At 30.8% G+C, this 56,591-nt stretch carries 67 protein-coding genes (1 of these 67 running past the window's edge); 24 read left to right on the top strand and 43 right to left on the bottom strand.

Features of this window, described 5'->3' with window-relative positions; genetic code table 11:
• From pgl to glpX, 5 genes are all read right to left on the bottom strand, one after another.
• Positions 1 to 554, bottom strand: partial view of a 6-phosphogluconolactonase gene (gene pgl, locus MK115_RS01630; protein WP_287608561.1) — the 5' portion only. Its footprint begins 184 nt before the window's first position; the window shows 554 of its 738 coding nt (coding positions 1–554); the start codon lies at positions 552 to 554; the stop codon falls past the left edge of the window.
• The gene (gene gnd / locus MK115_RS01625) at positions 542 to 1,960 is read right to left on the bottom strand and encodes an NADP-dependent phosphogluconate dehydrogenase (protein WP_287608560.1); all 1,419 of its coding nucleotides are present in this window, start codon (positions 1,958 to 1,960) and stop codon (positions 542 to 544) included. Before gnd ends, pgl begins: the two co-directional genes overlap by 13 nt.
• 95 nt (positions 1,961 to 2,055) lie before the next feature.
• On the bottom strand, positions 2,056 to 3,351 hold the full coding sequence (locus tag MK115_RS01620; protein ID WP_025890677.1) for a glucose-1-phosphate adenylyltransferase: 1,296 nt from the start codon (positions 3,349 to 3,351) through the stop codon (positions 2,056 to 2,058).
• Between the two features lie 130 nt (positions 3,352 to 3,481).
• Positions 3,482 to 4,792, bottom strand: a complete 1,311-nt coding sequence (locus tag MK115_RS01615) for a glutamyl-tRNA reductase (protein ID WP_075440628.1) — start codon at positions 4,790 to 4,792, stop codon at positions 3,482 to 3,484.
• A gap of 18 nt (positions 4,793 to 4,810) precedes the next feature.
• Positions 4,811 to 5,812, bottom strand: a complete 1,002-nt coding sequence (gene glpX / locus MK115_RS01610; protein WP_025890675.1) for a class II fructose-bisphosphatase — start codon at positions 5,810 to 5,812, stop codon at positions 4,811 to 4,813.
• A 187-nt stretch (positions 5,813 to 5,999) separates the two neighbouring features.
• On the opposite strand from glpX, the gene rpe reads away from it, so the two are divergent.
• Positions 6,000 to 6,755 (top strand): ribulose-phosphate 3-epimerase, encoded by a 756-nt coding sequence (gene rpe / locus MK115_RS01605; protein ID WP_287608555.1) that lies wholly within the window; start codon positions 6,000 to 6,002, stop codon positions 6,753 to 6,755.
• Positions 6,756 to 6,779: 24 nt separating this feature from the next.
• Here the strand turns inward: rpe and ccsB are convergent, their stop codons facing one another.
• From ccsB to MK115_RS01580, 5 genes are all read right to left on the bottom strand, one after another.
• Positions 6,780 to 7,709 carry a c-type cytochrome biogenesis protein CcsB gene (gene ccsB / locus MK115_RS01600; protein ID WP_011818270.1) on the bottom strand — a complete coding sequence of 310 codons (930 nt, stop codon included), beginning with the start codon at positions 7,707 to 7,709 and terminating at the stop codon, positions 6,780 to 6,782.
• A 114-nt stretch (positions 7,710 to 7,823) separates the two neighbouring features.
• Entirely contained in the window at positions 7,824 to 8,552 is a 729-nt protein-coding gene (lptB, locus tag MK115_RS01595) for an LPS export ABC transporter ATP-binding protein (RefSeq protein ID WP_025924388.1), read from the bottom strand.
• Between the two features lie 87 nt (positions 8,553 to 8,639).
• Positions 8,640 to 9,008, bottom strand: coding sequence for a DUF309 domain-containing protein (locus MK115_RS01590; protein WP_287608551.1), 369 nt, complete (start codon positions 9,006 to 9,008; stop codon positions 8,640 to 8,642).
• Positions 9,009 to 9,019: 11 nt separating this feature from the next.
• On the bottom strand, positions 9,020 to 10,816 hold the full coding sequence (typA, locus tag MK115_RS01585; protein WP_025894383.1) for a translational GTPase TypA: 1,797 nt from the start codon (positions 10,814 to 10,816) through the stop codon (positions 9,020 to 9,022).
• Positions 10,817 to 10,945: 129 nt separating this feature from the next.
• Positions 10,946 to 11,659 carry a M15 family metallopeptidase gene (locus MK115_RS01580; protein ID WP_287608549.1) on the bottom strand — a complete coding sequence of 238 codons (714 nt, stop codon included), beginning with the start codon at positions 11,657 to 11,659 and terminating at the stop codon, positions 10,946 to 10,948.
• Positions 11,660 to 11,772: 113 nt separating this feature from the next.
• Here MK115_RS01580 and chlP point away from each other — a divergent pair, with 113 nt between their 5' ends.
• Positions 11,773 to 13,113 (top strand): geranylgeranyl reductase, encoded by a 1,341-nt coding sequence (gene chlP / locus MK115_RS01575; RefSeq protein ID WP_025972038.1) that lies wholly within the window; start codon positions 11,773 to 11,775, stop codon positions 13,111 to 13,113.
• Here the strand turns inward: chlP and glyS are convergent.
• Positions 13,094 to 15,256 carry a glycine--tRNA ligase subunit beta gene (gene glyS / locus MK115_RS01570; RefSeq protein ID WP_287608545.1) on the bottom strand — a complete coding sequence of 721 codons (2,163 nt, stop codon included), beginning with the start codon at positions 15,254 to 15,256 and terminating at the stop codon, positions 13,094 to 13,096. The two genes, chlP and glyS, sit on opposite strands and share 20 nt — an antisense overlap.
• 87 nt (positions 15,257 to 15,343) lie before the next feature.
• On the opposite strand from glyS, the gene MK115_RS01565 reads away from it, so the two are divergent.
• Complete coding sequence (locus MK115_RS01565) at positions 15,344 to 17,131, top strand: NADPH-dependent assimilatory sulfite reductase hemoprotein subunit (protein ID WP_287608543.1); 1,788 nt, start codon at positions 15,344 to 15,346, stop codon at positions 17,129 to 17,131.
• A 3-nt stretch (positions 17,132 to 17,134) separates the two neighbouring features.
• Here the strand turns inward: MK115_RS01565 and MK115_RS01560 are convergent, their stop codons facing one another.
• The 11 genes from MK115_RS01560 to MK115_RS01510 form a co-directional block, all read right to left on the bottom strand.
• On the bottom strand, positions 17,135 to 17,818 hold the full coding sequence (locus MK115_RS01560) for a M15 family metallopeptidase (RefSeq protein ID WP_287608541.1): 684 nt from the start codon (positions 17,816 to 17,818) through the stop codon (positions 17,135 to 17,137).
• 57 nt (positions 17,819 to 17,875) lie between these two features.
• Positions 17,876 to 20,332, bottom strand: a complete 2,457-nt coding sequence (gene recG / locus MK115_RS01555; protein WP_287608540.1) for an ATP-dependent DNA helicase RecG — start codon at positions 20,330 to 20,332, stop codon at positions 17,876 to 17,878.
• A gap of 22 nt (positions 20,333 to 20,354) precedes the next feature.
• On the bottom strand, positions 20,355 to 21,431 hold the full coding sequence (locus tag MK115_RS01550; RefSeq protein ID WP_287608538.1) for an adenylate cyclase: 1,077 nt from the start codon (positions 21,429 to 21,431) through the stop codon (positions 20,355 to 20,357).
• 13 nt (positions 21,432 to 21,444) lie between these two features.
• Positions 21,445 to 22,101, bottom strand: coding sequence for a translation elongation factor Ts (gene tsf / locus MK115_RS01545; RefSeq protein ID WP_025923057.1), 657 nt, complete (start codon positions 22,099 to 22,101; stop codon positions 21,445 to 21,447).
• A 44-nt stretch (positions 22,102 to 22,145) separates the two neighbouring features.
• Positions 22,146 to 22,850 carry a 30S ribosomal protein S2 gene (rpsB, locus tag MK115_RS01540; RefSeq protein ID WP_011818259.1) on the bottom strand — a complete coding sequence of 235 codons (705 nt, stop codon included), beginning with the start codon at positions 22,848 to 22,850 and terminating at the stop codon, positions 22,146 to 22,148.
• 129 nt (positions 22,851 to 22,979) lie between these two features.
• Complete coding sequence (locus MK115_RS01535) at positions 22,980 to 23,891, bottom strand: glycosyltransferase family 2 protein (RefSeq protein WP_287608535.1); 912 nt, start codon at positions 23,889 to 23,891, stop codon at positions 22,980 to 22,982.
• 61 nt (positions 23,892 to 23,952) lie between these two features.
• Positions 23,953 to 24,102, bottom strand: coding sequence for an Asl3888 family RNA-binding protein (locus tag MK115_RS01530; RefSeq protein ID WP_011376314.1), 150 nt, complete (start codon positions 24,100 to 24,102; stop codon positions 23,953 to 23,955).
• 18 nt (positions 24,103 to 24,120) lie between these two features.
• Entirely contained in the window at positions 24,121 to 24,849 is a 729-nt protein-coding gene (locus tag MK115_RS01525) for a DevA family ABC transporter ATP-binding protein (RefSeq protein ID WP_025953735.1), read from the bottom strand.
• Between the two features lie 13 nt (positions 24,850 to 24,862).
• Positions 24,863 to 26,035 carry an ABC transporter permease DevC gene (devC, locus tag MK115_RS01520; protein ID WP_025900458.1) on the bottom strand — a complete coding sequence of 391 codons (1,173 nt, stop codon included), beginning with the start codon at positions 26,033 to 26,035 and terminating at the stop codon, positions 24,863 to 24,865.
• Positions 26,035 to 26,949, bottom strand: coding sequence for an HlyD family efflux transporter periplasmic adaptor subunit (locus MK115_RS01515; RefSeq protein ID WP_287608529.1), 915 nt, complete (start codon positions 26,947 to 26,949; stop codon positions 26,035 to 26,037). Before MK115_RS01515 ends, devC begins: the two co-directional genes overlap by 1 nt.
• Positions 26,949 to 27,674, bottom strand: a complete 726-nt coding sequence (locus MK115_RS01510; protein ID WP_287608527.1) for a phycocyanobilin:ferredoxin oxidoreductase — start codon at positions 27,672 to 27,674, stop codon at positions 26,949 to 26,951. The genes MK115_RS01515 and MK115_RS01510 overlap by 1 nt, the downstream gene beginning before the upstream one ends.
• Positions 27,675 to 27,715: 41 nt before the next feature.
• On the opposite strand from MK115_RS01510, the gene MK115_RS01505 reads away from it, so the two are divergent.
• Positions 27,716 to 28,966 carry a M16 family metallopeptidase gene (locus tag MK115_RS01505; protein ID WP_287608526.1) on the top strand — a complete coding sequence of 417 codons (1,251 nt, stop codon included), beginning with the start codon at positions 27,716 to 27,718 and terminating at the stop codon, positions 28,964 to 28,966.
• Positions 28,960 to 30,177, top strand: a complete 1,218-nt coding sequence (locus MK115_RS01500; RefSeq protein WP_287608524.1) for a M16 family metallopeptidase — start codon at positions 28,960 to 28,962, stop codon at positions 30,175 to 30,177. Before MK115_RS01505 ends, MK115_RS01500 begins: the two co-directional genes overlap by 7 nt.
• Before the next feature lies 1 nt (position 30,178).
• Here the strand turns inward: MK115_RS01500 and MK115_RS01495 are convergent, their stop codons facing one another.
• Positions 30,179 to 30,388: an NAD(P)H dehydrogenase assembly family protein gene (locus MK115_RS01495; protein ID WP_025894367.1), complete on the bottom strand. Its 210-nt coding sequence runs from the start codon at positions 30,386 to 30,388 to the stop codon at positions 30,179 to 30,181.
• A gap of 107 nt (positions 30,389 to 30,495) precedes the next feature.
• Here MK115_RS01495 and ftsH point away from each other — a divergent pair, with 107 nt between their 5' ends.
• A complete protein-coding gene (gene ftsH / locus MK115_RS01490) occupies positions 30,496 to 32,409 on the top strand; it encodes an ATP-dependent zinc metalloprotease FtsH (protein ID WP_287608518.1) in 1,914 nt (637 codons plus the stop codon).
• Here ftsH and clpP read toward each other — a convergent pair.
• Positions 32,406 to 32,996, bottom strand: a complete 591-nt coding sequence (gene clpP / locus MK115_RS01485) for an ATP-dependent Clp endopeptidase proteolytic subunit ClpP (protein ID WP_263890449.1) — start codon at positions 32,994 to 32,996, stop codon at positions 32,406 to 32,408. The genes ftsH and clpP overlap by 4 nt on opposite strands.
• Before the next feature lie 32 nt (positions 32,997 to 33,028).
• On the opposite strand from clpP, the gene psb29 reads away from it, so the two are divergent.
• Positions 33,029 to 33,685 (top strand): photosystem II biogenesis protein Psp29, encoded by a 657-nt coding sequence (gene psb29 / locus MK115_RS01480; RefSeq protein ID WP_287608516.1) that lies wholly within the window; start codon positions 33,029 to 33,031, stop codon positions 33,683 to 33,685.
• 140 nt (positions 33,686 to 33,825) lie between these two features.
• Here the strand turns inward: psb29 and petN are convergent, their stop codons facing one another.
• The gene (gene petN / locus MK115_RS01475; RefSeq protein WP_011376303.1) at positions 33,826 to 33,927 is read right to left on the bottom strand and encodes a cytochrome b6-f complex subunit PetN; all 102 of its coding nucleotides are present in this window, start codon (positions 33,925 to 33,927) and stop codon (positions 33,826 to 33,828) included.
• Positions 33,928 to 34,043: 116 nt separating this feature from the next.
• On the opposite strand from petN, the gene MK115_RS01470 reads away from it, so the two are divergent.
• Positions 34,044 to 34,322 (top strand): DUF2103 domain-containing protein, encoded by a 279-nt coding sequence (locus MK115_RS01470; RefSeq protein WP_025922313.1) that lies wholly within the window; start codon positions 34,044 to 34,046, stop codon positions 34,320 to 34,322.
• A 260-nt stretch (positions 34,323 to 34,582) separates the two neighbouring features.
• Here MK115_RS01470 and MK115_RS01465 read toward each other — a convergent pair whose 3' ends face one another.
• Entirely contained in the window at positions 34,583 to 34,852 is a 270-nt protein-coding gene (locus MK115_RS01465) for a hypothetical protein (protein ID WP_032518735.1), read from the bottom strand.
• A gap of 128 nt (positions 34,853 to 34,980) precedes the next feature.
• Between MK115_RS01465 and MK115_RS01460 the strand changes: the two genes are divergently transcribed.
• The 3 genes from MK115_RS01460 (at position 34,981) to MK115_RS01450 (ending at position 36,068) form a co-directional block, all read left to right on the top strand.
• Entirely contained in the window at positions 34,981 to 35,418 is a 438-nt protein-coding gene (locus MK115_RS01460) for a hypothetical protein (protein WP_287608508.1), read from the top strand.
• A gap of 81 nt (positions 35,419 to 35,499) precedes the next feature.
• Positions 35,500 to 35,676 (top strand): DUF8635 family protein, encoded by a 177-nt coding sequence (locus tag MK115_RS01455; protein ID WP_198936888.1) that lies wholly within the window; start codon positions 35,500 to 35,502, stop codon positions 35,674 to 35,676.
• Positions 35,677 to 35,717: 41 nt separating this feature from the next.
• A complete protein-coding gene (locus MK115_RS01450) occupies positions 35,718 to 36,068 on the top strand; it encodes an alpha-2-macroglobulin (RefSeq protein ID WP_287608506.1) in 351 nt (116 codons plus the stop codon).
• A 313-nt stretch (positions 36,069 to 36,381) separates the two neighbouring features.
• Here the strand turns inward: MK115_RS01450 and MK115_RS01445 are convergent, their stop codons facing one another.
• A complete protein-coding gene (locus MK115_RS01445) occupies positions 36,382 to 36,564 on the bottom strand; it encodes a hypothetical protein (protein ID WP_077141475.1) in 183 nt (60 codons plus the stop codon).
• 142 nt (positions 36,565 to 36,706) lie between these two features.
• On the opposite strand from MK115_RS01445, the gene MK115_RS01440 reads away from it, so the two are divergent.
• On the top strand, positions 36,707 to 36,901 hold the full coding sequence (locus MK115_RS01440) for a hypothetical protein (RefSeq protein ID WP_011818239.1): 195 nt from the start codon (positions 36,707 to 36,709) through the stop codon (positions 36,899 to 36,901).
• A 24-nt stretch (positions 36,902 to 36,925) separates the two neighbouring features.
• On the opposite strand, the gene MK115_RS01435 is transcribed toward MK115_RS01440, so the two are convergent.
• Complete coding sequence (locus MK115_RS01435) at positions 36,926 to 37,123, bottom strand: DUF8635 family protein (protein WP_011818238.1); 198 nt, start codon at positions 37,121 to 37,123, stop codon at positions 36,926 to 36,928.
• A gap of 136 nt (positions 37,124 to 37,259) precedes the next feature.
• Between MK115_RS01435 and MK115_RS01430 the strand changes: the two genes are divergently transcribed.
• Positions 37,260 to 37,433 (top strand): hypothetical protein, encoded by a 174-nt coding sequence (locus MK115_RS01430; RefSeq protein ID WP_011818237.1) that lies wholly within the window; start codon positions 37,260 to 37,262, stop codon positions 37,431 to 37,433.
• 63 nt (positions 37,434 to 37,496) lie between these two features.
• On the opposite strand, the gene MK115_RS01425 is transcribed toward MK115_RS01430, so the two are convergent.
• Positions 37,497 to 37,700 carry a hypothetical protein gene (locus MK115_RS01425; RefSeq protein WP_287608500.1) on the bottom strand — a complete coding sequence of 68 codons (204 nt, stop codon included), beginning with the start codon at positions 37,698 to 37,700 and terminating at the stop codon, positions 37,497 to 37,499.
• Between the two features lie 229 nt (positions 37,701 to 37,929).
• On the opposite strand from MK115_RS01425, the gene MK115_RS01420 reads away from it, so the two are divergent.
• From MK115_RS01420 to MK115_RS01380, 9 genes are all read left to right on the top strand, one after another.
• Positions 37,930 to 38,298 (top strand): hypothetical protein, encoded by a 369-nt coding sequence (locus tag MK115_RS01420; RefSeq protein ID WP_025931740.1) that lies wholly within the window; start codon positions 37,930 to 37,932, stop codon positions 38,296 to 38,298.
• A 131-nt stretch (positions 38,299 to 38,429) separates the two neighbouring features.
• A complete protein-coding gene (locus MK115_RS01415; protein ID WP_287608497.1) occupies positions 38,430 to 39,749 on the top strand; it encodes a DUF2130 domain-containing protein in 1,320 nt (439 codons plus the stop codon).
• Positions 39,750 to 39,846: 97 nt separating this feature from the next.
• On the top strand, positions 39,847 to 40,128 hold the full coding sequence (locus MK115_RS01410; protein ID WP_025975873.1) for a translation initiation factor IF-2 N-terminal domain-containing protein: 282 nt from the start codon (positions 39,847 to 39,849) through the stop codon (positions 40,126 to 40,128).
• 84 nt (positions 40,129 to 40,212) lie between these two features.
• Positions 40,213 to 40,626, top strand: a complete 414-nt coding sequence (locus tag MK115_RS01405; RefSeq protein ID WP_287608494.1) for a competence protein ComC — start codon at positions 40,213 to 40,215, stop codon at positions 40,624 to 40,626.
• Between the two features lie 35 nt (positions 40,627 to 40,661).
• The gene (locus tag MK115_RS01400) at positions 40,662 to 41,648 is read left to right on the top strand and encodes a ligase-associated DNA damage response exonuclease (RefSeq protein ID WP_287608492.1); all 987 of its coding nucleotides are present in this window, start codon (positions 40,662 to 40,664) and stop codon (positions 41,646 to 41,648) included.
• A 2-nt stretch (positions 41,649 to 41,650) separates the two neighbouring features.
• Positions 41,651 to 43,291, top strand: coding sequence for an ATP-dependent DNA ligase (locus MK115_RS01395; protein ID WP_287608490.1), 1,641 nt, complete (start codon positions 41,651 to 41,653; stop codon positions 43,289 to 43,291).
• Positions 43,288 to 45,774 (top strand): ligase-associated DNA damage response DEXH box helicase, encoded by a 2,487-nt coding sequence (locus tag MK115_RS01390; RefSeq protein WP_287608488.1) that lies wholly within the window; start codon positions 43,288 to 43,290, stop codon positions 45,772 to 45,774. The genes MK115_RS01395 and MK115_RS01390 overlap by 4 nt, the downstream gene beginning before the upstream one ends.
• Positions 45,775 to 46,425 (top strand): ligase-associated DNA damage response endonuclease PdeM, encoded by a 651-nt coding sequence (pdeM, locus tag MK115_RS01385; RefSeq protein WP_287608486.1) that lies wholly within the window; start codon positions 45,775 to 45,777, stop codon positions 46,423 to 46,425.
• Positions 46,426 to 46,631: 206 nt separating this feature from the next.
• Positions 46,632 to 46,934, top strand: a complete 303-nt coding sequence (locus tag MK115_RS01380; RefSeq protein WP_287608484.1) for a hypothetical protein — start codon at positions 46,632 to 46,634, stop codon at positions 46,932 to 46,934.
• 183 nt (positions 46,935 to 47,117) lie between these two features.
• On the opposite strand, the gene MK115_RS01375 is transcribed toward MK115_RS01380, so the two are convergent.
• The 12 genes from MK115_RS01375 to MK115_RS01320 form a co-directional block, all read right to left on the bottom strand.
• The gene (locus MK115_RS01375; protein WP_002808068.1) at positions 47,118 to 47,264 is read right to left on the bottom strand and encodes a hypothetical protein; all 147 of its coding nucleotides are present in this window, start codon (positions 47,262 to 47,264) and stop codon (positions 47,118 to 47,120) included.
• Between the two features lie 393 nt (positions 47,265 to 47,657).
• The gene (gene pstB / locus MK115_RS01370; protein WP_032524264.1) at positions 47,658 to 48,467 is read right to left on the bottom strand and encodes a phosphate ABC transporter ATP-binding protein PstB; all 810 of its coding nucleotides are present in this window, start codon (positions 48,465 to 48,467) and stop codon (positions 47,658 to 47,660) included.
• Positions 48,468 to 49,361, bottom strand: coding sequence for a phosphate ABC transporter permease PstA (gene pstA, locus MK115_RS01365; RefSeq protein ID WP_025952644.1), 894 nt, complete (start codon positions 49,359 to 49,361; stop codon positions 48,468 to 48,470). It abuts the gene before it with no gap.
• A gap of 6 nt (positions 49,362 to 49,367) precedes the next feature.
• A complete protein-coding gene (pstC, locus tag MK115_RS01360) occupies positions 49,368 to 50,315 on the bottom strand; it encodes a phosphate ABC transporter permease subunit PstC (RefSeq protein ID WP_032524262.1) in 948 nt (315 codons plus the stop codon).
• A 105-nt stretch (positions 50,316 to 50,420) separates the two neighbouring features.
• Positions 50,421 to 51,392, bottom strand: a complete 972-nt coding sequence (gene pstS / locus MK115_RS01355) for a phosphate ABC transporter substrate-binding protein PstS (protein WP_287608476.1) — start codon at positions 51,390 to 51,392, stop codon at positions 50,421 to 50,423.
• 167 nt (positions 51,393 to 51,559) lie between these two features.
• Complete coding sequence (locus tag MK115_RS01350; RefSeq protein ID WP_287608474.1) at positions 51,560 to 51,928, bottom strand: hypothetical protein; 369 nt, start codon at positions 51,926 to 51,928, stop codon at positions 51,560 to 51,562.
• Positions 51,929 to 52,282, bottom strand: a complete 354-nt coding sequence (locus tag MK115_RS01345; RefSeq protein WP_287608472.1) for a c-type cytochrome — start codon at positions 52,280 to 52,282, stop codon at positions 51,929 to 51,931.
• 54 nt (positions 52,283 to 52,336) lie between these two features.
• Complete coding sequence (locus tag MK115_RS01340) at positions 52,337 to 53,392, bottom strand: potassium channel family protein (protein ID WP_011376270.1); 1,056 nt, start codon at positions 53,390 to 53,392, stop codon at positions 52,337 to 52,339.
• A gap of 183 nt (positions 53,393 to 53,575) precedes the next feature.
• Positions 53,576 to 53,707 (bottom strand): hypothetical protein, encoded by a 132-nt coding sequence (locus MK115_RS01335; protein ID WP_011818220.1) that lies wholly within the window; start codon positions 53,705 to 53,707, stop codon positions 53,576 to 53,578.
• A 77-nt stretch (positions 53,708 to 53,784) separates the two neighbouring features.
• On the bottom strand, positions 53,785 to 54,138 hold the full coding sequence (locus tag MK115_RS01330) for a DUF1499 domain-containing protein (RefSeq protein ID WP_025890629.1): 354 nt from the start codon (positions 54,136 to 54,138) through the stop codon (positions 53,785 to 53,787).
• Positions 54,139 to 54,259: 121 nt separating this feature from the next.
• The gene (locus MK115_RS01325) at positions 54,260 to 54,397 is read right to left on the bottom strand and encodes a hypothetical protein (protein WP_287608465.1); all 138 of its coding nucleotides are present in this window, start codon (positions 54,395 to 54,397) and stop codon (positions 54,260 to 54,262) included.
• A gap of 96 nt (positions 54,398 to 54,493) precedes the next feature.
• The gene (locus tag MK115_RS01320; RefSeq protein WP_075507881.1) at positions 54,494 to 54,877 is read right to left on the bottom strand and encodes a DUP family protein; all 384 of its coding nucleotides are present in this window, start codon (positions 54,875 to 54,877) and stop codon (positions 54,494 to 54,496) included.
• Positions 54,878 to 55,160: 283 nt separating this feature from the next.
• On the opposite strand from MK115_RS01320, the gene MK115_RS01315 reads away from it, so the two are divergent.
• The gene (locus MK115_RS01315) at positions 55,161 to 55,472 is read left to right on the top strand and encodes a DUF3303 domain-containing protein (RefSeq protein ID WP_011818215.1); all 312 of its coding nucleotides are present in this window, start codon (positions 55,161 to 55,163) and stop codon (positions 55,470 to 55,472) included.
• 93 nt (positions 55,473 to 55,565) lie between these two features.
• Positions 55,566 to 55,760, top strand: a complete 195-nt coding sequence (locus MK115_RS01310; RefSeq protein ID WP_032520682.1) for a hypothetical protein — start codon at positions 55,566 to 55,568, stop codon at positions 55,758 to 55,760.
• 20 nt (positions 55,761 to 55,780) lie between these two features.
• On the opposite strand, the gene MK115_RS01305 is transcribed toward MK115_RS01310, so the two are convergent.
• Positions 55,781 to 56,023 carry a DUF8674 family protein gene (locus MK115_RS01305; protein ID WP_025972006.1) on the bottom strand — a complete coding sequence of 81 codons (243 nt, stop codon included), beginning with the start codon at positions 56,021 to 56,023 and terminating at the stop codon, positions 55,781 to 55,783.
• Between the two features lie 21 nt (positions 56,024 to 56,044).
• A complete protein-coding gene (locus tag MK115_RS01300) occupies positions 56,045 to 56,281 on the bottom strand; it encodes a hypothetical protein (protein ID WP_025890625.1) in 237 nt (78 codons plus the stop codon).
• Between the last annotated feature and the right edge of the window lie 310 nt (positions 56,282 to 56,591).

Genomic DNA, 56,591 nt, shown 5'->3' with positions numbered 1-56,591 from the left:
GGAGTTAATGAAATTCTTTTTAAACCTTTACCTTCATTAAAAATAACAAAATCATCTACATTATTATTTTTTTGATAAGGGAATAGTGAGGCTGTATGACCATCGTCTCCAAGACCTAATAATGTTAAATCAAAAGTTGGAGGGTTTGATCCGCATTTTTCAAATAATTTAGAAATAAATTGATTTTTTGTAGCTTCATCATCAGCATTTAAATCATTGAAAATTTCATAAAAAAAAGCTTTAGATCCAAAATTAGTTAACAATGAATTCTTCAACATTAACGAGTTACTCAATTCTGAATTTGGATCAACACATCTTTCATCCCCTAAAAAGACATCAACCATATCCCATCTAAGATCACTTTTTGATAAAAGCTTATAGACAGATTTAGGAGTTGAACCTCCACTTACACAAAATTTGAACCTGTCTTTCTTTTTTAAAGTATGAATAATGTGACTTTCAATAAACTTAAAAACCGCTGTAGATAGCTCTAACTTGTCTTTGTAAATGTTAAGTGTATATCCATTTTTAACCTTTTCAATCATTTCATCCATTCAGTATGAAAACTACCTTCCTTATCAATTCTTTCATATGTATGAGAGCCAAAACAGTCTCTCATTGCCTGAACAAGATTCTGAGGAAGTCTATTGGTTCTATAACTATTCAAATAATCTAAAGTACTGGATAGACATGGGACTGGTATACCAGCTTTTGTGGATAAAGAAACTACTTTAGCTAAGTTATCTAATCTTGTCGCAATTTCATTATTGAACCAATCATCAAAAATTAAATTTTTTAGATTAGGATCTTTGTTATAAGCATCTTGAATTTTACTTAATAATTTTGATCTAATTATGCAACCACCTTTCCATATTTGAGCAATTGACGGCATATTCAAACCATAGTTATATACTGCAGATGCTTCTCTTAAAATATCCATACCTTGGGCATAGCTAGCAATTGTGGCAAGGACTACAGCATCAAATAAAGGTTTCATTCCATCTGATATATTTCCTAAATCAAAATCCTCTATCTCTTTAGATGGAATAGTTTTTTCAATCTCACTACGTTGCTCTTTTAAAGAACTCATTACTCTTGCATTTAAAGATGCATAAATAGTTGGGACTGATACCCCCAGTTCTAGAGCACTTACAACAGTCCATAACCCTGTACCTTTCTGGCCAGCTTTATCTAATATTTTTTCCACGACATCATCTCCAGTTATCTCATCTTTTGTATTTAGACAAATCTCTGTTATCTCAACAAGATAAGAAGCTAATTCATCAGTATTATTCCAAATACCAAATACCTCTGACATCTGCTGTCCATTCATACCTTTGACTCTCTTCATAAGGTCATAAGCTTCTGCAAGTATTTGTTCAATTCCATATTCAATTCCGTTATGAACAGTTTTTACAAAATGACCTGAGCCTCCTGGTCCAACATATGCAACACATGGTCCGTCTTCAACTTTGGCAGCCATTTTTGTTAATAAGCTTTCTATTGCATCATATGAAGCCTTAGTACCACCGGGCATCATACTTGGACCCTCTAGAGCTCCTTTGGCACCTCCAGAGACTCCCATCCCAATGTATCCAAAACTTTTACTTTCAAGAGTATTCACCCTTCTTTCTGTATCTTTAAATTGAGAGTTGCCGCCATCTATTAATAAATCTCCTTCCTCGAGATATCCAGAAATATTATCAATGACAGCATCTGTTGCGGGCCCAGCTTTTACCATCATTAGAATTCTTCTAGGTCTCTCTAGCTTATTAACAAATTCTTGAAGAGTTTCAGCTCCTTCTATATTCTTCCCAAGGCCACGACCTTGTAAAAATTCTTCGGTTTTTGAGTAAGTCCTATTAAAAACTACACTAGAAAATCCATTTCTCTCTGCGTTAAGAACTAAATTTTCGCCCATAACACCAAGACCTATTAAACCAAAATGTGCCTTGGACATAAAAAATTAAAAAACTCAATAAATATAGTGTGCCTGCAACTCAACAAAATTGCTCAAAAAAAATACTTATGTCAGCGAAAAATGATCGAAAAGATTTAAATAACAGTTCCGTTTGCAATAGTTGCATTTTTAACTACTACAACAATTCCATTTCTTATGTAGAAGCCTAATTCTGGCTTATCTGCTTCTTCTACTCGATCTTTATTAATTATCACAACATTATCCCCAATCCTTGTATTCTTATCAAGAATTGCTCTTTTTACAGTAGTTCCTTCACCTACTCCAAGAGGTGTTCCGCCTCCTTTTCTTAATTCAATCCTCTCTTCAGGCGATTCAAAGAAATCGGCACCCATAACAAGAGTATCCTCAAGAACCGAATCACTTTCAATCCTGCTTCTTACACCTAAAACACAATGTAAAATACTGCATGACTTCAAGATTGTACCTTCACAAACTATTGAATCAGTAATTTGAGCATCTACAAGTTTAGAAGGGGGGAGAAATCTAGGTCTTGTATAAATTGGAAATTTCTCATCATAAAAACTAAATGGAGGTTTTGGTTGCTCAGTCAATGCAAGGTTTGACTCAAAGAATGCCCCAATGGTGCCGATATCTTCCCAATAATCATCGAATACATAACTTTTAAGAGTATCGCCTCTATTGAGGGCTTCTGGAATTATGTCCTTACCAAAATCCGTATAATTAGGAAATTTATTTAGAAGATCGAAAAGAGTATTTCTGCTAAAAACGTAAATACCCATAGAGGCTAGATATGGTTTTTCGGCAGCTGACTCCTTACTTAATCCAAATTTTGAAGTATCTACTGCCATTGCCTTCAACTTCTCTCCAGTAGGCTTTTCACTGAATTCTTTTATATTTCCTAAATCATCTGTTCTCATGAGGCCAAAACCTTCTGCTTGAGCTTCATCAACAGGCAAAGCTGCAACAGTTAAATCAGCACCATTATCTCTATGATGTTGAACAAATAAACTGTAGTCCATTCTGTACAGTTGATCACCTGACAATATTAAATATTCATCAACATCCCATTCTTGAAATAACCATTGGTATTTTCTTACAGCATCAGCAGTACCTTCAAACCACTTCGGACTATCAGGAGTCTGTTGTGCCGCTAAAACCTCCACAAATCCTTGGCCGAAAGGGCCATTTAAATTATAGGTTCTTCCTATATGTCTATTTAGAGATGCACTATTGAACTGGGTCAATACGTACATTTTTTCAATGCCTGAATTTATACAATTACTAATCGGAATATCTATCAAACGATACTTACCTGCCAATGGCACAGCAGGTTTAGCCCTCATTTTTGTTAGAGGGTAAAGTCTAGAACCTTTTCCTCCTCCGAGGATTATGGCCAACACACGCTTCATTCAATCTAATGGAGGTAGATATACAACTACTTAAAGTAACTGATTATGGGCATATTTAGAAATACAAATGGTCAGTTTACAAAGGTATTTCGATAAATCACTGGAAAAACTTAATATAAATCGAAAAAAGTTAGTTATTTTTATCCTCTTCTACCAAAGAAAACAATTTTTCAACGATTTTCAAAGAAACTTGTCTTTCTTCTCTTGATTGAGGACTTCTCAACTTGGTGACCGGCGTATGAAGTATTTTATTAATTATTCCTTTAGTCAGAGCTTCCACAACTTTTCTTTCTCTAGCCGAAAAATCTGGTCCCATCCTACTAAGTGCTTTTTGCAATTCCTCTTTTCTAATTAACTCCAAATCTGATCTAAGTTTATTAATTACTGGAACCGCCTCTAAACTTGCCCACCATTCTAGAAAAATGATCCTTTCTTCTTCTACTAAAGATTCCGCTTCCTTTGCTATTTTCTGTCTAAATTCTTGATTTCTTGAAACGACCTCTTGTAAGTCATCAACATCAAATGATTTTACAAATTCATGTTGTTTGACATCATTAGATATATTTCTCGGTACACCAATATCAATAAATTTAAGTCTATTACTCAAATTTATTTTTTCAATTTTTGTGAGATCAATAATTGGCTCTTCAGAAGCAGTACTGGTGAAAACAAGCGAAGATAATGATATGTTTTCTTCTAATTCGTTTAACCCTTTACAAACAATCTCTAAATCAGGGAAGTCTTGAGCAAGATTTAATGCTCTATCAATATTTCTATTTAAAAGGATAAGTTTATGACATCCTTTTGATTTTAAATGAGTTATTAAAAGCCTACTCATTCGTCCGGCGCCAACAACAAGAACGTTCTCTGATTCCAAACTTACAAGAGTATCAAAACCCTTTTCTTGTCCAATTTTTAATTGAGCTAGTTCTACCGCTGCTGAACTGATTGACACAGCTCCAGTTCCTAAATTTGTTTCGGATCTTACTTTTTTACCTGTACTAACTGATTGAGTTAATAATCTATTAAGAATTGGTCCAGTAGATTGATTCTCTTGACCTAATCTCATCATTTTTTTTACCTGCGAAAGGATTTGTCCTTCCCCTAAAACGAGGCTATCGAGTCCTGCCGAGACTTTCATCAAATGCAAAACTGCTTCTTCCTGTCTAAAGCAAAAAAGATGTGGATTTAAATCTTCAAAAATAATTCCAGAATATTCTGATATGAATTCTTTAATAGATGAAATTCCAGTATTTTTATCCTTTACTAGCGCATATATTTCCAGCCTATTACAAGTACTTAAGATTGACACCTCTAATACATCAGAGAAAGCTTTTAATGCTTTCAATGATTCTGTTATGGATTGGTCAGGAATACTTAACTTCTCACGCACTTCGACAGGTGCCGTGCGATGACTCAGTCCGACGACAACAATATGCATAAAATCAAAAGTGAATTTTTAAAGGCTGATACTCTTAGCACCATCTTTTATATGGACAGTATTTGTGAACCTTGCAGTACTATCTAATGTACTAATAACTAGACTACTTGTTCTAACACAATCCCTTTCAAATTTAACTCCGTCAAATAATAATCCATCAGTTATTCCACTTCCAGCGAAAACAACATTTTCTCCCGATGCCAATTCATTTGCTTCATAGATTTTATCTATATCTGTTATGCCCATTTCATTAAGACGTTTTATATTTCCTTCTTTTGTGTAATCAGCCCATTCAGAAGTTTGAGCGATTGCTGGATCATAAACTAGTTGTCCTTGAAAGTGTCCGCCTAGAGCTCTCATTGCAGCAGCTGAAATAACACCCTCTGGAGCTGCACCTATACCCATCAAGCAATGTGTTCCAGTACCTGCAAAACCACATGCAATCGCAGCTTGAACATCACCATCAGAAATCGGTTGTACTTTTGCACCACATCCTCGAATCTCTTTAATTAAATCTTTATGCCTAGTTCTATCCATTACAACAACAGTAAGCTCATCAATAGAAAGACCCAAGCAATCACTTAGTATCTTCAAGTTTTCAGTAGCTGAATTTCTAATATCTACTTTACCTTTGGCCGCAGGAGGCGCTGCTAATTTGTTCATGTAAAAATCAGGAGCATTGAAAAGACCACCCGTATCAGAGGCAGCTAAAACCGCCATAGAACCTCTTTGATTATTCGCACAAAGATTAGTTCCTTCACAAGGATCTACTGCAAAGTCAACCCCTGGGCCACTTCCACTACCAACCTCTTCACCTATATAAAGCATAGGTGCTTCATCTCTTTCACCTTCTCCAATAACAATTTTCCCTTTCATTTCAATTTTGCCCATTCGCAATCTCATTGCTTCGACAGCTGCAGCATCAGCTTCATCTTTTTGACCAAGTCCTGTTAGTTTTGCTGAGGCAATAGCTGCTTGCTCGACAACTTCGAGAATTTCTTGAATTAAAGTTTGATTCACAATTAAATTTTGAGGATTTTCTAAAAGGTTTTGAGTATGATCTCATAAAAAATGGCATTTTTTATAAGAATTATTATGCTAGTAAGCTTTTTTTAACTCTTTACAGCTGTTACTTTATCAGGCCGTGACTTGAAATTAGGAATAAACAACTAAATATAGTATCTTTATTAAATATTTTAAAAATTAAATGACTGAGTCAAATCAAACAATTTTAGCTGGTGTTAATAGACCAATTCAAATAATTCCTTCAGTTTTACCAGCAGATTGGGCAAATATGGGGGCATGTGTGAAAGAGCTCGAGGAAGCTGGAGTAGATAGAATTCAATTTGATGTAATGGATGGAAATTTCGTACCAAATCTTACATTCGGTCCTGAAATGATTGCTGCATGCAGGAAATATTGCAATGTCCCTTTTGAAACTCAATTAATGGTGAGTCAATACAACTGTGAAACCATGCTTGAATCTTATGTAAACGCTACAAAGGGAGCGAATGGTGAACCAGGAGTAGTAATAGCTCATGCCGAAGCAAATATTCATTTGCATAGAGTTCTCGGAAGAATAAGAGATTTAGGAGGATCTCCTTCTGTTGCATTAAACCCTCATACTCCTTTTGAAATGATTAAAAACATTATGGATATGGTTGATCATGTTTTGGTTATGACAGTTAATCCAGGCTTTGGTGGACAAGCTTATATACCAACAATGCTTAATAAAATCAGAGAAATAAGAAACTTTATTATCGAAAAAAACTTAAATGTCGACATTGAAGTTGATGGGGGGATAAAAGCAAATTGGACTATTTCACAATGTGCCGATGCTGGTGCTAATTGTTTTATTGCAGGTAGTGGAATGTTTGCTTACCCAACATTAAAAGAAGGATGTGATGACTTGAGAAAAGTTGCACAAGAAGCACAAAATGGAAATGTTCTTTCAGAGCCTTAATTAATAAGATAGGTGATTTCTTAATCACCCAAATATCCATCCATAACTATGCAACCCTATTCCTAAAAAATTAACTCCTAAATAACATACTAAAACAACTAAAAAGCCTGTAGATGCTAATAATGCTGGTTTGCGTCCTTGCCAACCCTTGCTTATTCTCATATGCAGATAAGCGGCATAAAACAACCATGAGATAAATGCCCATGTTTCTTTTGGATCCCAACTCCACCATGTGCCCCAGGCCTCATTAGCCCAAACTGCACCTGAAATTAAACCGAGAGTCAAAAGAACAAAACCTACTAATATAGAACGATAACTTAATGTATCTAATTCTTCTGAATGAGAAAATTCAATAGGTTCAACTAAATCATTTACAGGATAGCTATTTGAAAGTTTAAATCCTCCTATACCTGTAGAACTACTTCTGATTTGAAGCGGCTTATTTTTATTAATAAACAAAACGGACATTGAAAGTAAAGAACCTATTATTAATGCTGCATAACTAAGCATTACGACGCTAACATGCATTACTAACCAACTAGACCTTAAAGCTGGAACTAAGTTGGATGATAATTTCAAATCCTCAGGTAAAACAAAACAAGCAAAAGCCACAGTCAGTAACTCAATAGGTATAGCAATTGAGGGAATTATTGGAGCTTGGTATTCTCTTTCAACCAATAGTTGACCTAATGTGATACCCCAAGTAAGGAAATAAAGAGATTCATACAAATTGCTAATAGGAAAGTGCCCAGAAATTGACCACCTAAAAAGTAATTGTAATGTTATTAATAAGTTCACTAAAATCGTAATAAGTCTTACAGCAGAAGAAGACTTTTTTTTAAAAACTGCACCCAAAGATATTGGTAAGTTAATTAATAAAAAATAAAAAACTAAAAGACCTAAAACTGAAACCGGTTCATATATTAAATTTTTAAAAAAATTATCTAGTATCATTTCTAGAAATTTCTCAAGTTTTAATATTCAATGACAAACAAATAATAATTAAAATCATTCTCATATGAGTAAATCTTTAATAATAAAGTTTTAATTTATTTTAAAAAAAGCATTTCAAAGTTTGAAATTATCTCCTAGATAATACTTCTTGACTATTGGATTATCAGCCAATTCACTTGATGAACCGTTAGCTAAAATTTTTCCTTCACTTAATACATATGATTTGTTAGTAATTAAAAGGGTTTCCCTCACATTATGGTCTGTAATGAGAATCCCCACCCCATCACTACTTAATTTAAGAATTAGTTTCTTTAGATCATTAACAGCTAGAGGATCGATCCCAGCAAAAGGTTCGTCTAATAACAAATATTTAGGTCCTTTTCTGCCTACAGTGAGAGCCCTAGCTATTTCACACCTCCTCCTCTCTCCTCCTGAAAGTTGATAACCATAATTATCTACAAAATTATTCAAATTAAATTCATTAATTAATTGTTCTCTTCTATTTCTTATCGCTGCTCTACTATAAGATGAATTTTGTAAAGCCAAATCTATATTATCCTTAACAGTGAGGTCTCTAAATATACTCGCTTCCTGAGTTAAGTACCCTAACCCAAGTCTTGATCTAATTGGTAGAGGAAGATTGGTTATATTTTTCCCATTCATTAAAATTTCACCTTTATCTGGTTTTATATTCCCAACTGCAAGATTAAAAGTTGTAGTTTTCCCAGCACCATTAGGTCCCATCAAACCTACAACTTCCCCTGGATTAACAGTTATGGAAACATCATTTACAATTAATCTTCCTTTAATTGAAAGGGATACATTATGAATATTTAGGTTCATTTTCCTTGAGATCGATTAGTTTTCTTACTTTCTTGAAAAAAAATTAAATACATAATAATAATTTAATTGAAGATAAAGATATATTCATCAAAGAGGTTTCAAAAAAGGCTTATCGTTCTCGTTTAATAGTTCTCTATATTGTAATTTCCTTAATAAATCTTCCAAACATTGGCAGAAGGATTCAAGATCAATCCCTAAATCAATCTTGGTTCTAGTTTTTATTCTGCCTAAACCCTCTCCAAGCAAAATAGTAGCTCCATTTAAATTACCTTTACTTAAGTGAAACTGAGAAACAGATACTTGTAAAATTCCTTGGATAACTTGTCTTTCGTCACCATCTACGGAATTCCATATTTCTTCAAAAGCATCATGAGCCTCATACCATTCATGATTGTTAAAAAGATTTAAAGCTGTAAAAAGGGAATCTTGAAAACTTTTTGTACTTTCTTCGTTCATTAAACCAATTACTAATTTTTTTTCTTTTTATTTATTTTTCTCATTCTTATTGAATCCGGTGTTACCTCTAGCATTTCATCTGGACCAATATATTCGAGTGCTCTTTCAAGGGTAATATCAACAGGTGACTGCAAAGTATCAAGTTCTTCTGCCCCTGCAGACCTCATATTAGTCAACTGCTTAGTTTTACATATATTCAACTCAAGATCTTGAGGTCGATTATTCTCTCCAATTATCATTCCCTTATAAACTTTAACTCCAGGTTTAATGAAATAGACTCCCCTATCTTCAGCATTCTTTAAAGCATAAAATGTGGCTACACCTTCCTCAAAAGCTATAAGAACGCCATTCCTTCTGGTTTCAAAGTCTCCTGTTTTAGGTTTATATTCATAAAACGAATGACTCATGATACCTTCACCTCTGGTTATCCTTACAAATTCCCCGCGAAATCCAATTAATCCTCTTGATGGAACAAGAAATTCTAATTGAGTTCTACCATCTGAACTTGTCTGCATGTTTTTCATCTCTGCCTTTCTAGATCCAAGTTTTTCGATGCAAGAACCAACAGATACTTCAGGTACATCTAAAACCAAAGTCTCTATAGGCTCACATTCAACATTATCAATTTCTCTGAAAATTACTTGAGGTTGTGAGATTTGAAACTCAAAACCCTCTCTTCTCATAGTTTCAATCAATATCCCTAGATGTAATTCTCCTCTTCCTGAAACTGAGAACCTGTCAGGAGAATCAGTTTCTTCTACTCTCAGGGCAACATTTGTTAAAAGTTCCCTCTCCAATCTATTTTTTAATTGTCTACTAGTAACAAATTTCCCTTCCTTACCCGCGAATGGTGAATCATTGACAACAAAAGTCATATTTAAGGTAGGTTCATCAACTTTGATTAATGGAAGAGGATGAGGAGAATCGGGACATGCTATGGTCTCACCAATATTGACGTCATCGAAACCAGAAACAGCAACAATATCACCTGCAAATGCTTCATTTATATCAATTCTTTGTAATCCTTCAAATCCTAAAAGCTTACTAACCTTACCTTTAATAGTTTTTCCGTTTTCTTTAATTAAACTAGCCTGTTGGCCATTTTTTATAGTTCCATTGTGGATCTTTCCAATTACTATTCTGCCTAAGAAATCAGAATAGTCCAAAGTAGTTATTTGTAGCTGAAGAGGCTTATTAGAGTCACCTACTGGAGGAGGAACGTGTCTGATAATAGCTTCAAAAAGAGGCATCATATTGTCACTATTAGATTCCATCTCTTCTTTTGCGAAACCAGATAAGCCACTCCCAAAAAGATAAGGGAAATCACATTGATCATCATCAGCTCCTAACTCCAAAAACAAATCAAGGACCTTATCAATTGCTATTTCTGGTACTACTCGTGGTCTATCAATTTTATTTACAAAGACTATAGGCCTAAGTCCTTTTTCTAATGCTTTTTTTAAAACAAATCTTGTTTGAGGCATAGGTCCCTCATTTGCATCAACAATAAGCAGACAACCATCAACCATTCCCAAAACCCTTTCAACTTCTCCTCCAAAATCAGCATGTCCAGGTGTATCTATAATATTAATTCTGGTATCTTTATAGTTAACTGCAGTATTTTTTGAGAGAATTGTTATCCCCCTTTCTCTTTCAAGATCATTTGAATCCATTACACATGTAGGGATAACTTCATTGTCTCTAAATATTCCTGATTGAGATAACAATGCATCTACAAGAGTTGTCTTCCCATGATCTACGTGAGCAATAATTGCAACATTTCTAATTTCTTTTATCGAAGATGACATTTATAGAATTTATATAAATAGTAGATTGACTTTATTAAGGCTAACTCAAAGTATGCTTATTATGAGAATTTTCTCTTTAAGACTTTGAAAAATATAATCTAATTGAATAATTAAATTAATCAATTAGATTTATAATTTTCTATTTGAGCTTTCAAAAACTTTTAATGCTTCAATTGACCCCTCATATCTCCAATGCCAGGGTTCGTAATCTATATATTTATTATCTTTGTTGAACGATAACTTAAAGTGAAACTTAGCTGCATTTTTTATTAGCCATCTAAAGGCGTCAGTATTTTCGAAGTCGGTTTCAAAGTCTGTCTCTCTTTGAGTAGCATCACCAATATCGATTGCGAAACCTGTACTATGTTCAGAATACCCTGGAGGGGCTGAAACTCTAGCTCTTTCTGCCGCTTCTTGATTTCTAATAGATTTTAAAGAATAAAAGATATCGTTTTGCAAATTTATTGATCTATAACCACTCAAGAAGACTAAATATATCCCATCCTTTTTGGCTTCTTCTCTCATCTTTAGTAGAGAATCGCGCATATCCATATGAACTTCAATATTAGGCTCAATTAAAACTAGTTTCTCCTTAGAAATTTCCGCATAGGGTAAATGACCTAAAATTCTATGGTCGTGATTTATCTGAGCCTGAAAATTGAGATTATCAAGAGATCCTATTTCTATATTTTTAATTAATCGCAATGCAGCGACAGAAAAGATAAGAAAAAGAAATGGAGAAAATATTAATAGTTTTTTTAATAATGTTGAATTTGGATTATTTAGGTAAGTTCTTTTGGCAAGTGGTATATCAAATTGATCGATATCTTTGTTTAGTTCCAATATTTAGAAGTGAATTTGGAAAAGATATTTCGATATTAACTATTATTTTAAGAAATGCACTTTTATAAGCAAAAAAGATGTAGTTTTTATATACAGTATTATTTTTTTTTCATATGTTGAGGGTAGCTGTTATTGGTGGAGGTCCAAGTGGTTCATGTGCGGCAGAAATACTTGCTAAAGCTGGAATAAAAACTTGGCTCTTCGAGAGAAAATTAGATAATGCGAAACCATGTGGAGGAGCAATTCCACTTTGCATGGTCGAAGAATTTGATTTACCTGAGTCAATTATTGATAGAAAAGTAAGGCATATGAGAATGATATCTCCATCAAATAGAGAGGTAGATATAAGTTTAGATAGAGTTTATGGGAAAAGTGATAATGAGTTTATTGGGATGTGTAGAAGAGAAGTTATGGATGCCTTTATGCGCAACAGAGCATCAGATCTTGGTGCTACATTAATAAATGGATTAGTTACTTCTATTGATACTGGCGATAATAATCAAGGGCCATATAAGCTTTCCTACTCAGATTTTACGAATGGAGATAAAAAAGGGGAACTAAAAGAGCTTACTGTTGACCTTTTGATCGGAGCTGATGGAGCCAATAGCAGAGTCGCAAAAGCAATGGATGCAGGTGATTACAAAGTTGCTATAGCATTTCAGGAAAGAATTAAATTGCCTAAAGAAGAAATGAGTTACTACGAAGATCTTGCTGAAATGTATGTTGGAACTGATGTTTCTCCTGATTTTTATGGGTGGGTATTTCCTAAATATGATCATGTTGCTGTGGGCACTGGAACCATGCAAAAGAATCAGTCATTAATTAAAGGACTTCAAGAGGGTGTAAGAAATAGGGCAAAGAAAAGACTTGTTAATGGTGAAGTAATAAAGGTAGAAGCTCACCCTATTCCTGAGCATCCAAGGCCAAGAAGAGTAGTTGGGAGAATGGCATTGGTTGGTGATGCAGCTGGTTATGTTACAAAAAGTTCTGGAGAGGGTATTTATTTTGCTGCAAAAAGCGGAAGAATGTGTGCTGAAGAAATTGTTGAAGCATCAAAAAACGGTCAAGTAATTCCATCAGAAAAAGATTTAAAAAACTATCTTAAAAAATGGGATAAAAAATATGGCACAACTTATAAGGTGCTAGAAATCCTTCAAAATATTTTCTACAGAAATGATTCTGCTAGAGAAGCCTTTGTTGAGATGTGTGATGACATGGATGTACAAAGACTTACTTTTGATAGTTACTTATACAAAAGAGTTGTCTCCATGAAACCATTACAGCAACTTAAAATTACAATGCTTACACTTGGTTCGATTTTAAGAGGGAAAGCCCTAGCACCTCTAAAATATAAACCCGTTGATAGTGCTGTTAGGGAAAATAAAGAAGTAGAAAAAATGCTAGAAAATTATTCAATAAAGGGAGGCATTAAAGTTAAGAGTTCAAAAGTGTAAAGTCGGCTATTTTTAGAGAATAATTTCTAATTAAGCTCAACAAATTGAGTCTATTATTTCTTATTTTTAAATCCTCTGACATTATTAGGACTCCCTTTTCATTATCAAATAAATCCTCGATAGTGTTTACATTAATCTCAAACAAATTTAGAAGTTCCAAATAATTGCAATAACCTTCCGAAAAAAGTTTTTCTAATTCTCCAATAAATTCAAAAACTTTCAATTCACAATCTTTTTCAAAAAGTTTTGTGTTTACATAATCTCTTGTTGAGAGAACGTCTCTTGAAAGATCACTATTATTTGCTAATTTGCTTACCCTAGTAATTACCTTCTGGATTTCAACAAAATTATCCTTTTCGTTAAAATTCATAATAGATTTAATCCTATTTTTAAGATCAACAATATTCAATACTCTTTTTTGAGATAATTCATCAGAAGAGCAAACGGCCTTTATTAATTCTTTACTTAGTGATATTTCTTCTAGATGACTAACAATTCTTTGAACTAAAAATTCATTTAAATCATTAAATACTGTTTCTCTTGAGAAGTTTAAATTCGGAAATACGATTTTCCAAAAATCAATAAGTTCGTTAAATAATTTATCTAAAGGTAAATCAAGTTCATAATCCCAAATTATTTTAATCACTCCATTCAAATTTCTTCTTAAAGCATAAGGATCAGATGATCCACTGGGACGTTTACCAGAAATAAATATACTTATTAAAGTTTCGACCTTATCTGCTATGGAAACTATTGCACCATATTTTGTGGAGGGCAAAGCATCTTTATAAAAAGAAGGTAAATAATGTTCAGCGACAGCCAAGCAAACATCCTCACTAAATCCCTCATATTTAAGATATTTACCACCCATTATTCCTTGCAGCTCAGGGAATTCGAAAACAATTTCGCTACATAAGTCGTTTTTACAGTATTTAGCAGCTTCTATTATTTTTTTTTCTTCTAAAGACTTATCATTTAAAAATTTAAGAATTTTTTTAGTAACTTCCTCTATCCTTTCTACCCTCTGAAATATATTTCCAAGTCCTTTTAAATATGAAACAGATTTAAGCTTTTCATTTCTTTCGATTGAAGCAACTTTTTTGTCACTTTCTACGAAAAACTTTGCATCTGAAAACCTTGCCCTTAATACTTTCTCATTACCTTTGGCAATATTATTATTTGATTCTTCAAGACCATTTGAAATAACGCAGAAAGTTGTACTAATATTTTTTTCAGAGCTTAAATCTAGTTTAGAAAAACTTTTGTTTTTCAATAAAAGAGGAACGTATCTCTGATGACTTTTCATGACTGTTGAGAGAACTTCAACCGGAAGATCAAGAAATTCATCACTAAATTTGCCAATAATTAAGTCTGGCCATTCAACTAAATCAGTTAGTTCATTTAGTAATCCTTCTGAAAGGTCAGGTTTCAGATTTAAAGATTTAGATGCCTGATTTATTAAACTTTCAATTTTTTCTTTTCTTTCTTTTCGAATAGCTATTACTCTATTTCGTTTCAATAATTCAAAAAAATCATCAGGATTCTGAACTTCTAAAACTTCATTGATTAGCCTATGACTTTTTGTTTTATTACTTATTTTGATCTTTGGATCACATTCATCAAATTCAAAATCAAGAATTTCATCATTATAAATAGAGGCAATCCACCTAATAGGTCTTGAAAATTTTATGTTCCCAGCCCCCCATTTCATAAATCGAGGGCCTTGAAGACTCTTTACTAATTTTGGGATAATCGAAGACAAAGAAATTTTTGTTGATAGTCCTTTCTCAATTTTCTTTCCAAATACAAAATCACCCTTTTCTGTATTTTTTATTTCTAGCTCACCTACATCTATATCTAAGCTATTAGCAAATCCTAAAGCAGCATTAGTAGGACATCCATTTAAATAAGCTGAATTTGCTTTAGGCCCTTTTCTTTCTATTATCTTATCTTCTGCATAATCAACTAAACCTTCGAGAAGTAGAACTATCCTCCTTGGTGTGGAGGTAACAACTATATGTTCGAATTTGATTAACTTTTTATCCAATTCAAATTCTATTAGAGATTTAAATTGCTCTAGAACAGAATGAGAAAATTTTGCGGGCAACTCTTCTGTTCCTATCTCAAGTAAATATTTAGACAAGAAAAAAATATGACTTCACTTACTATAATTTACTACCAGTTAAATAAGCTTTTCGCTAATGTATAAAAAGAGATATGTTTTGGTCCTTTGATCAAGGTTGAGAAAGTAAAAAAGAAAAAAGATTCTGCAAAGGAAGAGACTGTTTGTTTAGCAAATGGACTAGAAGTCTCTAAATTTGAAAATTTTAAAAAAAGTAGCCAATTTCTTAAGGAACCACTTGCTACAGAATTAGTCAATGAAAGTGATCATTTTACTAATGATGCAGTTCAGTTATTAAAATTTCATGGTAGTTATCAACAAGATAACAGGGAAAATAGAAGGCCTGGCAAAAGTAAAGATTGGCAAATGATGCTTAGGTTAAGAAATCCGGGCGGTGAAGTCCCTGGGAAATTATTTTTAGCATTAGATGAATTATCTGACAAACTAGGTAATGGAACACTTAGGGCCACTACAAGACAAGCCTTTCAAATGCATGGAATTAGAAAGGAGAACCTAAAGGAAGTAATTCAAACAATAGTAAATTCAATGGGCTCCACATTAGCTGCATGTGGAGACATAAATAGAAACGTTATGGCCCCTGCGGCTCCATTTGATTCGCCAGACTATAATATTGCAAGAGCATTGGCAAAAAAAGTTGCAGATCTTCTCACCCCAATGGCTGGCCAAGGCACTTTTTTAGAGCTTTGGGCTGATGGAGATTTAGAGTACACCATAAAGCCTGACAAAGATATTGAAGCAATTAGGAAGCTCCAATTCAAAGATAATGTTTTTAGTGGGATAAAAGATGAGCCTCTCTATGGTTCAACTTATTTACCGAGAAAATTCAAATGTGCTGTTACAGTTCCTGGGGACAATTCTGTTGATCTTCTTACCAATGACATAGGAATAGTTGCCTTTACTTCTAAAGATGGAAACTTAGAAGGATGCAACTTCTATGTTGGAGGTGGTATGGGTCGCACACATAATAATGAGGAGACCTTTGCCAGAATTGCAGATCCACTTGGATATGTTGAAGAACCTGATGTTTATGAATTAATACAAAGCATTGTGGCTATTCAAAGAGATTATGGTGATAGAAAATCAAGAAAAAATTCGAGAATGAAATATCTTCTTCATAGAAAAGGTATTAAATGGTTCAAAAAGATACTTTCTGATAAGTATTTCAAAAAAGAAATTAAAAAAATTAGAAAAGAACCTGATAAGGTTCTTATTGATTACCTAGGTTGGCATAAACAAAATAAAACCTCCTATTTCGTAGGTTTACCATTATTATCAGGGAGATTATCTGGAGAGAAGAAGAATACCATCACAAGTATTGTTAAAAAATATAATTTAGATTTAAGACTCACACCTAATCAAGATATTTTACTTTGTAATATCGCCAATAAAAACAAAGGTGAAATTCAAAAATCTCTATCAAAAATTGGATACGAAAATTTAGAAAACATTAATGAAATACAAAGACACGCTTTAGCTTGTCCTGCTTTACCACTTTGTGGTCTTGCAATGACTGAAGCTGAAAGAATATTACCTGATGTATTAAAAAGGATTGAAAATTTACTATTAGATCTAAAAATACAAAAGACAATATTATTCAGAATGACAGGATGTCCGAATGGATGTACCAGGCCTTATATGGCCGAATTAGCACTTGTTGGAAGTGGGCAAAACAAATACCAATTATGGTTGGGGGGAAGTAAAAATCTACAAAGGCTTGCTAAACCATTTTTACAAAGAATGGAACTTAACGATTTAGAAAAAACTCTTCAACCATTATTTGATAATTGGAAGAGTAATTTGGATTTGGATTTCGGAGATTTTATAAATACTCAAGATGAAAATTATATATTGAATTTACTAAATAAAAATCAATAGAATTTAAATTTTTCCATAAAGGGCATTTGCTTTTTTATTTTTCCAAGCCCATAATTGATCACCATAACTAAAATGCCACCATTCATTAGGATGTTGAGCAAATCCGAATTTAGTCATAATTTCCCTTAATAAATTTCTTCTACTATTCCAAATAATTGCTTCTTCATTCTTTATGTTTGCATAAAAATAAGGATTTGAGGTCTCATCCATTTGATCAACCATGCTTCCCATTTCAACAAGATTTCCGTCTTTATCTGATAAACAAACATCCAATGCACCCCCAGTTGAATGAGGGGGAGGACACCTAGTGTCATAAGAAGGATATGCCCAAAATTTTTCAACTTTTTTTAAAATGGATGGATAAGATTTTATATTTTCAAAAGAAATATCAATATCGGATTTTTCACACTCTAATAAAAATGCTCTTTTAAACATAAATTCCTGGACTTCTAAAGGTCGCCAACTGTCATAAATTAAAAGGTTAAAACTACTCTTTGATATCAAATAATCATTTACTTTTACTAATCTATTTACGACCTCCTCTCTTAATTTCCAAATAGAAGTTTTATCTTTGTAAGGTGCTCCTAAATGAGAGTAAGGGTGGGGATCTAAAAACTTTAGGCAGCTAGGTATAGCTATTAATTTATCTCCATTATCTTTAATTGGTATTTTATTCCAAATTTTCAATTGAAATTTGCAATTGATTTATAGTGGCATATATATCAAAAATTACAATGATAGTTTTCAATTTAAGAAATCATGAATGAATTTATTATCAGAATTATCAATAAGTATATTCCTTAAAACAATATTTTCTTTTAAATCAGGATCATCACTAACAATCTTAATAGCCTCTTCACGAGCCTTATCAATAAGAAATTTATTGTTAGGTAAATTGTCCAGTACAAAATCAGGCAATCCGGATTGTCTATATCCTAAAATCTGGCCTGGTCCTCTAAGCTCCAAGTCTTTTTCAGCAATATAAAAGCCATCATTAGATTTTTGCAAAACACAAAGTCGTTTATTTTCTAATCCATTTTTATCGGGGGTTACCAGATAACAAAAAGATTTTGTTGATCCTCTACCAACTCTCCCCCTTAATTGATGTAGCTGGGACAATCCAAATCTGTCCGAATTATAAATAATCATAATTGTGGCGTTAGGCACATCAATGCCAACCTCAATTACTGTGGTTGAAACCAATATATTAATTTCATTCTTTAAAAAAGAATTAATTACTTCATTCTTTTCTTGTGAACTTAATTTGCCATGTAATAATCCAACTTTTTTGTTAAAAAAGACCTCTTCTGATAAATGTTTGAATGTTTTCTTTGCGGAGCTTAAATTCATTTTTTCTGAATCTTCTATAAGTGGCAAAATCACATAAGCTTGCTTTCCCTTATTGATCTCATCTTCAACAATCTTGAACAAGTTAGTTAAATCATCTTCTGAAATTATTTTTGTTGTTATAGGAACTCTCCCAGGAGGGAGTTCTGTAATTTGACTCACATCTAAATCACCATAAATAGAAAGCGCAAGAGTTCTTGGAATTGGTGTTGCTGTCATTGATAACAAGTTAGTATTTTCTCCTTTATTTAGTAATCTATTTCTTTGAGTAACTCCAAATCTATGTTGTTCATCAATTACGACCATCCCTAATGCATTAAAGATGACTTTATCCTCAAATAATGCATGAGTACCTACGAGGATATCAACTAATCCATTGTTCAAATTAGAGAAAATTTCTTTTCTCTTTTTTTGAGGAGTATTCCCAGTAAGTAGTTCAACAGAAACTAAAAGGGGGTTCAAATATTTTAATAAATTTTTATAATGCTGTTCTGCCAATACCTCAGTTGGGACCATAAATGCACCTTGCAGGTTTTTTTCAATGACAAGTAAAAGAGACGCTATTGCAATTATGGTTTTACCGCTTCCCACATCTCCCTGAAGCAATCTAGACATTGGTACGGGATTAGATAAATCTTTCTTAATTTCATTTAAAACATTTTCTTGAGATTTTGTTAATTCAAAAGGAAAAGTATTTAAAAATTCTTTTAATAAAGATTTCTTTTGAGGTAATTGTTGGGAAGTTACATTTTTATTCGTCTTTCTTTTTCTAAGTAGGAACTTTATTTGAAGTAGGAATAACTCATCAAAAACCAAACGTTTTTTTGACTCAATAAGTGCCTGTTGAGTTGGTGGAAAATGAATATTAATCAACGACTCTCCTTTTGATAATAAAGATAATGAATCAAGTTGCTTTTTATTTAAAATTTCTGGATATTGCTTTGCATAAATTAGTACCTTTTTCATAAGTTTTATAAAACTCATATTTGATAATGCTTCACCTAATGAATACAAGGGTAATATTTTGCCTGAGAAATTAAAATTATCATTGTTATCCTTAAGAATTTCAATCTGCGGATCTACAAAAGTTTTGCCATACTCTGTCAATTTAACCTTACCGGAAATTGCTAATTTGGTTCCAGGAGTATACAAAGATTTTTGAGATGTGAAGAAGGAGTAAGATCTAAATCTTCTTCCTAAAAAAAATTTTGTAACCTTTATTGAAGACGTTTCATCAGAAACTACAATATTCATTATTGATAAATTACTATTTTTTTTACTCTTATGAATATAAAATCTTTTAACGTTTGCGATGCACGTGTATAAATTATCTGGTTTTAAATTTATTATCTTGACTCTATTCGTATAGTCTAGATATGTTCGTGGGAAATAATTAATTAGATCTTTTATATGAAATATCCCTAATTCATTAAGCTTATTTTTATAAACTTTTCCTACATTTTTTATTAATGAAATATCTGAATCAAAAGACAAACTTGAATCAGCTTTATTCAGAAAAACATTATTAGAAATATTATTAGAACTTTCTATTTCTAGAGTTTTACCTAGTTTATAAAGATTTTTTCTTGTATCTATAATTAACCTTTTTCTTTGATTTTCATCTAATTTATTATATTCATTATATTTTTTAGAAAATTCATAAAATATCCTTAAATATTCGTCTGAGAGATTTAGATTATCTAGTTTTTTTAATGATTCATGCAAATAATCATTAAAATATTTTTCTCTTCCTAAAGTATTAATAAATTTGTTTTCAGTTTCAATAGTAAGAGATTTTTGAAGAGGTCTTATCCAATCTTTAATTAATTTATTATTATTCCCGCTAATAGTCACATTTGAAAAAAGAGTTATTTTTTCAACGTATCTTATTCAAAGTTATTTCTTTTTGCCTCCAATATGTCTCTTTTTTAATCAAACGCTGAAATTGATTTTTTAGCTCATTTATTTTGTTCCTTTGAATAGAAAGATTTAAATTTTTAAACTCTAACTCAACAGTAGATATATTGAAGAAAATAATGCTTGGAAAATTATTGCCGTTTAATGATGACCGATTTAAGTTTAATTCGAAATTAATAACAAAAGGATATGGATGTTTTATCATAAAATTTTTGCCTACTAAGTAATCAAAGGAATCTTTAGATATCATCTTTTTTATTAGATTTGCCTTGAATAATTCTTGGTTAATATTATATGAAAGATTCAATAGTAAATTTTCCAATGACTTGTCTATTAAATCAAAATTATTAAGAATCTGATTTTTTGGTAAATTATCCATTTGATTGATATTTTCTTTTTCTTGATATCTTGGTTTTTCCACCTTTTCTTCTCCTATTAATTCAAGTAAGGAGGAAATAAATTGTTTTTCAACTCCTAAATTTTCAAAAATATTGTTTTTAGATAAATAATTATTATGGTGGTTATTATCTAAATCAAGTGATACGAATCTCTCATAATTATGAGCTTGATAATATTCAGAAGTATTTGAAAAGTCTTCAGTAATCTCGAACTGAGTGGGTTCTTTTAATTGAAAACCATCTTCATATTGAAATTTTTCTTTTTGATCATCCTTTATTTTTGTGGAACTATCAAAAATAGTAAAATTAATTTCCTTATTTATATTTTTTTCAATTTCATTTATCTTTAATTGTTCTACTGTTAAAAAGGGCAAATTCGTAAATATTAATTTACTTATTTTTTTTTCAAAAAGACTATAGAATTCATTTTCATTTAAGAAATTATCATTAATTGTTGGATAACTATATATTTGATTAAGGCCTTTTTCTACAGAGATGAAAAGTAGATCTCTTACTAGATTAAGATAAAGTTCATATTCCCTATAGATATTTCTAGTTAATATTCTTTTTTGTATGTCTGCTCTCTCTAATTGAGAATTAATTTTATCTATATCTATGTAATTATTGAAATTATTCAAATCATTCAAGTGACTAGTTTGTTTGCATTGATGCGACCTCTTCAGCAAAGTCCATCTGATTTTTTTCGATACCTTCACCCAATGTATATCTTGTAAAGCGTCTTACTTTGATATTTTCCCCAATTTTTGCAGCTGCTTGTTTAACAAGATCCTCAACTGTTAGAGAACTATCTTTAATGTAGGGTTGTGAAAGCAAAACAAGCTCATTAAGTCTTTTTGCTATTCTCCCTTCAACTATTTTTTCTTTAATTTGTTCTGGTTTTCCAGATAAATCATCCCTACCCATTTCAATCTGCTTTTCTTTTTCCACAACATCTTCTGGTATTTCATCAATTGATACATACTCAACATTTGGGCATGCTGCTACTTGCATTGAGACATCCTTCAACAGAGATTGGAATATATCACCTCTAGCAACGAAATCAGTTTCACAATTTAACTCTAGTAAAACTCCGACTCTTGATCCAGTATGTATATAACTACCAATTGACCCTTCGGCCGCTACTCTTCCCGATTTCTTTTCAGCACTAGCTATGCCTTTCTTTCTTAACCATTCCAAAGCTTTATCTAGATTTCCTTCAGTTTCGTTAAGTGCTTTTTTGCAGTCCATCATTCCTGCGCCAGTTTTGTCTCTAAGATCTTTTACAAGTTTTGCTGTAATGTTTCCCATTTGAAGTAATAAAAAATAGTGAATAGTAAGTTTTAAATTGGAATTTAATTTTTTCTTTCGGCATTAGAGCCCTTTCTACCCTCATTTATGGCATCTGCAAGTCTTCCTAAAATAAGTTGCACAGATCTAACGGCATCATCGTTACAAGGAATTGGAACTTCACACAAATCCGGATCGCAATTTGTATCCAACATTGATACTAATGAGATATCTAATTTTCTAGCTTCTAATACTGCATTAGATTCTCTTCTCTGATCAACCAATACAACTACATCTGGTAATCTTCTCATACCCTTAAGTCCACCTAAGTATTTTTGTAATCTTTCAAGTTCTCTCCTTAATACTGCAGCTTCTTTTTTAGGCCTCATTGCTATTGAACCACTACTTTCCATTCTTTCTAGATCCTTTAATCTTTCAATCCTAGCTTTCATTGTTGTCCAATTAGTCAACATCCCTCCAAGCCATCTTTGATTTACATATGCAGCTCCACAGCGTGTAGCTTCCTGAGCTACTACATCTGATGCTTGTTTTTTTGTACCGACAAATAGGAAACGTTTACCGCTTTTTGCAGCGTTTCTCGTCCATTTATATGCATTGTTCATACACAATGCTGTTTTTACAAGATCAATAATATGAACTCCATTTCTCGCGCAATATATATACTTAGACATCTTGGGATTCCAACGTCTAGTTTGATGCCCAAAATGAGCACCAGCTTCCATCATTTCTGATAGTGATACAACAGCCATAATTTAAAAAGGGTTTCGGGTTAGCCTCCATCTGACGGGGAATTAATATTAATAATTCACCCGAAACTGTCAGATGTGTGAAATTTATTTCAACTATCCTAGCAAGTGATGTGTATTTCTAAAAGTTTTTTATCTTGATTTGGTTAACTGTTTAATGTAAATCATATTTAGAGGGATCCTAAGTATCTCAAGTGCAAGTCTATTTCTTCTTATATTTACTAGGAATCTTAATAAAGGAAGGATTCTATCAACACTGATTAGTCCTCCCAAGCAAAGAATTTGCCAAAGTAAATTATGGAGAGGAGTTAATTGAATCATAAATCTAACCCTTAAATTTGGGTGTTTCTTATAAAACACTAAAGCCATTTTTGCTCTCTCTTTTTCTTGAGCTATTAATGAATCTATTTGTTCGCAATTAAATGGCGGATGCCAATGAAAACCTACTGCATTTGGGCATTTAATTAATTTTGTCCCAATTTTTTTTAATCTTTCTCCAAGTTCTAAATCCTCCCAACCGTAAAGACTAAAAGAAGTATCAAATAATCCCACACTTAAAATCAATTCTTTTGATATCGCTACATTCCCAGTAGCAAAGTATGCAAAAGAAGTGTCCATTATTTTATGTTTTTCACTCTGAGGATTTAGAAAATTAGATGTATTGACTACCGAGCCATAGGTAAAACATTTTTTATCATTTTTTCTCCAAGAGGCAAGTAATTTTTCTACGTGGCAATTTATAAAATTGTCTAAAACAATAAGATCACTATCAATGAATATAATAATTTCATATTTTGATTTAATTACTCCCAGATTTCTTCCAAGTGCAGGCCCTCCATGTTCTTGCTGAAATAGAATAACGTGTGGGAGATTAGCTTTGTTTTTATTTATCCATGAGGTTGTCCCATCAGTTGATCCATCATCAACTACTATTACTTCATAATTACTGATATTTGTATTTAATTTTTGATTCTCAAGCGCAAATAGACATTTCTCTAATATAGGTAATCTATTGTAAGTCGGTATAACAATACTTACATTCATGATTATGTCTTAAATATGCATAATATATTGAACTCCAAAAGATAAAAATAAAAGATATTCCCTAATCAGCTGCACCGCCATTATTTGCTGTACCTGTAACGTTTCCACCATCAGGTCTTCCATCAGTTCTTAATTTCCTTTTTTTGAATTTTCTAGCATAGGCTCTATTACGTTCCTGCTTTTCTTTTTTTAGATTCCTTCTCTTAGACATAAAATTTTTAACTTTTAATTATATTAGCTCACTATGAGCACTATATATTTTACCATCTTCCATATTTAATATCCTATCAGCCATATCAGAAATTCTTGGATCATGCGTCACCATAAGTACAGAACAATTTTGCTCTTTTGCTAGTTTCCTTAAAAGGGTTACTATTTCTCTTCCTGTGACGCTATCTAAAGCAGAAGTGGGCTCATCAGCTAATAAAAGTTTTGGGTTAGCAGATAAAGCTCGAGCAATTGCTACTCTCTGTTTCTGCCCACCAGATAAGTCATTTGGCAACTTTTTATGATGTTCTTCTAATCCTACTGCTGACAACCAATTCCGTGCTATTTCACGTCTTTGCAAATATGTTAAACCTTTTATTAAATCGGCGCCCATCTGGACATTTTGTTCTGCTGTTAAACATCTCAGAAGATTGTGACCTTGAAAAATCATTCCAATACTTCTTCTAAGAATCTGACGAGTTTTCCTTGATGCTCCATTTAACTGATTATTTAATACAGTTAAATCTCCACTTTGACAGGTTCTCAAGGCACCAATTAATGTTAAAAGAGTCGTTTTACCACATCCAGAAGGTCCTTTCAAAAGAACCAACTCTCCTTTATCAATATTTAAATTAACGTCATTAAGAACTTGTTTTTTATTCTCATTTTTTCCATAAAAGTGACTCAAATTATTTATTGAGACTGTTTTAAGGTTTTTAACATTATTTTTTGATTTATTAGCTTTAACCATTTATCTTCAATTGTTAAAAAATTTCGGCAGGATCAGCGTCAACTAATTTACGCATCGCAACAGCGGCGGACCCCATACACATAACTAAAACTAATACGAAAATTAAAATAGTTTTATCTGCGTCCATTATTATTGGGAGTTTAGTAGAACTTCTTATAACTGAGTAAAGTATTTGACCAGAGAAATAAGCAGGTAAATAACCAAACAATGCCAACAAAAACCCCTCTCTAGCTACAACAAAGAAAAGGGACTTAAGTCTATACCCCATTGCCAATAAGGTGGCGTACTCTGGGAGGTGATCTGTAACGTCACTATAAAGAATTTGATAAACAACCACACACCCTACAACGAAACCCATCAATGCTCCCAAACTAAATATAAAACCTATTGCAGTACTATTTTTCCAATAATTCTTCTCAAATTCTATAAATTGATTTTTTGTAAGAACCCTAACATCATTTGGGAGTGAGTTATTTAATATCCTTGAAATCAATTCAGGATCAGATCCTTTTTTTAGCTTTACCAAACCAATTTCTATACTGCCAGGAGGATTAGCAGGAAAAAGTCTTAAGAAGGTTTCTCGACTAGTTATCAAATTACCATCTGCACCAAAAGATGGTCCCAACTCCACAAGGCCCTCAACAATTACTCTTTTTCCAGCAACCTCAGTCTCAACTTTTTTTTCAGATAAGAACCATTCTTCAATCGGTCCAAATTCAGGTCTAGATAGTTTGTCAAAAAGAACTCTTGATGGATTTCTCAATTTATAAGCTTTCTTTGAGAATCCCTCATCTAAAAGAAGTGAATCGGAGGGATTAAAACCTAATGCAAGTATTGATCTAGTTTTAAGATTTTCGGGATTTCTCCAAAGTAAATAATTTAGATTAACGGGAGCAGTTTTTTCAACATCCTCTACTGCGAGAGTTTGAATTAATCTTCTTTTTGGGAATCCACTCATGCTTATAGAACTTTTTGATCTGGGACTTATCAAAACAAGATCGGCATCTAGAAGTTTATGAATAGTTACGCTCGTGTCAAATAAACCATCTCTAAAACCTAATTGCATAAACATCAAAATCCCTGCAAAACTGATTCCAGCTATGGCAACTGCTAGCCTTAATGGTTGCCTAGTTAATAACAACCAAGCTAATGGTATTTTTCTAAATTTTAAAAAAGAAAAACTCATTAGGGAATAAATTTTGCAATCACTTTCATTCCTGCATAGTTTTGAACGATATCTATAGAATCTTGATCTAGTTTTACTAGTACCTCGATAATTCGTGAATCAGCATCCCCTGTTGGATCAGTCGATAGAACTTTTCTTTGTTTTACCTGAGGACTAATCCTAATCACCTTTCCCTTAAGATTTTTTTGGAAACCTCCATTCTCACTGCTCAATTCAACATTCTGAGAGATAAAGACTCTATCGATGTCAGATTCATAAACCTCTATCAAAGCTTCCATTTTTTGACTAGAACCAATATCCAAAATCCCTTCATTTTGAGGCCTTTCACCAACTCTCGTGTTTATTCCAAGGATAAAACCATCGATTGGACTCCTTAGTTTTGAATTAAATAGATCTATCTTGATATTTTTTTGATCTCCGATAAGGTTTATTTTCTGTTTTTGCAATTTTAATAATTCATCTTTTCTCTGTGAAAACTCTACAAAAGAATATACATCTTTGCTCAAAGCTAACTCATACCTTTGAATTTGATCTTTCTTTAGGGTAATTTCTTCGTTAATAGTATTAATTAGATTTTCGTTTCTTTCAAGATCAGCGATTAATTTTTCTCCATTTTCAAAGATTGCGAGGATATCACCTTTTTTTACGAAATCCCCTTCATTTACTAAAATTTCGACAATTCGGGGGGAAGAGCCAAACTGACTTATTGGAGCTGCCAATTGTCTAATCTCTCCCGAAGGAGAAAGTTGACCAAGTGCGGCAACAGCTGTAATAGGAGGTATGAAATCTGAAGTTATTTCCTCTTTAAATTTTGAACTAGATTTATTATTTCCAGAACAGGAAATAACACCAAGAGATATTGGTGTAAATAATAAAAAATAAATAAATAAATTTTTTAATATTTTTAATTTCATTAAAAATCGAAGAGTACTGTTTTTATATAGTTATTGACCCATTTTTCATCAAAATATTTTAAAAGAACCATGCTAGTCTTCTCATTTTTCATTTGTTGAACACAATAATTTTTTTGAAAATCTATTCTCTCTTGGATAATTTCCTCATTAACTTCCGGTTTAGCTTTCTTACTTAATTTGATCAAAATAGTGAGGTATTGATCCACAACTCTACAAAAATCATTTTTTTCAGATTTACTTTTTAAGGAAGCAAAAAATACATTATTAGAAAAAATCCCCCCCCATTTAGGAATCTCTCTCAAAGAGGTAAAAGAACTTTTATCAACTTCAGAAAGTAATTTTTCGTATTTCAAACCTTGGTTTTGTGATGCCGGGGATAAATCAACAATGGCAGCAGAAACAATATCATTTATTTTTACCAAATCCATCCCAAAAATTGGGATATCAAACTTTGGATCAGGAAAAAAAACGCAGTGTAATATTTTAAGATTCTTTGAAAATTCTGCTACTTCAATATGTAACTTTCTAAAACCTTTTGCTTTATGAAATTCATTTTCAATATAAAGTTCTCTGCCTATTTCTTTAGATATTATGTTAGTTAGTTTTGGATCAATTTTTATACTCTTAAGGTCCTCAAGCATGGATCTATGCTCTCTAATATTTTGTAATAAATCCAAAATAAGAGGGTCAGTTAATTTTGTTTTAGTTAAAGATTCAGACAACAAGGCTAAAAAGTACCAAAATAGAATTTAAAGAGAGAACCGAAATGAACGTAGGAGATGTTAACTACTACACCCATTCAAGCAAAACTAGATGTGTGTTTGTGGATAATAAAGAATTGCCGCTTATAAGCATTGATATTTGGTGCAAAGCAGGTTCTTCATTTGAGGATGTTGATAAAAACGGCACTGCTCATTTTCTAGAACATATGATTTTTAAAGGATCTAACAAAATAATGCCAGGTGAGTTTGACCATAAAATTGAATCACTAGGCGGATTAAGTAACGCTTCAACTGGTTATGATGATGTACATTACCATGTCTTAGTTCCACCCAGTAACTTTAAAGAATCACTTGCTCTTTTGACAAATATTGTCGTTGCTCCAGATTTTAATCCTGATGAATTTATAAAAGAAAAAGGGGTAGTTATTGATGAAATAAAACAACAAAATGATCAGCCTGAAGAAAGACTATTTAATTATTTTTTGAAAAGGGTTTGGTTAAGTCCGAATTATGCCAATTCGATTCTGGGAACTGAACATAGTATTAAAAACTTAGAGATAAATGACCTTGTGAAATTTCATAGCAAACATTACACTACCGAAAAAATTTGTATTGCAATTGCGGGGAATCTCTCTGAAGAAATTTATAAAATTTTTGAAAAAAGTGATCTATCTGGCATAAAAGAAAGTCCAAATTTAATAAATCTAAAAAATAAACCTTCTTTAAAAATTAGGAATGGTAGAGAGTCAGTTAAGTTTGATAATTTAGAGTTTTCAAGAATATTTATGGCTTGGTTTATCCCAAACCTAAATGATCAAAAAAATATTATTGGACTTGAGATATTAGCATCAATACTCTCTGTTGGAAGAAACAGCAGATTAGTTAAAATTTTAAAAGAAGATAGTAATCTTGTTGAATCGGTATATGTAGATGTAAATGCTGGAGAATTAGGAGGATTATTTATAATGGAAGCAAGTTGTGAGTCCAAAGATATTGATTTAGTAGAAAAGCAAATTAATAAAACAATAGATGAGATCTCAAATTGTAAAGCCTTGGCTTTGGATGAAATAAAAAAAGCAATAAATATTGTGAAAAGTAATTATATCTTTAATTTAGAGACATCTACACAACTCTCTTCATTCTTTGGAAATGAACTTCTTTGGGGGAGAAAATCTTCAATAAATAATTTAGAGAGTCATTTAAAATATTGGAATGACTTGGATAACTTCAAAGAGATCACAGAATATATCCGTGGAGAGAAATTTACATTAGTTGCATCCCCTGGTAAATGTTAAAAAGATATTTTTTAAATAATAAAAAAAGAAATTTTTCAACTGCTTCAATTTGGATTAAAGGGGGGAGTGATATGGATAGTACTGGCAAAAAAGGGATAAACAAGATCCTTTGTTCATTACTTACCAGAGGATGTGAAGGTTTTAACAATTTCACTCTCTCTGAGTATATTGAGTCCTATGGAGCAGAATTAAATCAAGAAATATTTGAAGATGGTATTTCAATAAGTATTAAATCCCTAAATGAACATTTCAGCAAATTATTCCCTTTATTAGATTTAATAATTAATAAGCCAATCCTCTCGGAAACTGAATTTAAAAAAGTAAAAAAATCTTCTATTGATCACATTAAAAAAGATAAAGAGAATCCATTCAATATCTGTTTTGAAAAATGGAGAAAAATTGTTTACTCAAATCATCCTTATGCTTTCAACACAATTGGCAATGCTAATGATGTCTCAAAGATTACCTATGAAGATGTTTTGCTTGAGTTTAAAAATTTAAAAAATAGAGAAAAGTATTTAATTTCAAATAATCCCGAAATAAATGGAGAAAATTTTGGAACATTAGAAAAAAAAATCTTAAAAGAAAAATCAGATCCTTTAAATCATAATTTAAATACTACGAATAGATTTGATTACATTAATAATGATTCAAATCAAACAATAATAATGATGGGGGACCAAACTTGCTCGCGAAGAAGTAGTGAATATTTTCCTCTTAAGGTTTTGGAGTCATATTTATCTTATGGAATGAGCGCTGCTTTATTTAAACTTTTTAGAGAAAAACATGGTATCACTTACGATTTAGGTGTTTATTATCCTATCAGGAGTGGAAATGCCCCATTTTTAATTTATTTATCCGTATCTAATGAGCAAGCACTTTTTGCTTTTGAACTTTTATCAACACTATGGAAAAATTTACTTTTAAATCCGTTGACTGATGCTGAAATATTTTTAGCAAAAGAAAAACTAAAAGGTTCTTTTCTATTAGGAAATCAATCACTAGATGAAATTTTACAGAGAAAGATACAGTTAGTTAGTTATGGTATTTCACCAATTTCTGAGAACGATTTAAATTCAAAAATAGAGGAAATATCTTCGTTAGATATTTTTAAATTAACTAATAAGTATTTTTCAAAACCTTTTCTGAGTATTTCTGGAAATAAAAATATATGTTTAGAAATTTCTAATAGGTGGAAGAAAAACTTTTAGATTAGTTTTTCTCAATCTTATCAATATCTATTAAAAACGAACCTCTCCTAAACTTTACTTCAACAGTATCTGGAGATTTAATTGAAAGGATTTCCCCAATTTCATCAATTGCCACTAGATCAGGTGGTCTTAACATCGGCATATTATCTGAAGTCTTCAAGTAAGAGACTGGCGCAATCAACTTAACCTTATCGTTGATCTCAAATTTCATTTATAAATTAGATACATTAAAGAGTAGTATAAGCATAAAGTTAGAGAAAATATCAACGAAATGCACTGATTCATTCTAGAATCCTAGAATTGACTTTCTACAAATTAATGAATCAAAAATTTAAAACATTAATTTTATGGGCTTTACCTATACTTTTAGTAATAGCACTTTCCTACCAATTTTTATCTTCAAGCAACGTTGATTCGCTTAAATCTAATGGCACTACTGTTGCACCAAGAAATTCAGCGGTAGCAAGAGTTAGTTACGGCAGATTTTTAGATTACATTAATTCAGGAAGGGTTACATCTGTTGATATTTTTGAGGGAGGCAGAAATGCAGTTATAGAGACAATAGATTCGGATTTAGATAATAAAGTTCAAAGGTTGCGTGTAGATCTTCCCGGCTTAACACCAGAACTTATAAATATTTTAAAAAATGAGGGAATTAGTTTTGATGTTCATCCAATAAAAACAGCTCCTCCTGCATTAGGAATTTTAGGTAATTTACTCTTCCCGGCTATCTTAATTGGAGGTTTAATTTTGTTAGCGAGGAGGTCAAATGGTATGCCTGGAGGTCCTGGCCAAGCAATGCAGTTTGGAAAAACTAAAGCAAGATTTGCAATGGAAGCTGAAACAGGAGTTGTATTCGATGATGTTGCAGGCGTTAATGAAGCTAAACAGGATTTGCAAGAAGTTGTCACTTTTCTGAAAAAACCAGAAAAATTTACTTCTGTAGGAGCAAGAATTCCCAAAGGGGTTCTATTGGTAGGACCTCCTGGTACTGGTAAAACCCTTTTAGCTAAAGCAATTGCAGGTGAAGCTGGTGTGCCATTTTTCTCATTATCAGGTTCTGAATTTGTTGAAATGTTTGTTGGTGTTGGTGCTAGTAGAGTTAGAGACCTTTTCAAAAGAGCTAAAGAGAATAGTCCTTGTTTAATTTTTATTGATGAAATCGATGCTGTCGGAAGGCAAAGAGGTGCAGGTATTGGTGGAGGTAATGATGAGAGAGAACAAACTCTCAATCAATTACTTACTGAAATGGATGGTTTCGAAGGTAATAGTGGCATAATAATAATTGCAGCCACAAACAGGCCCGATGTTCTAGACTCAGCGTTAATGAGACCAGGCAGATTTGATAGACAGGTAACTGTAGATGCACCTGATATCAAGGGCAGACTATCAATATTGGAAGTTCATGCAAGGAATAAGAAACTTCAAGAGGATTTAACGCTTGAAAGCATTGCGAGAAGAACACCAGGTTTTACTGGAGCAGATTTAGCAAATTTATTAAATGAGGCTGCTATATTAACTGCAAGGAGGAGAAAAGACTCTATAAGTATCTCAGAAATTGATGACTCTGTAGATAGGATTGTCGCAGGAATGGAAGGTTCTCCATTAACAGATGGTAGAAGCAAGAGATTAATTGCTTATCATGAAGTTGGCCATGCTCTCATAGGTTCACTTGTTAAAGCCCATGATCCTGTTCAAAAAGTGACCGTCATTCCAAGAGGTCAAGCTAAAGGATTAACTTGGTTTACCCCAGACGATGAACAAACCCTTGTTAGCAGGGCGCAATTAAAAGCTAGGATAATGGGTGCTTTAGGAGGAAGAGCTGCTGAAGATGTAGTTTTTGGAGAAGGTGAGATTACAACAGGAGCGGGAGGTGATTTCCAACAAGTTGCTTCAATGGCCCGCCAAATGGTTACTAGATTTGGAATGAGTAATTTAGGTCCGATAGCTTTAGAAAGTGGTAATCAAGAAGTATTTGTTGGTAGAGATTTAATGACTAGAAGTGAAGTTTCTGATTCAATCTCTAAACAAATAGATGAAAGTGTAAGAGTAATGGTCAAGGAATGTTATAAAGAAACCTACGATATAGTAAGCAAAAATAGAGAAGCTATGGATAAGATAGTTGACCTATTAATCGAAAAAGAAACATTAGATGGTGATGAATTTGTAAGTATTCTTTCCAAATTCACCAAAATTCCTGAGAAAGAGAGAACACCTCAATTATTAAGCTAAACTTTTATTGGTTTCTTATCTAACACTAGATCAATTAAACCGTACTCAACAGCTTCGTTTGGGGACATATAAAAATCTCTATCAGTATCTTCTTTGATAGTGTCATAATCCTTTCCAGTTCTTTCTGATAATTCAGTATTTAGTCGTTCTTTTAAGAACAAAATTTCATCTGCTTGAATTCTTATATCACTGGCTTGCCCTCTAGCACCTCCAAGTGGTTGATGAATCATTATTCTTGAATGTCTAAGGCTGCTTCTTTTACCTTTAGTACCTGCCGCAAGCAAAAATGCACCCATACTAGCTGCTAAGCCAACACAAACTGTATGAATGTCAGGCTTTACATGTTGCATTGTGTCAAAGATACCCAATCCGTCATATACTGATCCGCCAGGTGAATTTATGTACATATAAATGTCCTTATCTGGATCCTCTGCCTCGAGGAACAATAATTGAGCAACAATTCTATTAGCAGTTTCACTAGTAACTTGTTCTCCCAAAAAGATTATTCTCTCTCTTAATAGTCTCGAATAAATATCAAAGACTCTTTCACTACCGCCAGATTCTTCTAAAACTAAAGGGATCATAATAATATTTATCTGTTTATTAGATATTAACGATATTGAGTCAACATACGCTAACCTTATTAAGGTTTACATATAAAAAATTGAAAGAAAAATTGACTGTTTCAGATAGCAAAAAGTTATTTCATGAAAAATTTCCTTACGTCATTCCAGGTTTATATAAAAGAATAGTTGATGAAATGCTTGTCGAACTTAATCTTTTGAACCATCAAAATGAATTTACGCAAGATTATCTCTTTTGTGTCGGCCTCACCGAAACATTCAAAGAATTAATGAAAGGATATCAACCTGAAAAACACTTGGATCTACTTTTTGAATCTTTATGCAGTTCTACAAATTTTGAGGCGAAGGAAATTAATGAAATATCTAAAAAGTCTCAAAAAGAATTAAAGGATAAAACATCTAAAGATATTTTAAAATTATTAGTAGAAAAAAGTAATTCTAAACTTTATCCTTCAAGGATTTTGAACTTAGGGATATATATATTAATTTCAAACTCCCAAGATTTCAAAGAGAAAAATGAATCAGATAAAAATAAGATGACCTCTGATATTTTTGAGAAGTTAAGCTTATCTGCTAATAAAGCAGAAAAAGATATTGGAATCTACAAAAGCAGCATATCAAAAATGGAACAAGCAAAAGAATTAATTGAAGAGCTCAGAATTAAGGATAAGAAAAAAAACCAAAAAAAATAATAACTATTTTTTTAATCTTTTTTTATCTTTCCAAGAGACATAGGATATATAAATTACAGCTAATGTTATGAATATGAGTAAAACAAACGATGTTAAGATAAGAAATTTACTTAAATAGACTTCATAAGTTAAAAATGAAATCATATGTCAATGGATCCGTCCCCATTTCTTCCCCAAACAACCATGGCAATTGAAAAAGTAAAAATAGCAGCCAATGCTGCCCAACCTATTTGAAAGATCATTAGAATTTAATCGTTTTTATAAATATAACAGAACTTCAAAATTTTTTAATCATTTTAAAGCTAAAGTTAATTTCTCAGAAACAAAATTTTACCAATAGAATTGTAATAAAAATAAATTGGGAAGATTAGTTTTAAATCATAGTACAAATATAGAAGGTCTAATTCCAATACTTCAAAAATTAGCACTGGAAAATAATATCAAGACAATAACTCCAGCTGTTATTTCAAGAGCCAGGGGAAGATCCTCTAAATTGATAATTAGATTGTCAGTGAAAACTATAAACGGATATAAAGCAATCGCAAGAAAGGGTAATACAGCTCAAGAAGTTTTTATTTCAACAGAGTTAAGTAAAGATGAATTAAAAGAAATCATAGATCTTTATAATAAAAAGTAATTAAATTAAAGGGTATTAGAAAATAGTTAGGAGAGAACAAATGAAATTGGTATTAAATTTTTTTATGTTTTTATTGGCCTTTTTTTCATTTAGTAATAAATCATTATCACTTACTGATTACCAAATAAAAAGATTTTGCGCAAAGGAGAAAAGAGTATCTTTATGTATCAAAAATTTACAAGAGAAAAGATCTGATCTCCAAAAAGGAAAGCTAATTGAAATACCTGTAACCCCTTACAAACGGTAATTAGAAATTGAATTTAAATTTCAAATTCTGATTCGAAAAGATTAAATGCATTTTTATAGCTTGTGAGAAGTTCTTCAGAATTATCAGAAAATCCTTGTCGTTCGTAATCTTCTTTTAATTCATCATATAAGTAAACCACTTTGTTAAAGGCGCTCATATATTCTTTTTGTATGTCTTCATCATCGATATCATAGATTTTTGCCAGTACTAATTCGACATTTTTTTTTGATGAATATATTTTTCTCTCAAAATCTTTATTTAACTTCCTTCTTTTTTTTGCCATTTAAAATTTCTAAATACAGATTAACAATACTCAAATTCATAGATAAATTAAATTAAAACTTATAAAATAAAGATATAGTTTCCAAATCAAAATAAAACCTCTACATTCCAAATAAATCATTGGATGATATGAATAAAAAAGAAACAACTAATCCTAAAGAACTGAAAAACCAAAACTATGAAGCCAAGAAAATGAATACTTCCTCAAACTTAAAGAAAAAGAAAGATAAGGATCTTCCATGGTGGGTAGAGTTATTATTTGTTCAAATAGGATTACCAGATAAATTACTAATAAAAATATTAAAAGCCAAAAAAACATCTAAAGAATTTATTAAAAATGAAAAAAAATCAATAATAATATTTTTGTTTGTAATTACTACATTGGCATATTTTTATCCAGTTATTAAACATGCAAAAAATAAATTAGATTGTGAAGCGATTGCTAAAAATTATATTATTAAAAATAAAAATACAATCGGAATTAATAATAGAGAAATAAAAATGTTATCTACAAATTTTTGTTATGGTGGCGAAGAAATCTATGAAATAGAAAATTTAAAAAATTAAATTTTGAATTATTCTCTATAAATAAGCATCTCAATATTATGATAGTAACTTTAAGTTTAATAAAGTTTAAATTTTATTCCTATGACTGATATAAAACAAAAGAAAGAAAACGTAAAAATGCATTTAAAAGATTTGAGGCAAAACTTAAAGAAAATGCATTTAGAAGTTACGGAAGAATTAATATTACCGAAGCCAGGTGATGTAAAAGACTTGATGAATAAAATGGATAAACTATTAAAATTAATAGAATCAAAATAAACTATAATTTAAATAATTTAGAATCATCAAAAGTTAAAAAAATGAAAATAATAAAACAAGTTTCTATGTTAATTCCGATCGCAATTTTCTTAATTTCTTGTAGGACATCCACTAATAAAGAGTATCCCACAAATAATTTGGAAAAAAATATTGAGGATAATCCTAATTCAGAAAAGAAAAGAATGGAAATAAAGTTTTCTTGTGGAGAGGATGGTATTTCAGAATACTTAGATGATGGATGGAATATTTTAAAAGAAGAATCCCAAGAAAAAATTTGTACCTGGAAATCTGTTCCTGCCACAAAAGATTGCAATATGGAAAAAGATAAAGGATGTAAAATAACAAAGCCAGATAAAATAGGTGAAGAGAAAATTTATTTATTGGAAAAATAAATTTAATATATGACTCCAAAATCAGAACACTTAGTTGATTTAATTTTTAAGAAATTAAAGACCTATAAGAAGAAAAAAATATTTTTAGAAAAAGAAAGTTTGAATAAATTTATTCTTTCACTTTTCAAAGAAAACTGAATGCAGGACTTATTTAACTTAACTGCTATAGTTAAATAAATTTTTTAATTAATATAAATATGGATAATTTTTCATCATTAACTTTTATTCTGTCAGTAATTTTTATCGTAAGTCTTTATTTTTTATTTAGGGTTACTTCTAGTACAAAGAATTAAAAAATATTTTCACATCTTTCCTAGATGATCGGATCATCTCTTAGTAGTAAAACTGTATGCTTATTTAAACCATCATTAATCCATTCTTTATATTCTTCTAGAACACACTTTTTGTCAGAATTATCTAATAAATTAATTCTTTTTTTTGCATTATCTAGTGCCAAATTAATACAGAATTTATAGTCTTTGGATTTTTCTTGCATTTGTTTTTATTGAATCTTAGTAAAAATAATTTCTTATTCTGTATTGAAAATTACAATAATAAGCGTTGATTTAATAAGAGTATCAAGCAATACGGAAGAATTTTTAATATATTTGGGATAATTATTTTTTTATAAAAATCCTATGTCATACGAAGCAGGCAGTAAAGAATGTAGACATTTAATTGAAGCCAAAGAAAGCCTTCTATCAACATTAGATGCGTTAAGTAATATACATTCGACCGATCTAATACAAATCCAAATTAAAGAAATTTACAATAAATTAGAACAGATGCACGATAATAGAAAAAAAATAGAATCAGCTACAAATTATCTTTAATACAATCAATTTAACTAAAAGCTCTCAAAATTGGCTTTTTATCTTGGTTACTTTTTTTTCTGATAATAAATCCAATAAAGCATCAAGCTGAGCGAGTACTTCCTTTGCTTCATTAAGATCTGGCAACAAATCTTCTTTGATAAGCATTTGATGCATCTCTCTAAGCTCTAACCTTATATATCTAAGGTGAGAACAAACTTCCTCTCTCTTAGTTGCACTCATATTTCCTTTATATTCTTTACATTATACAATACGATCTTTTTTGACTCCCATATAAGTTTTGTCAATTTGAAAAATTTTTTCAAACCCAATAACATATCAAAATCTTTTAAAGTCGAATTGTAGTAATATATCCTTCATGAAAAAGAAAAAATCTAAAAAAAAACAAACTAATTCAAATTTAAAAGATCAAAAATTAGGTCAAACAAAAAATTCTGCGAAATTAGTACTTTTTGTTTTTGGGATAGGTCCAATTATTGGCATAATAATATTTTTATACAGTAAGGGATTTTTTAATTCACCAACTATTTAAATCTTAAGTAATTAAGATTAAGATTAATATTAAATATTCAATTTTAATAAAATTTAAAAATAATTATTGAAATTTTTTTAATGAAAATATCCTAAATTCTGCCATTTTTCTAGCATTTTCTGGATTAGATATTAAAAAAGGGTGGTCTGATAAAAGTTCAAATACCTTATCTATCTTTAATCGTAAATCATCACAATCAATATTTTCCCATTCCTCATCAAATGACATTGCAAAGCTATCAGCATTATCATATAGTTTATCTTTCATAATATTTGGAATTTAAATTTAGAAAATTTCAAAAATCAGAACCAAACTGAAAAAGTAATTAGAAGAAGCATTTAAAACTATCCCCATGAGTATTTGAGAAATAACTTTGAATGAGTGTTCTTTGAAATTATACTTTAATCCTACTATTTAAATTTATACATAAGTGCTATTAATCAAAATCTGAATTGATTTGACAGAAGTGTTACAATATTGACATATGTAAAGACTTATGGAAAATAAAGTTAAAAGGATAGGATATCTTCCTAGAAAAAGAGTACTTGAAATTATTGATGAAATATCCAAGAGCGAATCTATAAGTAGATCTAAAGTAGTTGGAATATTAGTTGAGGAAGCATTAGATGCCAGAGGAATTGCGAATTTTGGATATAGTAATATCAGCAAGTCAAATATATTCAAGTCGGATAATTTTAAAGATCTCCAAAATGAAAATGCCCACTTAAAAGATGGGGAAGACGAATTTGTTGATGACAGTGGTTACACAGTTTCATCTCACAAAACTTTAGACCGCTCAATATCTTCTGCAGATATAGAATTAGCAAATAAAATAAACATTCTTAAGGAATCAGGATTAATATAACTTTTATTGAGTAATTACTTTATTTTTTAATGCATAATATTGGTTCATTGTTTATTCTTAGTCAAGAATAATATTCTTTTTACATAATTCGAATATTAAATCCTTTCTAATATTAATTTTGTAATTAAAAAATGAAAGATATTAAATGTCCTTCATGCGGCAAAACTTTCCGAATTGATCCCAGCAGCTTTGAAGAAATACTTCTTCAGATAAAAGACGAAGAATTTAACAAACAAATAAAAGAAAGACTTATTTTGGCTGAAGAAGATAATAAAAAAGCTTTGGAAATTTTAAAACGTGAGTTAAAAATACAGTTAATAGAGCAAAATCGCATTAAAGAGTCTGAGATCCAAACTCTTGAATCTAAATTAAAAATAGCTGAAGAAAAGAAAACAAATGCCCTTAATGATTTAAAAAATCAAGCAACAAATAAAATTAATTCATTGAATAATGAATTAATCAAGTTGAAGGATGAAATCAAAAACCAGTCTTTAATTTCAGAATTATCTTTAAAAAACAAAGTTAGTGAAGCTGTTACTAATTTAGAAAAAGAGAACTCATCATTAACAAATTCCATTGAAAAGATGAGGCTTGAACATTCAATTAATGAAAAATTAATTGAAGAAAAGTTTAAAAGCAAAATTAGTGAAAGGGACCTGACTATTCAGGAGTTAAGAGAAATGAAATCTAGATTATCTACAAAGATGATAGGAGAAACATTAGAAATCCATTGCGAAACTCAATTTAATCTGAATCGTGCCTCTGCATTTAAAAACTCATATTTCGAAAAGGATAATGATGCCACTTCAGGAAGTAAAGGTGACTATATATTTAGAGAATTTGATGAAAATAAAACCGAAGTCGTATCCATAATGTTTGAGATGAAGAATGAAAGTTTAAATGGAACTAATAAAAGAAAAAACGAAGATTTTTTAAAAGAATTAGATAAAGATAGAAGACAAAAATCTTGTGAATATGCAGTTCTCGTATCCCTTCTAGAACCAGATAGTGAACTATATAATGCTGGCATAGTAGATGTTTCTCATAGATTCCCAAAAATGTATGTCATAAGACCTCAATTTTTCTTGCCCATTATTTCTCTGCTAAGAAATGCATCTATGGAAACCTTAAAATACAAATCACAAATTGATTTAATGAAACGTGAGAATTTTGACATAACTAATTTTGAAAGTACTCTTGAGCAATTCAAAAATGCAGTTGGTAAAAATGTTTCACTTGCCCAGGATAGATTTAATGATGCAATTTCAGAAATTGATAAATCAATAACCCATTTACAAAAAACTAAAGAGGCTTTAGTTCTCTCAAAAAAACATCTTTTATCTGCTGACAGCAAATCTCAAGATTTGACAGTAAAGAAATTAACTAGAAATAATCCAACCATGAAGAAGAAGTTTAATGATTTAAATAATTTTGAAGATGAAGTAGCCTAATTAAAAAAAGTTTTTAAAATTAATAATAATTAAAAATATATTTAATTTCTAACTTATAAATATACTATAAATAATAAATTTCATAGTAAAGAAAATAATGTCTATCAACACTCCTATTTTCAGTATTGCCAAAGATCTTAATGTCGAAAGTAATAGAATATTATTAGCCTGCAAGAAACTTGGAATCAATGCAAAAGGTGCAACAAAAAGATTAAATAAAGAAGAATTAGAAAAAATTAAAAGTTATTTTGAAACGGGCAAAAATGTGTCAGATGAAGTGATCAATTTAAATAAAGTTAAAACTAAAAGTAGTTCTAAAAAAATTGTAGAAAAGGTAAAGATAAAATATTTTGCTAACAGACTTATTCGTAAATCTTAAATAAAAATAATTTTTTTTAATTACTTAAAGGAATAAGCCACAGAAGAAAAAAATAATAATTTATCATAAGTAAAAATACTTAAAATGAGCATAAGCAAAATTTTAAATTCTCTTGAAAAATCCTGGGAAAGAGATGATATTCTTTTAAATATAAAGAAGGGGTTAGGGACAGATGAGATAGTTAATGAATTTCTTATGAAAAACGAAAGACAAATTAAAGAATTAAATTCTTTATTAAGGCCAGAAGATATTGAATTATTAAATCAAGTAGAAAAACTCTCAACTTGCGAATCTAAATTAATAAATGAGATTAAAAATTTAAATTACTTAGAAAATAATGAAAATCATCACATTATGAATAAAAAAAAGATTGTGCCATCTAATAGAGTTTCTTTCAACAAAATTAGTTCATTCATGATTAATTGGAGTAACAAATTTGTAGTTATTGCTTTACTAACAATTTCAGCCATAGCTTTATCAAAACAAGCGTGGGCATAATTAGCTAAATTAACTTCATTGTAAGAGATGTAGTTTTGAGAACTAAACAAGAATATTTAATTAGATATAAAGATGGAAATCTTTATTGTGAACTTGCTGATATTTGGATTGATCCAAGCAAGCCAGTAAAAAAGGCATTAATAACTCATGCTCATTTTGATCACTTTACATTTGGCTGTGAAGAATACATTTCTACTAAGGAAACTGCGATACTTCTTAAAGAAAGAGTTGGAGATAATATCAAAATTAAGACTTTTGAATATGGAGAAGAATTTAAGATAAATGGCATTAATATTTCTTTTCATCCATCCGGTCACATCCTTGGATCTAGTCAAATAAGGTTTATTTTTGCTGAAGAAAAATGGCTAATTTCAGGTGACTTTAAGCTTCAAAAAGATCAGACTTGCAAACAATATGAAATAGTAAAAACTGATTATTTAATAAGCGAATGTACTTTTGGTTTGCCAATATTTAAGTGGGATGAATCAAATAAAATAGCAAATGATATTTCAAAATGGATAACTAATTCACCAGAAAAAACTTCTTTACTTTTCTGCTATTCACTTGGAAAAGCTCAGAGATTGTTAAACGAAATTAGTCAAACAAATTTTAAAGGCAATATTTATTCCCATGGCAGTATTCACAAAATGAACAATAGTTATAGGGAACTTGGAATTGATATTAAAGATACTATAAAAATTGAAAATAAAAAAAAGATAGATGAACTTAAAGGAAGTCTAATATTATTACCGCCATCTTTAAGTAAGGGTTCTTATTTAAAAAATTTCAAAAACATTCAAACAGCTTTCGCGAGTGGATGGATGTCAATAAGAGCTCTAAGAAAAAGATCAGGATATGATAAAGGATTCGCAATCTCTGATCATGCGGATTGGGATGGAATTCTGGAAGTAGTAAAAAAGTCTGAAGCAAAAAATGTATTTTTTCATCATGGAGATAGTGAAGCCTTAAGTAAATATTTAGTTGAAAAGGAATCAATAAATGTCCTTTTATTCGGTAAATAAATATGAGCTTAAAAAAGTTTTCAGAATTATTTGGCGATCTAGATTCAATTAATAGTACAAATAATAAAATTGAAGTTTTAAAGAATTATTTTTTATCTAATGATCCAATAGATAATTCATGGGCAATATATTTACTAACTGGAAAAAGTAATAAGAGATTTATTAGTGGAAGATATTTAAAAAATCTTTTTTCTCAAATATATGAATATCCTCAATGGTTAATTGATACATGTTATTTAAAAGTTGGTGATTCTGCTGAGGTAATAACGTTATTACTTAAAAATAAAACTAATTCTAGAAAAAAGAAATTATCAAATATAAGTCTCAATGAATTACTAAGCGAAACAATACCTGCATTATCAAAACTTAATGAGGAGGAGAAAAATTTAGAAATTAAAAATCTTTGGGAAACATTACCTGAAGATAACCATCTAATTTTTAATAAAATTCTTACAGGAACTTTTAGAGTAGGAGTCTCTATCGGATTAATCACAAAATCAATATCAAAACTAATTAATATTGAGGAAGAGATTATTTCTCATAGGTTGATGGGTGATTTTAAACCTTCAATTGATTCATATGAATTTTTAATTAACAAGAATATCAATCTTCAAGAGTTAAATTCCAAACCATTTCCATTTCTTCTAGCAAATACTATTGAAGATAAAATCTTCAAAAATTCAATAAATGATTTTCAATTTGAATGGAAATACGACGGTATAAGGATGCAATTAATTAAAAGATCAGGCAATGTTTCGTTATGGACAAGAGGGCAAGAATTAGTAAATGAATCTTTCCCAGAATTAGTAGAGAAAATGTCACATATAAAAGATGATTTTGTTCTTGATGGGGAATTATTAGTTTGGAATTTTAAAGAACAAATTGCCTTTGATTTTTCTTTACTTCAAAAAAGAATAAATAGAAAGTCTCCTACTAGATCAATCCAAATAAAATATCCAATTATTTTTATTGCTTATGATCTTTTAGAGATTAATGGGAGAGATATAAGAGAAATTAAATTAGAAAATAGAAGAATTGAGTTAGAAAAATATTTTTCAAAATGGCAAATTAAAACTGAGAATAATATCTCTGATATTTTCAAAATATGTGATTTAATCTTTCCTAAAGATTGGCCTGATGCTTTAACTTATAAAGAAAAATCTCGAGAAAATAATACTGAAGGATTAATAATTAAGAAAAAGACTTCTATATACTCCTCTGGTAGAAAGAAAGGTATTTGGTGGAAATATAAAGTTGATCCTATGCAACTGGATGCTGTTCTAATTTACGCTAAGGGCGGTAGCGGTAGAAGAGCTGGTCTGTATACAGATTACAGTTTTGCATTATGGAAAGACAAAGAATTAATTAAATTTGCAAGTGCATATTCTGGTTTAACGAATATTGAGATTAAAGAGCTAGATAAATGGATAAGAAAAAATACAATAGAAAAATTTGGTCCTGTTCGATCGTTAAAACCAGAAATGGTATTCGAAATATCTTTTGAGAAAATACAAATTTCTAAACGTCATAAGTCAGGCATAGCAGTACGATTTCCAAGAATAACAAAATGGAGAAAAGATAAAAAAATTAATGATGCAGATAGCCTAGAGAATGCTTATGAACTAATGAAAAAAATATCATGAAAAATATTACGAAAAATAATAAGCAAAATAATTTAATTTCTAAAATTAAACAGTTTTTCTCCACAAATGGATGGGAGCCACTACCCTATCAGATCGAATCTTGGGAAGCATTTTTAAATGGAGAGAGTGGAATAATACAAGTTCCTACTGGATGCGGCAAAACTTATGCTGCATTAATGGGACCTCTATCAAAGATAGAAGATCCCAAAAATAATAAAAGTGTGAATATATTATTAATAACCCCTTTAAAAGCACTAAGTAGAGATCTAAAAAATTCCATACAATTAGCAGCTTTGCATTTTAATAAAGAAATCACTGTTGAAATTAGGAACGGGGATACAACCCCATATGAAAAGAAAAAGCAACTAGCTAAACCACCTAATATTCTTATTACCACTCCAGAGTCTTTATCTCTTTTACTTTCTAATAAAGAATCTAATAATCTGTTCAAGGAGTTGTCATCAATAATTATTGACGAATGGCATGAATTGATGGGTAGTAAAAGAGGAAACCAGTGCGAGTTATCTTTAAGTTGGCTAAGAGGTAATATAAAAAATTTACAAATTTGGGCAATGTCTGCAACTATTGGAAATATTGAAGAAGCAGCAAGAGCAATAGTTGGGATGAGCGCTATTAAACCCAAAATTATAAGTACAAATATTCAAAAAGAGATCGAAATTATAAGTGTTTTACCAGAGGAGGAAACTACCTTTCCATGGAGTGGGCATCTTGGGATTAGAAGTCATTCTTCACTATTAAAAATCCTAGATAAAAATAAAAGCACCTTATTATTCACCAATACGAGAAATCAATCTGAAAGATGGTATCAATGTCTTAAATTTTTTCTCCCAGAGATGGAAGACAAAATCGCACTTCATCACGGCTCCCTCGATAAAGAAGATAGAAAAAGAGTTGAAGAAGGGGTTAAAGACGGATTAATAAAATGGGTAGTCTGCACCAGCTCGTTAGATTTGGGAGTTGACTTCCAACCTGTAGATCAAATAGTTCAAATTGGTAGTGCAAAGAATTTAGCTAGACTTATCCAAAGAGCGGGAAGAAGTGCTCATAGACCAGGTGGAAAATCAAAAATAATTTTTATGCCTACTAATTCTTTAGAGTTATTAGAGATTAGTGCAATGAGAAGAATAATAAAAAGTGGTATATCTGAGGAAATTAGACTTCCTGAATTATCTTATGATGTGCTTCTTCAACATCTAATAAGTTTGGCATGCGGAAATGGCTTTGATCCGAAAATTGAGAAAGAAAGAATTAAAAATTGCTGGAGTTATAGAAACTTAAAAGATCAAGATTGGAATTGGTGTCTTGACTTTTTAGAATATGGAGGAAAATGTCTTAAAGCATACCCAAAATATAAAAAGATAGTTAAAGAAGAATCACAAAATAATAATGAAAACTTTAAATATTTTGTAAAAGACAAATCTTTAATAAGAATGCATAAGTTCAATATTGGGACAATTACAAGTGACAAATTTGTGAATGTCAAATATATGAAAGGTAAATCCTTAGGTAATTTAGAGGAGAATTTTGCTTCAAAATTAAATCCTGGAGATACATTTTACTTTGCCGGCAAAATGCTTCAATTTGTAAGAATAAGAGATATGATTTTATACGTTAAAAAATCAACAAAAAAAAGTTCTCTAATTCCTGCATGGGTTGGAGGTCAAATGGCAATTTCTGATCTACTTTGTGAGAGTTTGAGAAAAGAAATAGATATATGCAACGAACTAGAAAATTATGATTGCTTAAATCCTGAACTCAATTCATTACGCCCAATATTGAAGAAACAAAAAGTTCTTTCAAATATTCCAAAGAAAGATGAATTCCTTATAGAAATATATAAAACCAAGGATTTATCAAATCTTTTTGTTTTTACACTTGATGGCAAATTTGTAAATGAAGGAATTGCATTTTTATGGGCTTTGAGATTGGCAAAATTAAAACAATCTACATTTAGTATTACTGCTAATGATTTTGGATTCAGCTTAACTACTGCAGAAGATTATGATTTTTCCATAATAAAAAAAGAAGCTGATTACTTTTTGAATAACAAAAAATTAGAAGAAGATCTAGAAAATGCAATTAATTTTTCAGAATTAACAAAACGTAGATTTAAAAATATTGCCCAAATAAGTGGACTAGTAAATCAAAATAATCCAACCAAAACAAAAACTTCTTCCCAACTTCAAATAAGTTCAAGTCTTTTCTACGATGTCTTTACTAAATATGAAGAAGGCCATCTTTTGATAAAACAATCGCATCAAGAAGTTAAAGAATATCAATTAGAAAATAAAAGAATATCTAGATCATTAGAAAGATTAAAAAATTTAAAAATGCTATTAAACGAGATAAAAACTCCAACTCCTTTTGCTTTCCCTTTATTAGTTGAAAGACTTAAAAATACTTTAAGCAATGAACCAATAGAAAAAAGAGTAGAAAAACTTATAAAAAAATATAGTGATTAAATGAAAAAAAGTTCTTTTAAATTTTGTTGGGAAGATACATTGTTAGAGATGCTTCCTTCAAGAGCGTTATTTCTACCGGAAACAAAAGAGTTGTTAATATGCGATATTCATCTTGGGAAAGCTGAGTATTTTCAGCAAAATGGTATACCTCTTACTAATAATTCAGATAAAAACAATTTCGCAAGAATAAAAAAAATAGTAAAAAAATATAGTCCTGAAAAGTTAATAATATTGGGAGATTTATTCCACAGCAAATATTCAATAGATAAAACTCTTCAAAAAAAAGTTGAGGATCTTCCTGAACTACTAAAAACTAATGTTGAACTCGTCCTCGGAAATCACGATGTAGGTTGTGATATTAAAAATATAAAAATTTTTGATATTAGAAAAACTAAAAATATTACTTTTAGCCATGAACCAGTTAATTTAGAAAACAATAAAACCTTGAATATTTGTGGACATTATCATCCAAAAATCTATTTAAAAAACAATGGAGATAAATTATCTTTTAGGTGTTTTGCAATGGATATGAATAAAAATGTTTTATATATTCCTGCATTTGGAGACTTAACAGGAGGATATCCCTGCAAAAAGTCATTTAAAAAATGGGCAATTGTTTCTGAAGAAGAAATTATCGAAATAAAATCTTAAGAAAAATCCTATTGAAGTGACTTAAATTTTTCATTTAGATATACCAATTTATACTTAAAAGTCTCGTTTATTTTATTTATCTATTATTTTGTGTCTATTAATCAATTTCTACTAGTAGAAATAGATAATAAAAAATTTATACAGCTAATGACCCTTTCTTTAGCAGACAATCCACGTTATAAAAAAAATAAACACATTTTATAGAAATGAAAAAATTAATAGCCTTGATTTTATTTCCATTTCTTGTCATCCCATTTGGGGCAAAAGCAAATGATAATTTTTCCGTTGAGATAGAGGCACTTACACTAGTAATGGAGCAATATAAGGAAGATACTGAATCAAGTGTTGAATTAGATATAGAAGATAAAAAGCCAAGTTACATGGCTCTTAAACAAGACGAATGCAATGCCACTGTTGAAGTTACAGAAAAAACAGGATTAGAGGTTGTAAATACTGAATCTTTCGATGTAAATGTCTGCTTGAAAGAAATCTATAAAGTAATCAACTAAATAAGCAGGTTATAAAAATATAATAAAAACAAACAAATTAAAGAGGTCTTTTACTTAAAGAAGGTAAGACCTCGAGACCTAACAGAAAACTTTGGAACGGGTTCTGCATACCCAATTAATAACTACAATGGAATTGTAGAGGTGTAATTAAAAGTACAAAACCTAAAATTATTTTTTAAATAATTATTTCTTCTTTGATAATGTTTGTGATTCTTCTCTAGACATTAAAGCTTCGATTTGAGCAAGAACTTTTTGAAGTTCATCCGTTTTTGTAAGAGATGCTTCTGCTACTTCTCTTAATTTTTCTAACTGTTCTTTAGTTTTATCCATGATAAATAAATTAGAAATTAACCACTTTTAAAAATGGTTTTAATACAGATTTTTCACTCCCACACAGATTCATATTCTCTCTTTTTTTTATAAAGTCAAATAAATTTCCCTTTATTAAGGTTTTATGAGGACTTCCAATTAATTCTTTATTTATTATTGAAACCATAAGATTACCTGAAATAGAAATACTCTTAAATTATGAAGTAAATACAGGCAATCCTATTGTTGCAGTTGTTATGAGAGCCCCTGCAAAAATCAAGAAAGGTAGAAAAGGGTAGTTTTTCAAAGATAAACTTACTAATTCGAAATAACTATATAGGTATTTATACTGTTTGTCTACCCCTTGCCTTTCTTAAAGGTAAAAATTTTTCTTTTAAAAGTAAAAATTAAACATCAACCAAATTTACCTGATATGTATTCCTGAGTAGTTTTTTCTTTTGGAGAGTTAAAAATTTTCTTTGTCGAATTAAATTCTGCAAGATAACCAACCTTTCCTCCATCACCATCTTCATACTCAATTGCATTAAAAAATGCAGTCATATCACTAACTCTTAATGCCTGTTGCATATTATGAGTAACGATTATTATTGTGTAATTCTTCTTAAGTTCATGCATCGTCTCTTCTATTTTCAAAGTAGAGATTGGATCTAAAGCTGAGCATGGCTCATCCATGAGAATTATTTCAGGTTCAATTGCGATGGTTCGAGCAATACATAATCTTTGTTGTTGTCCACCAGATAAAGAGTAACCACTATCATTTAATTTATCCTTACATTCATCCCATAAAGCAGCTTTTCTTAGTGAACTTTCCACTAATTCATCCATATCTCCCGTAAAGCCATTAATTCTTGCCCCAAATGCAATATTTTCATAGATAGATTTAGGAAAAGGATTAGGTTGTTGAAAAACCATTCCAATTCTTCTTCTTACTTCAACTGGATCTACTCTTTTATCGTAAATATTAGTTCCATCAAAGAGGACAGTCCCTTTTAATGAGCAATTAGGAATTAAATCGTTCATCCTATTTAATGATCTAAGAACAGTTGATTTACCACAACCTGAAGGTCCAATAAGGGAGGTTATATTTCCTTTTTTAAAATTACAAAAAACATTTCTTACTGCTTCAAAAGTTCCATAGCTAATAGAAACATTCTCAAGAGATAAAATGATATTCTTTGGTATTTTTTTATTAGTTTTAATCATTTATACTCTCTTAGTTTTCTCAGTAAAAGCGGCCAATATCCTTGAAAATATATTTACTGATAGTATCGATAAAACAAGAATAAAGGAAGCTGCCCAGGCTAATTTATTCTGTGCATCGTATGGTTCTAGAGCAAAGTTGTATATCAATACAGCCAAAGAACCCATCTCATAAAACAAGTCTCCAAAGCCTGTTATGTAGTAGTAAGAGAATAAAGCCGTAAATATCAAAGGTGCTGTTTCACCTGCAGCTCTTGCGATTCCAAGTACAACGCCAGTAGCAATAGACCTAAAGGCAGAGGGCAAAGTAACTTTCAATATGGTTGTATACATACTTGCTCCAACACCAAGAGACGCATATCTTAATTCGTTAGGAACTAACTTTAAACCTTCGTCAGTGGTCTTAATCACAGTAGGCAACATCAATATTGAAAGTGCCATACCTCCGGCCAAGCCACTGTACATACTTCCAAATAAGATCTTTGTTGAAACAATTAAGGCATAAATAAATACACCGGCAATTATTGAGGGGACTCCCGCTAAAACATTAACTCCGAATCTTATAAACCTTGAAAAAGCACCCCCTTTAGAATATTCAGCTAAATATATTCCACCGCCAACACCTACTGGAATGGCGATAATTGAAGCAATAGTAGTTATAATTAATGTTCCAATCAATGCAGGATTAATACCACCTGCATCTAAATCATCTCCAGGGGGATTTGGTTCTAAAGTAAATAGTTCGGGTGTAATTTGGGATCCACCTTTGATGAGAATATAAGTCACCAGAAAAATCAAAGGAAGTATTGCGATCAATGCACAAATTACTGATAAAGAAGTAAAGAATTTATCTCCTATATTTCTTGATAATCTTTTCTGGTAATAAAGTGAATTCATAATTATCTAATATTTGAGACTAAATTTCTTAACTAGCCATTGAGCAAAGATATTGACCACTAAAGAAAGGATCATAAGTACAAAAGCCGCATAAAAAAGTGATGAAACCTGACTTCCATCAGCCTCACCAAACTGGTTTGCAAGCATGGAGGAAATGGTATATCCAGGAGATAATAGAGACCAACTAAATGCATTTGAATTACCAATAATCATTGTCACAGCCATTGTTTCTCCCATTGCCCTACCTAAAGCCAATAGAACACCTGCCATAATTCCTGATAATGCTGCCGGCAAAATTACTGAAAATATTGTTTTCCATCTACTTGCTCCAATTCCATAGGCTGCATTTCTAAGCTTTTTAGGAACCTGATTAAGTGAATCCCTTGCAATGGAGGTCACTATTGGCAAAAGCATTACTACTAAAATCAATATTGCTAACAAAGAATTCCTGCCTGTAGGTTCTGTACTGAATAAAGGTATCCAACCAAAGAAATTATGTAAAAAGACAAAAAAGGCTCTAAAAAAAGGTTCCATTACAAATATTGCCCAAAGTCCCAATACAACTGATGGAATAGCTGCTAATAATTCAACAAAAGAACCTATTATTTCTCTAAAAACTTTCGGTACAAAGTCCTCGGTAATAAATATTGCAGTTCCAACGCCCAAAGGGATAGTTATTAATAACGAAAGAAATGAAGTTACCAATGTGCCATATATTGCAGTAAAAGCTCCGTATTCATCTTTTACAGGATTCCATTCAGAGGTTACTAAAAACTTCAAGCCATACCTTGAAAAGGATTCAAATGACTGAAAAAAGACTACTAAAATAATTCCTAAAAGTATTATTGCTACGAAACTAGACAAGACTAGAGCAGTATTCTTGAAGATAATATCTATATTTTTTTCGATACCGAATCTTTTACGATTCTTGAAAAGAGTTAATTTCTCTTCCATTAAAAAAAGAATATCTCTATAAATCTACTACTAAATGCTGTAAAAGACTTTAAGAGGGGTTAAAGGTATATGAAAGTCATGATAATTTGACATCTATTAAAAAATTTAACTACCTATTTTTTCAACGGCAGCTCTTGATTTCAAAAGGATATTCCCTTTTAAGGGGATAAATCCAAGGGATGAAGCCTTATCTTGATACTCATCACTTAACAATGTATTAAAGGCTTGTTTGATTGCTTTAGTGTTTCTACCATTACCTTTTTCGTAAGCAAGTATCCATGTCAATGAAGCGATAGGGTACGCTCCTTTTGCTGTTGGATTAGGATTTTTACCCGCAAGATTTTCATCTAAAGTAATACCATTAAGAGCCTTAGCTCCTGCTTCTGCAGATGGTTTTAGAAACTCCCCTGAAAGATTTTGAAGTGCAGCAGCCTTAACATTACCTTTAATATATGACTGATTTACATAACCAATTGCGCCTGGAGTGTTTTGAATTACACCTGCAACACCAGAATTACCTTTTGCTCCAACGCCTGCTGGCCACTTAACTGATTTACCAGTTCCTAAAGTCCATGTTGGTGAAAATGCTTCCATAGAGTTTGTGAAAGCCTTAGTAGTTCCTGAACCATCAGAACGATGTGTCCAAGTTAACTTTCCTGATTTACAGCCTAATTCTTTCCAGTTTTTAACCATACCCATTGCAACTCGTACTGCTTGCTCTTGAGTAAGTTTCAAATCGCAATCATAGTTATAACCAAAAGCAATAGTTCCTCCAACCATAGGAATCTGTACTAAACCTCTTGATACCTTTTCTATATCCTTAGCCTTCATAGGATCATCAGAAGCACCAAAGTTTACGGTTTGGTCTATAAAAGCTTTTCTTCCAGAGCCCGAACCAACTGCTTGGTAATTAACCCTTGGTCCACCTGATTTGGCTAAGTCAAAAAACCACCTAGTATAAATTTTCGAGGGAAATGTAGCACCTGCTCCGCTCAATCTTTTTGAAGCAATCGCTTCTTGAGAGAGAACTAATGAGATAGCAGAAGAAAAAATAAGGATTTTTTTTAAAATGCCCACTTTGTAATGAGAAATGAGTCTGTTAAATATAAATTACAGCCAAAGGATAATTTAAAAATCTAAAGATATATAAATCAAATTATTTTGATATATAAAATTATTATGTATATATCGGCATTAAGAGCTCAGCTAGCAATTTAAATTTCAATTAAATATCAACTCTTTATTTAGAATTTAATTTTTGTTTTTACTCTGTTTTTATTTTGAGATTTGAATTCAAAAATTCCTGTATCAGTAAATATGGTCAACTCATCTCCAGATGTTTCTTCAATTGCAATTCCCTCAGACTCTAAATTTTTAACATAAACATTACCAATAAGTTTTAGAGATTTATCATCCTTGTCAAAAGAAAGCTTGTCAGAATAAGCCTCAAAATTACCACTATTGCTTTTAATAACTACATTTCCAATAGCCTCTAAATCACCTTCTAAAGTATTTATTTGAGAATCAGATGTAATTGTGTAATTAATTAATTCCTCAGCAAAAGAATATTCAGCTAATAAAAATAAAAAAGATGCAAAAAATAAGCTTTTCATTTACTCCCAACCCTTTTCTGCATTTTGAATAATCCATTGTGCAAGAACCTTATCCTCTCCATCCTTCAATTTATTTTTATAACCTTTCATAAAACCAATCCCATCATTAGCAATTATTGTTATTGAATTTACATCTGCTATTCCTCTTTTTTCAAGGTCGGAAAGTTTTAATGATTTGGATCCTTTAAGAACGACTGATCCACCTCTTACATGGCAGCCTGCACAAACATTTCTAAAAATTGTTTCTCCATCTCTAATATCAGAAGCCATTAGATATCTATTTTGCAAAGAGGTTTGAAAAATAATTATTAAAGTTATTACAGGAATTACAAATAGAAATTTAAATATTTTCATTTGATTTATTCCACCCACAATCAATTTAGCAATTAATTTTGAATCTTGATCTATCTACTTTAATAGCTCTACTGCTACGACAAGATTTCCTAATAATCCGTTCAAAATATTTAGTTGTTCTTTACTACCAAATGCTATTAATACCTGACCTGGTTGAAGTATGAAATTACCTCCAGGATTAGTAAACAACTTTTCATTTTCTTTAATGGCTAATATTTTAGCCCCACTCTTTTTGCCTATTCCAAGTTCAGAAAGTGATCTTTTCTCTGCAGTTTCAAAAAGACTAATATCATTACTTAATTCAAATTCTTCAATTTCACATTCACTTCCTGCAAGCAGATCAAGAAAGTCAATAGCTATTGGTCTTAAAGCCATTGATGCCATTGCTCTTCCTGCTGCGATATAAGGGCTTACAACTATACTTGCTCCAGCTAATCTCAACTTACTTGCAGCTTCTTCAGTTCCAGCTCTTGCAATTACTCTTATAGAACTTCTTATCCCTTTAGCACTTAAAACCACATATAAATTAGCAGCATCATTAGGTAAGGTAACAACCAAACTTTTGCATTTTTCTAATCCTGCCAGTTTTAAAGTCTCATCAAGAGTTGCATCAGCACAAAGAACTTCTAAACCATTTTCTTCAGCAATCTTTTTTCTATCTTCATCACTCTCAACAACAATAATTGGAATATTTTGCGTTTTTATTTGGTTAGATATTTCCTGACCTACCCTCCCATATCCGCACAAAATTACATGATTTTCCATTTTTCTAAGAAGTCTTTTAAAACGTAATTCGTTTACTCTTTGAAAATAGCCGGATTCGAATAATCTAACAGCTTTTTGAAAGGTAAATTGAATAAAGATCAATCCGCCAACGATTACTAAAACAGTTACGATCCTGCCTTCAGGACTTAAAGGTTGAACTTCTCCAAAACCAATAGTGGTTATTGTGATCAGAACCATCCATAAGCAATCACTCCATTCCCATCCCTCTGTTATTCGATAGCCAATTGCACCTAAAAAAAACAGAAAGAATAAAGAATAAATAAGACCAAACCAAGGCCTTAAATAGTCTTTAATAAAATAGAACTCAAATAATCTAAGCTTCATATCCCTTATTATCGTTAACTATTCAAAAATTTCAAAAAAATTTTCTATTATGTTCCTAAAACTATTTATTTGTTTAAGTGAAATACATATTAAGCAGGATAATAATATTTATTTTCGTAGCTCTATGCATTAAACAAATGATTACTGTCTCAGGTCTTATTTAATGCTTCATTAAAAATTAATTCAAGGTTTTACTTGTACTGATTCAATAAGAAAATCAGAAGCTGCTTTTAACCAATCAGCGACTGTAAGACGAAGGTCAGGTTGAGAATATACAAGCGCGACAATAATTCCAACTAAGATTATCTTTACCATGGCAATTCAAATATTCTTATGAATTAAAGCACAACTATTTAGTAAAAAGAACCTTAAATTTATAAAAAATAGATTAATTAAAATTTCTCTAATTGATTAAACAAGTATTCCACTCTTCTTAGATTAACGCCTAAATCTGATTGCCCTAATCTTGCTGCAGATCTTATCTGAATAATTCCTTTTGATCTATCTACATAACTTCTTACATCAAGCTTTAAAATTTCGAGGTCATCTGGAAATCTAAAAATTAAGCTTCTACAAACACCTCTCCAATAATTTCTACCACTTTCAATAACTTCTGTACGAGGTAAACCTTCTGCCAGAGAAACAAGTTGAATAAACTTTTGATCAACATTTATTAGTTTCTTTTCTACTAAGACACTATTTAATGGATTAGTTATTGGAGCAAGACCTTGAATGGAGGAAACCATATTTTTTAAGAACGATGTAGATGTTCTAACCGATTTCACATACAAAGTGAGAGAAAAAAGTAAAGAATTTTCCCATAAATTTGATCTCTTTATAAAGATTCCTTATTTTGTGATCAAAATTCTAAAATTTGAGATTTTTTATTGTTTTTTTTGATAAAGATGGTTGCCTACTTTGTTTACTATTTAGTTTCCTAACCCATAAAAAAACTCCCACAAACAAAAAAATTTCAACAATAATTCCAACCTTTATTAAACTCATTTTTTATCCTCTTTTTTCTTGTTGGTGCCCTCTATGTATGGCACAAGGATATTTAATAACCATTTTTTAAATGAACTTAACGGTTTCATAATCTATTTACTTGCCTTTTCTCCACATACTCCTCCCTTTAATGAGATCCTCTATATTTGGCCAAGCTGCTATTAATTCTTTAAGTGCCTTTCTATTAGGAGTATAGAAAACACATGACAATGCACTTATTACATAAAGTATGAACCATAACTTACTTTCTGAATAAGCTAAAAACAAAGAGAAAAGAAAACTTCCAATAAAGAAAAAGAAAAATGACCTATTTAATATTTCTAATGGAGTTCTTTTAAGTCTGTAGAATTTAATCTTTTTAATATCTTCTTCAGTATCTTTCTGAAATTTACTTTCGTACGAATTAATTATTTCTTCTTCTAGAACTTTTTCATACTCTAAATTATCAATTGGATCGCTTTGATCCTTTTTATTTATCATTGGTATCTATACAGTACAAATATGGTAACTAATTTAAGGTATTTTAAAAAGTATCAAATTTTATCTGTTAACTGGAGCTATACGAACAGATCATGGTTTTGAAAATACTTCAAGATTGTCTTATTTATAAAAGATAAATTAGTCAAAATATTCTTTTTAATTTTCCCAAATCTTTCGGTCATTTAAAACAATCACTTCTATAAACTTCATAGCATTAATTAAATTGGGAGGCAATATCTAAATCTAGAGTTAAAATAGTTTAGAGATTTTAATAATAATCTATATGCAAAGGTATTTGATTTCCTACGAATTTACAGATGGCGAGGATCAAGAAGAAGGGGCAGAAATGCTAATTAATTGGTACGAATCAGGTGGTCCCCAAAACAGACCTGAAAACTATGAGGTTCATTCTTGGATTTTTATGGTTCAAAATGGGATTGGACATTCTGTAGTGAGTGCAGATTCTCTTGAGACAATTTGGAAGCAATGGCATCCCTGGAGAAGGTTAATGGATATAAGTATTCAGCCGTGTATGGATCTTGATGAGACAGTCGGATTATTCAAAAAACAAAAAATGAATACACGGATAGTCTAAAAGTATTTGACTTCCAAATATAAATTTCTTTTTAGTAGCACCTAATACTACATACATATTTCACTGCGTTAAAAAGGATAAGATTAATTTTCCATGATGAATGATTCTTATCACATTTACTTCAAAGGAGAAATTCTTTTCAAGAATTTAAGTAAAGATGAATTTGAATTTGTTTGGGGAAAACTTTATACATCTTATATAAATGCCCTAAATAAAGAGCTAACCTACGAATTAATTAGCGAAAACAATATTATGGAGCCGGCCTTTAACCTTGAGCCATCTTACTAAATCAAGAACTAAATCCTAGATTATGAATAAAACAAGAAAAGCTGTCTCTCTTTTATTTTGAGGTACTCTTTCTCTTCTTTAGTTATATCCAAAGCAATTTTATTTGCCTCAATTTCGACATTCGAACTATAAGTTTCAAAGTTTTCCTCTCTTTTAAATAGGGCAACAATGCCAATATCTGTTATGAACCAAATAAAATGATCAGTTTCTCCAATTGGCTCCTCTTTTAAAGAGTCAATAATCAAATCACAGGTTGAATCCATTTAATTGTTCTCTGAGGTATTTTAATTGCCCCCATTGCAATACCTTACAGCCTCAGAATTGGTACCACCATCTTCAATAATTTCTGCAACACATTTATTGAAAAGTTTAGACTCTTTTTTTACTGAACAGAATCCAAAAGCGATTGCAGCTAAAGCTATTGCAGATACGAAACTAGAACCAAGTTGTATAAAACCATAGGCAAACATAATGTTTTTCTTTCCAGAACATTTTTTTGAATCCTTTTTTTCTTCTGTCATTTTGAATTAATAACTTAAATTAATTTATTTGATTAATTTTAGGTTTGAGAAATATTTGCATAGAGAAAACCGAATTAAACAATTTTTAACCAGCTATGATAAAAATTAAAAATTTCAAGTTTAGATTGATTTTTCTTCACTTTAATTTTCAATTTGATACATCATGAAGAAAAAACTTTTTGAATTTTTTATCAACATGAGCTTCTGTTATAGAAAATTTATCTTTTTTAAAAAGTAATGATCCCATAGTTATAACAAGAGATTATGTTACTTTTTAAACTATATTTTATTTTTTTTGATGAAGTATTAA

Source organism: Prochlorococcus sp. ALOHA_ZT_50 (genome assembly GCF_022447305.1).
Classification (GTDB): Bacteria; Cyanobacteriota; Cyanobacteriia; order PCC-6307; family Cyanobiaceae; genus Prochlorococcus_A.
Note: the sequence above shows the minus strand (reverse complement) of the source record. Positions and strands in the feature narration are given on the sequence as shown.

What these genes read in the sequence shown, in the direction of transcription:
- petN (WP_011376303.1), bottom strand. Translation starts at nt 33,927, where the DNA reads ATGATCTTTCAAATAGGTTGGGCAGCATTGGCTGCTATTTTTACTTTT.
- MK115_RS01450 (WP_287608506.1), top strand. Translation starts at nt 35,718, where the DNA reads ATGAAAATAATAAAACAAGTTTCTATGTTAATTCCGATCGCAATTTTC.
- rpsB (WP_011818259.1), bottom strand. Translation starts at nt 22,850, where the DNA reads ATGGCTGTTGTATCACTATCAGAAATGATGGAAGCTGGTGCTCATTTT.
- MK115_RS01375 (WP_002808068.1), bottom strand. Translation starts at nt 47,264, where the DNA reads ATGGATAAAACTAAAGAACAGTTAGAAAAATTAAGAGAAGTAGCAGAA.
- chlP (WP_025972038.1), top strand. Translation starts at nt 11,773, where the DNA reads ATGTTGAGGGTAGCTGTTATTGGTGGAGGTCCAAGTGGTTCATGTGCG.
- MK115_RS01495 (WP_025894367.1), bottom strand. Translation starts at nt 30,388, where the DNA reads ATGAAATTTGAGATCAACGATAAGGTTAAGTTGATTGCGCCAGTCTCT.
- MK115_RS01465 (WP_032518735.1), bottom strand. Translation starts at nt 34,852, where the DNA reads ATGGCAAAAAAAAGAAGGAAGTTAAATAAAGATTTTGAGAGAAAAATA.
- MK115_RS01500 (WP_287608524.1), top strand. Translation starts at nt 28,960, where the DNA reads ATGTTAAAAAGATATTTTTTAAATAATAAAAAAAGAAATTTTTCAACT.
- MK115_RS01405 (WP_287608494.1), top strand. Translation starts at nt 40,213, where the DNA reads ATGAGCATAAGCAAAATTTTAAATTCTCTTGAAAAATCCTGGGAAAGA.
- pstB (WP_032524264.1), bottom strand. Translation starts at nt 48,467, where the DNA reads ATGATTAAAACTAATAAAAAAATACCAAAGAATATCATTTTATCTCTT.
- MK115_RS01410 (WP_025975873.1), top strand. Translation starts at nt 39,847, where the DNA reads ATGTCTATCAACACTCCTATTTTCAGTATTGCCAAAGATCTTAATGTC.
- MK115_RS01330 (WP_025890629.1), bottom strand. Translation starts at nt 54,138, where the DNA reads ATGGTTTCCTCCATTCAAGGTCTTGCTCCAATAACTAATCCATTAAAT.
- tsf (WP_025923057.1), bottom strand. Translation starts at nt 22,101, where the DNA reads ATGGGAAACATTACAGCAAAACTTGTAAAAGATCTTAGAGACAAAACT.
- MK115_RS01435 (WP_011818238.1), bottom strand. Translation starts at nt 37,123, where the DNA reads ATGAGTGCAACTAAGAGAGAGGAAGTTTGTTCTCACCTTAGATATATA.
- MK115_RS01395 (WP_287608490.1), top strand. Translation starts at nt 41,651, where the DNA reads ATGAGCTTAAAAAAGTTTTCAGAATTATTTGGCGATCTAGATTCAATT.
- MK115_RS01590 (WP_287608551.1), bottom strand. Translation starts at nt 9,008, where the DNA reads ATGAACGAAGAAAGTACAAAAAGTTTTCAAGATTCCCTTTTTACAGCT.
- ftsH (WP_287608518.1), top strand. Translation starts at nt 30,496, where the DNA reads ATGAATCAAAAATTTAAAACATTAATTTTATGGGCTTTACCTATACTT.
- MK115_RS01320 (WP_075507881.1), bottom strand. Translation starts at nt 54,877, where the DNA reads ATGATAAATAAAAAGGATCAAAGCGATCCAATTGATAATTTAGAGTAT.
- MK115_RS01440 (WP_011818239.1), top strand. Translation starts at nt 36,707, where the DNA reads ATGTCATACGAAGCAGGCAGTAAAGAATGTAGACATTTAATTGAAGCC.
- pdeM (WP_287608486.1), top strand. Translation starts at nt 45,775, where the DNA reads ATGAAAAAAAGTTCTTTTAAATTTTGTTGGGAAGATACATTGTTAGAG.
- ccsB (WP_011818270.1), bottom strand. Translation starts at nt 7,709, where the DNA reads ATGATACTAGATAATTTTTTTAAAAATTTAATATATGAACCGGTTTCA.
- MK115_RS01430 (WP_011818237.1), top strand. Translation starts at nt 37,260, where the DNA reads ATGAAAAAGAAAAAATCTAAAAAAAAACAAACTAATTCAAATTTAAAA.
- gnd (WP_287608560.1), bottom strand. Translation starts at nt 1,960, where the DNA reads ATGTCCAAGGCACATTTTGGTTTAATAGGTCTTGGTGTTATGGGCGAA.
- MK115_RS01305 (WP_025972006.1), bottom strand. Translation starts at nt 56,023, where the DNA reads ATGGATTCAACCTGTGATTTGATTATTGACTCTTTAAAAGAGGAGCCA.
- MK115_RS01415 (WP_287608497.1), top strand. Translation starts at nt 38,430, where the DNA reads ATGAAAGATATTAAATGTCCTTCATGCGGCAAAACTTTCCGAATTGAT.
- MK115_RS01460 (WP_287608508.1), top strand. Translation starts at nt 34,981, where the DNA reads ATGAATAAAAAAGAAACAACTAATCCTAAAGAACTGAAAAACCAAAAC.
- MK115_RS01455 (WP_198936888.1), top strand. Translation starts at nt 35,500, where the DNA reads ATGACTGATATAAAACAAAAGAAAGAAAACGTAAAAATGCATTTAAAA.
- MK115_RS01300 (WP_025890625.1), bottom strand. Translation starts at nt 56,281, where the DNA reads ATGACAGAAGAAAAAAAGGATTCAAAAAAATGTTCTGGAAAGAAAAAC.
- MK115_RS01350 (WP_287608474.1), bottom strand. Translation starts at nt 51,928, where the DNA reads ATGAAAAGCTTATTTTTTGCATCTTTTTTATTTTTATTAGCTGAATAT.
- devC (WP_025900458.1), bottom strand. Translation starts at nt 26,035, where the DNA reads ATGAGTTTTTCTTTTTTAAAATTTAGAAAAATACCATTAGCTTGGTTG.
- MK115_RS01335 (WP_011818220.1), bottom strand. Translation starts at nt 53,707, where the DNA reads ATGGTAAAGATAATCTTAGTTGGAATTATTGTCGCGCTTGTATATTCT.
- MK115_RS01345 (WP_287608472.1), bottom strand. Translation starts at nt 52,282, where the DNA reads ATGAAAATATTTAAATTTCTATTTGTAATTCCTGTAATAACTTTAATA.
- MK115_RS01325 (WP_287608465.1), bottom strand. Translation starts at nt 54,397, where the DNA reads ATGAGTTTAATAAAGGTTGGAATTATTGTTGAAATTTTTTTGTTTGTG.
- MK115_RS01620 (WP_025890677.1), bottom strand. Translation starts at nt 3,351, where the DNA reads ATGAAGCGTGTGTTGGCCATAATCCTCGGAGGAGGAAAAGGTTCTAGA.
- MK115_RS01315 (WP_011818215.1), top strand. Translation starts at nt 55,161, where the DNA reads ATGCAAAGGTATTTGATTTCCTACGAATTTACAGATGGCGAGGATCAA.
- MK115_RS01390 (WP_287608488.1), top strand. Translation starts at nt 43,288, where the DNA reads ATGAAAAATATTACGAAAAATAATAAGCAAAATAATTTAATTTCTAAA.
- pstC (WP_032524262.1), bottom strand. Translation starts at nt 50,315, where the DNA reads ATGGAAGAGAAATTAACTCTTTTCAAGAATCGTAAAAGATTCGGTATC.
- MK115_RS01515 (WP_287608529.1), bottom strand. Translation starts at nt 26,949, where the DNA reads ATGAAATTAAAAATATTAAAAAATTTATTTATTTATTTTTTATTATTT.
- MK115_RS01310 (WP_032520682.1), top strand. Translation starts at nt 55,566, where the DNA reads ATGATGAATGATTCTTATCACATTTACTTCAAAGGAGAAATTCTTTTC.
- MK115_RS01425 (WP_287608500.1), bottom strand. Translation starts at nt 37,700, where the DNA reads ATGAAAGATAAACTATATGATAATGCTGATAGCTTTGCAATGTCATTT.
- MK115_RS01340 (WP_011376270.1), bottom strand. Translation starts at nt 53,392, where the DNA reads ATGAAGCTTAGATTATTTGAGTTCTATTTTATTAAAGACTATTTAAGG.
- MK115_RS01445 (WP_077141475.1), bottom strand. Translation starts at nt 36,564, where the DNA reads ATGCAAGAAAAATCCAAAGACTATAAATTCTGTATTAATTTGGCACTA.
- MK115_RS01420 (WP_025931740.1), top strand. Translation starts at nt 37,930, where the DNA reads ATGGAAAATAAAGTTAAAAGGATAGGATATCTTCCTAGAAAAAGAGTA.
- MK115_RS01535 (WP_287608535.1), bottom strand. Translation starts at nt 23,891, where the DNA reads ATGAATGTAAGTATTGTTATACCGACTTACAATAGATTACCTATATTA.
- lptB (WP_025924388.1), bottom strand. Translation starts at nt 8,552, where the DNA reads ATGAACCTAAATATTCATAATGTATCCCTTTCAATTAAAGGAAGATTA.
- MK115_RS01530 (WP_011376314.1), bottom strand. Translation starts at nt 24,102, where the DNA reads ATGTCTAAGAGAAGGAATCTAAAAAAAGAAAAGCAGGAACGTAATAGA.
- MK115_RS01505 (WP_287608526.1), top strand. Translation starts at nt 27,716, where the DNA reads ATGAACGTAGGAGATGTTAACTACTACACCCATTCAAGCAAAACTAGA.
- pstA (WP_025952644.1), bottom strand. Translation starts at nt 49,361, where the DNA reads ATGAATTCACTTTATTACCAGAAAAGATTATCAAGAAATATAGGAGAT.
- MK115_RS01615 (WP_075440628.1), bottom strand. Translation starts at nt 4,792, where the DNA reads ATGCATATTGTTGTCGTCGGACTGAGTCATCGCACGGCACCTGTCGAA.
- typA (WP_025894383.1), bottom strand. Translation starts at nt 10,816, where the DNA reads ATGTCATCTTCGATAAAAGAAATTAGAAATGTTGCAATTATTGCTCAC.
- rpe (WP_287608555.1), top strand. Translation starts at nt 6,000, where the DNA reads ATGACTGAGTCAAATCAAACAATTTTAGCTGGTGTTAATAGACCAATT.
- MK115_RS01525 (WP_025953735.1), bottom strand. Translation starts at nt 24,849, where the DNA reads ATGGTTAAAGCTAATAAATCAAAAAATAATGTTAAAAACCTTAAAACA.
- MK115_RS01380 (WP_287608484.1), top strand. Translation starts at nt 46,632, where the DNA reads ATGAAAAAATTAATAGCCTTGATTTTATTTCCATTTCTTGTCATCCCA.